The organism is Streptomyces sp. NPDC000134 (genome assembly GCF_042899225.1).
Classification (GTDB): Bacteria; Actinomycetota; Actinomycetes; order Streptomycetales; family Streptomycetaceae; genus Streptomyces.
In genome coordinates this window covers 1-45,803 of record NZ_JBIAZN010000033.1, presented here as the reverse complement: position 1 = coordinate 45,803, position 45,803 = coordinate 1, and the positions used below count along the sequence as shown (strand labels likewise).

37 protein-coding genes are annotated in these 45,803 nt (G+C 70.7%); 20 read left to right on the top strand and 17 right to left on the bottom strand.

What is annotated here, in order from left to right:
* The first annotated feature begins 146 nt into the window (after positions 1–146).
* Positions 147–1,331, top strand: coding sequence for a winged helix DNA-binding domain-containing protein (locus ACFY32_RS32745; protein WP_390676219.1), 1,185 nt, complete (start codon positions 147–149; stop codon positions 1,329–1,331).
* A gap of 83 nt (positions 1,332–1,414) precedes the next feature.
* Here the strand turns inward: ACFY32_RS32745 and ACFY32_RS32740 are convergent, their stop codons facing one another.
* The gene (locus ACFY32_RS32740; protein WP_359203896.1) at positions 1,415–1,741 is read right to left on the bottom strand and encodes a hypothetical protein; all 327 of its coding nucleotides are present in this window, start codon (positions 1,739–1,741) and stop codon (positions 1,415–1,417) included.
* 173 nt (positions 1,742–1,914) lie between these two features.
* Between ACFY32_RS32740 and ACFY32_RS32735 the strand changes: the two genes are divergently transcribed.
* The 8 genes from ACFY32_RS32735 (at position 1,915) to ACFY32_RS32700 (ending at position 8,742) form a co-directional block, all read left to right on the top strand.
* Positions 1,915–2,274: an ArsC/Spx/MgsR family protein gene (locus ACFY32_RS32735; RefSeq protein ID WP_390676218.1), complete on the top strand. Its 360-nt coding sequence runs from the start codon at positions 1,915–1,917 to the stop codon at positions 2,272–2,274.
* 292 nt (positions 2,275–2,566) lie between these two features.
* Positions 2,567–3,598, top strand: a complete 1,032-nt coding sequence (gene glnII / locus ACFY32_RS32730) for a glutamine synthetase (RefSeq protein ID WP_390676217.1) — start codon at positions 2,567–2,569, stop codon at positions 3,596–3,598.
* Between the two features lie 124 nt (positions 3,599–3,722).
* Entirely contained in the window at positions 3,723–3,845 is a 123-nt protein-coding gene (locus ACFY32_RS32725) for a hypothetical protein (RefSeq protein WP_359203887.1), read from the top strand.
* Positions 3,846–3,962: 117 nt separating this feature from the next.
* Entirely contained in the window at positions 3,963–4,541 is a 579-nt protein-coding gene (locus ACFY32_RS32720) for a winged helix-turn-helix domain-containing protein (protein ID WP_359203884.1), read from the top strand.
* A 93-nt stretch (positions 4,542–4,634) separates the two neighbouring features.
* Entirely contained in the window at positions 4,635–5,900 is a 1,266-nt protein-coding gene (locus tag ACFY32_RS32715; protein ID WP_390676216.1) for a sensor histidine kinase, read from the top strand.
* Positions 5,885–6,541, top strand: coding sequence for a response regulator transcription factor (locus ACFY32_RS32710; RefSeq protein WP_359203879.1), 657 nt, complete (start codon positions 5,885–5,887; stop codon positions 6,539–6,541). The genes ACFY32_RS32715 and ACFY32_RS32710 overlap by 16 nt, the downstream gene beginning before the upstream one ends.
* Positions 6,542–6,626: 85 nt before the next feature.
* A complete protein-coding gene (locus tag ACFY32_RS32705; protein WP_359203876.1) occupies positions 6,627–7,133 on the top strand; it encodes a tetratricopeptide repeat protein in 507 nt (168 codons plus the stop codon).
* A 166-nt stretch (positions 7,134–7,299) separates the two neighbouring features.
* Entirely contained in the window at positions 7,300–8,742 is a 1,443-nt protein-coding gene (locus ACFY32_RS32700; RefSeq protein WP_390676215.1) for a polysaccharide pyruvyl transferase family protein, read from the top strand.
* Positions 8,743–8,804: 62 nt separating this feature from the next.
* Here ACFY32_RS32700 and ACFY32_RS32695 read toward each other — a convergent pair whose 3' ends face one another.
* The gene (locus tag ACFY32_RS32695) at positions 8,805–10,898 is read right to left on the bottom strand and encodes a hypothetical protein (RefSeq protein ID WP_390676214.1); all 2,094 of its coding nucleotides are present in this window, start codon (positions 10,896–10,898) and stop codon (positions 8,805–8,807) included.
* Positions 10,899–11,141: 243 nt separating this feature from the next.
* Here ACFY32_RS32695 and ACFY32_RS32690 point away from each other — a divergent pair, with 243 nt between their 5' ends.
* From ACFY32_RS32690 to ACFY32_RS32680, 3 genes are all read left to right on the top strand, one after another.
* A complete protein-coding gene (locus tag ACFY32_RS32690) occupies positions 11,142–13,061 on the top strand; it encodes a hypothetical protein (protein ID WP_390676213.1) in 1,920 nt (639 codons plus the stop codon).
* 103 nt (positions 13,062–13,164) lie between these two features.
* The gene (locus ACFY32_RS32685; protein WP_390676212.1) at positions 13,165–14,211 is read left to right on the top strand and encodes a PDR/VanB family oxidoreductase; all 1,047 of its coding nucleotides are present in this window, start codon (positions 13,165–13,167) and stop codon (positions 14,209–14,211) included.
* Between the two features lie 57 nt (positions 14,212–14,268).
* Positions 14,269–14,958, top strand: coding sequence for a TetR/AcrR family transcriptional regulator (locus ACFY32_RS32680; protein ID WP_390676211.1), 690 nt, complete (start codon positions 14,269–14,271; stop codon positions 14,956–14,958).
* Between the two features lie 22 nt (positions 14,959–14,980).
* Here the strand turns inward: ACFY32_RS32680 and ACFY32_RS32675 are convergent, their stop codons facing one another.
* The 7 genes from ACFY32_RS32675 to ACFY32_RS32645 form a co-directional block, all read right to left on the bottom strand.
* Complete coding sequence (locus ACFY32_RS32675; RefSeq protein WP_359203859.1) at positions 14,981–15,334, bottom strand: 5-carboxymethyl-2-hydroxymuconate Delta-isomerase; 354 nt, start codon at positions 15,332–15,334, stop codon at positions 14,981–14,983.
* 50 nt (positions 15,335–15,384) lie between these two features.
* Positions 15,385–20,775 (bottom strand): pullulanase-type alpha-1,6-glucosidase, encoded by a 5,391-nt coding sequence (gene pulA, locus ACFY32_RS32670; protein WP_390676210.1) that lies wholly within the window; start codon positions 20,773–20,775, stop codon positions 15,385–15,387.
* 136 nt (positions 20,776–20,911) lie between these two features.
* Positions 20,912–22,285, bottom strand: coding sequence for an alpha-amylase family protein (locus ACFY32_RS32665; RefSeq protein WP_390676209.1), 1,374 nt, complete (start codon positions 22,283–22,285; stop codon positions 20,912–20,914).
* 123 nt (positions 22,286–22,408) lie between these two features.
* A complete protein-coding gene (locus tag ACFY32_RS32660) occupies positions 22,409–24,106 on the bottom strand; it encodes a glycoside hydrolase family 13 protein (RefSeq protein ID WP_390676220.1) in 1,698 nt (565 codons plus the stop codon).
* Positions 24,107–24,266: 160 nt separating this feature from the next.
* Positions 24,267–25,169: an ABC transporter permease subunit gene (locus ACFY32_RS32655; RefSeq protein ID WP_359203850.1), complete on the bottom strand. Its 903-nt coding sequence runs from the start codon at positions 25,167–25,169 to the stop codon at positions 24,267–24,269.
* 7 nt (positions 25,170–25,176) lie between these two features.
* Positions 25,177–26,181: a sugar ABC transporter permease gene (locus ACFY32_RS32650; protein ID WP_359203847.1), complete on the bottom strand. Its 1,005-nt coding sequence runs from the start codon at positions 26,179–26,181 to the stop codon at positions 25,177–25,179.
* A gap of 107 nt (positions 26,182–26,288) precedes the next feature.
* Positions 26,289–27,557, bottom strand: a complete 1,269-nt coding sequence (locus ACFY32_RS32645; protein WP_390676208.1) for an extracellular solute-binding protein — start codon at positions 27,555–27,557, stop codon at positions 26,289–26,291.
* Between the two features lie 367 nt (positions 27,558–27,924).
* Between ACFY32_RS32645 and ACFY32_RS32640 the strand changes: the two genes are divergently transcribed.
* Together ACFY32_RS32640 and ACFY32_RS32635 are read left to right on the top strand one after the other, a co-directional pair.
* Positions 27,925–28,953, top strand: a complete 1,029-nt coding sequence (locus ACFY32_RS32640) for a LacI family DNA-binding transcriptional regulator (protein ID WP_359203841.1) — start codon at positions 27,925–27,927, stop codon at positions 28,951–28,953.
* A 112-nt stretch (positions 28,954–29,065) separates the two neighbouring features.
* The gene (locus ACFY32_RS32635) at positions 29,066–29,893 is read left to right on the top strand and encodes a phosphatase PAP2 family protein (RefSeq protein WP_390676207.1); all 828 of its coding nucleotides are present in this window, start codon (positions 29,066–29,068) and stop codon (positions 29,891–29,893) included.
* Positions 29,894–29,967: 74 nt separating this feature from the next.
* Here the strand turns inward: ACFY32_RS32635 and ACFY32_RS32630 are convergent, their stop codons facing one another.
* From ACFY32_RS32630 to ACFY32_RS32615, 4 genes are all read right to left on the bottom strand, one after another.
* A complete protein-coding gene (locus tag ACFY32_RS32630; protein WP_390676206.1) occupies positions 29,968–32,970 on the bottom strand; it encodes a bifunctional [glutamine synthetase] adenylyltransferase/[glutamine synthetase]-adenylyl-L-tyrosine phosphorylase in 3,003 nt (1,000 codons plus the stop codon).
* A gap of 156 nt (positions 32,971–33,126) precedes the next feature.
* Positions 33,127–34,881 (bottom strand): NAD+ synthase, encoded by a 1,755-nt coding sequence (locus ACFY32_RS32625; protein WP_390676205.1) that lies wholly within the window; start codon positions 34,879–34,881, stop codon positions 33,127–33,129.
* 56 nt (positions 34,882–34,937) lie between these two features.
* On the bottom strand, positions 34,938–35,564 hold the full coding sequence (locus tag ACFY32_RS32620) for a DUF305 domain-containing protein (protein ID WP_359203830.1): 627 nt from the start codon (positions 35,562–35,564) through the stop codon (positions 34,938–34,940).
* Positions 35,561–36,226, bottom strand: a complete 666-nt coding sequence (locus tag ACFY32_RS32615) for a DUF3105 domain-containing protein (RefSeq protein WP_359203828.1) — start codon at positions 36,224–36,226, stop codon at positions 35,561–35,563. Before ACFY32_RS32615 ends, ACFY32_RS32620 begins: the two co-directional genes overlap by 4 nt.
* A 309-nt stretch (positions 36,227–36,535) precedes the next feature.
* Between ACFY32_RS32615 and ACFY32_RS32610 the strand changes: the two genes are divergently transcribed.
* Together ACFY32_RS32610 and ACFY32_RS32605 are read left to right on the top strand one after the other, a co-directional pair.
* Positions 36,536–37,897, top strand: coding sequence for a glutamine synthetase family protein (locus ACFY32_RS32610; protein ID WP_359203825.1), 1,362 nt, complete (start codon positions 36,536–36,538; stop codon positions 37,895–37,897).
* 336 nt (positions 37,898–38,233) lie between these two features.
* Positions 38,234–38,983 (top strand): transposase family protein, encoded by a 750-nt coding sequence (locus ACFY32_RS32605; protein WP_390676204.1) that lies wholly within the window; start codon positions 38,234–38,236, stop codon positions 38,981–38,983.
* Positions 38,984–39,306: 323 nt separating this feature from the next.
* On the opposite strand, the gene ACFY32_RS32600 is transcribed toward ACFY32_RS32605, so the two are convergent.
* The 4 genes from ACFY32_RS32600 to ACFY32_RS32585 form a co-directional block, all read right to left on the bottom strand.
* Complete coding sequence (locus ACFY32_RS32600) at positions 39,307–40,194, bottom strand: hypothetical protein (RefSeq protein WP_359190956.1); 888 nt, start codon at positions 40,192–40,194, stop codon at positions 39,307–39,309.
* A 1-nt stretch (position 40,195) separates the two neighbouring features.
* Entirely contained in the window at positions 40,196–41,593 is a 1,398-nt protein-coding gene (locus ACFY32_RS32595) for an AAA family ATPase (protein WP_359190959.1), read from the bottom strand.
* Positions 41,594–41,940: 347 nt separating this feature from the next.
* Positions 41,941–42,303, bottom strand: a complete 363-nt coding sequence (locus ACFY32_RS32590) for a hypothetical protein (protein WP_359190962.1) — start codon at positions 42,301–42,303, stop codon at positions 41,941–41,943.
* 14 nt (positions 42,304–42,317) lie between these two features.
* Entirely contained in the window at positions 42,318–43,550 is a 1,233-nt protein-coding gene (locus ACFY32_RS32585; RefSeq protein ID WP_359190965.1) for a helix-turn-helix domain-containing protein, read from the bottom strand.
* A 163-nt stretch (positions 43,551–43,713) separates the two neighbouring features.
* Between ACFY32_RS32585 and ACFY32_RS32580 the strand changes: the two genes are divergently transcribed.
* From ACFY32_RS32580 to ACFY32_RS32565, 4 genes are all read left to right on the top strand, one after another.
* Positions 43,714–44,094, top strand: coding sequence for a hypothetical protein (locus ACFY32_RS32580; protein WP_359190968.1), 381 nt, complete (start codon positions 43,714–43,716; stop codon positions 44,092–44,094).
* A 369-nt stretch (positions 44,095–44,463) separates the two neighbouring features.
* On the top strand, positions 44,464–44,694 hold the full coding sequence (locus ACFY32_RS32575; RefSeq protein WP_359190970.1) for a DUF397 domain-containing protein: 231 nt from the start codon (positions 44,464–44,466) through the stop codon (positions 44,692–44,694).
* A 252-nt stretch (positions 44,695–44,946) separates the two neighbouring features.
* A complete protein-coding gene (locus ACFY32_RS32570) occupies positions 44,947–45,279 on the top strand; it encodes a hypothetical protein (protein ID WP_359190973.1) in 333 nt (110 codons plus the stop codon).
* A 50-nt stretch (positions 45,280–45,329) separates the two neighbouring features.
* Positions 45,330–45,764 (top strand): hypothetical protein, encoded by a 435-nt coding sequence (locus ACFY32_RS32565; RefSeq protein WP_390676203.1) that lies wholly within the window; start codon positions 45,330–45,332, stop codon positions 45,762–45,764.
* Positions 45,765–45,803 lie beyond the last annotated feature (39 nt).

Below are 45,803 nucleotides of genomic sequence, written 5' to 3'. Positions count from 1 at the left end.
CCGGACAGACCAACGCGAAGACAGCCCAGCAGGGCGTCAGTCAGTGCCCGAGTCACGGCCGCCGGAACCCGAGTATCAGCATCAATGTCAGTGCCGTCCGGCACGATGGGCGGACAGGGGTGATCCGAGGGCGGACGGAGGCCGGCGTGGGCGAGGGGCAGCGGTACATCGGCGTGGCGGAGCGGCGGGCCCGGCTGGGGCTCAGGCACCTGCTGGCGGCGGGGGCGCGGGCGGCGCGGCCCGAGGAGGTCGCGGACGCCCTGACGGCCCTGCACGGCACCGACCCGGCCACCGTGTACCTGGCGGCCGGGGCCCGGCTGGCCGATCCGGCGGGGACGGTGCGGGCGACGGAGCGCGCGCTGTACGAGGACCGCTCGCTGGTCCGGATGCACGGCATGCGGCACACCGTCTTCGTGTTCCCCGCCGGGCTGACCGCGGTGGTGCACGCCTCGACCGGCCTCGCGGTGGCCGCCCGGGAGCGGGCCGCGCTGCTCAGGGACATGGCGGCGGCCGGGGCGCCGGACGCGGCCTGGCTGAAGGAGGTCGAGGAGTCGGCGCTGGCCGCGCTGGCCCGCCGCGGCCAGGCGACGGCGGCCGAACTGGCCCAGGACGAGCCCCGGTTGCGGGAGCGGTTCGTCTACGCGGCCGGCAAGGGGTACGAGGGCGTGCACACCGTCTCCACCCGGCTGCTGAAGGTGCTCGGCGTGGAGGGCAGGGTGGTGCGCGGCCGGCCGCTCGGTTCGTGGACGTCCAGCCAGTTCCGCTGGGCGCCCGCCCCCGCGCACCCCCCGCTGGAACCGGCCGCGGCACAGGCCGAGCTGCTGCGCCGCTGGCTGACCGCGTGCGGCCCGGCGACCGAGGCCGACCTGAAGTGGTGGACGGGGTGGCGGGTGACCGAGGTGCGGCGGGCGCTCGGCGCGATCGGCGCGCGGGCGGTGACGCTGGACGAGGGCCCGGGGTACGTCGCCGACGGCGACGACGGTCCGGTCGCGGGGTCCGGGGAGCCCTGGGCGGCGCTGCTGCCGGCCCTGGACCCGACGGCGATGGGCTGGCGGCAGCGGGACTGGTATCTGGCCCCCGGGCTGCGCCCCTCGCTGTTCGACCGCAGCGGCAACGTGGGGCCGACGGTGTGGTGGGACGGCCGGGTGGTCGGCGGCTGGGCGCAGCGGCCCGACGGGGAGATCGTCTGGCGGGTCCTGGACCGGACCGGGGTGGGCCGCGAGGCCGGGACCGCGATCGCGGCGGAGGCGGAGAAGCTGCGGGGCTGGCTGGGCACGACCCGGGTGACACCGAGATTCCGGACCCCGCTGGAGAAGGAACTGGCCGCGTAGCACCGCCGTTGCGACGGGCGCCCGGCCGTGCGGTGCCGGGTGCCCCGCGCGGGGCACCCGGCACCCCGGTCAGCCCCGTCGTCTCACCGGGAGTAGCGCATCAGCGCGCGCACCATGTGGCACGTGGTGTCCGACGGGGGATGGACGCCGATGGTCTCCGCGGCGTCCCGGATCGTCTCGTTGCGGGCCTGGCCCGGCAGGTAGACACCGGAGTCCAGCAGGGCGATGGCCAGGCGCATGGCCTTGAGCCGGCGGTTGTGCGTGACGTACCACTCGCGGGGGCGGCCCGCGGGCAGCGGGCGCTTCTCCACGGGCGCGTACGGCAGGTCGAGCAGGACGGGCCGCTCGGCGGTGGACTGGGTGGGCGACGGCTTGCGGTTCGGCTTCGGCTTGAGTGCGGCAGCGGGCACAGGCATCCTCCTGTCGCGGTCGGGGCACCGGCCGGTCGGCCCCGGCGACACCCTCGAACACTGCTCCTATTTTACTGCCCGGCACTGACAAAAGCCCCTGGCCAGCGGTGCTTTGGGGGGTGCGGGGACACATGGGGAGAACGAGTCGCGGGGTTCCCGGATACCGTGACGGCATGGAGATCTGGATCAACCCCGCCTGTTCGAAGTGCCGCAGCGCGATCAGCCTGCTCGACGCCGAGGGGGCCGACTACACCGTCCGCCGCTATCTGGACGACGTGCCGGACGAGGGCGAGATCCGTGCCGTCCTCGACCGGCTCGGCCTCGAACCGTGGGACATCACCCGCACCCAGGAACCGGCCGCGCGGGAACTCGGCCTGAAGGACTGGCCCCGGGACGCCACCGCACGCGACCGCTGGGTCACCGCGCTCGCCGAGCACCCGGGGCTCATCCAGCGCCCGATCATCACCGCGGACGACGGCACGGCGGTCGTCGCCCGCACCGAGGAGGCGGTACGGGACGCCCTGTCCCGGTGAGCGCCGACGCCGCACGGCAGGGCGCGGCATCGCATACGAGCCGCCCCGCGGCCGTCCGTCCCGGGCCCGCCGTGCCCCCGTCCGGCCGGCGGACGCGGCCGTTCTGCCGCCGTACGCCGTCCGCACACCGTGAGTCGGGCCACGCCAACACCAGGTAACACGGGGTTCACATACGGGCAATGGCCGGGAAATCGCCTGTTGACAGGCTGCCGGGCATCGAGGCGGTGCTCCGGTGCCGCAGTACCGCCGCACCCGCGAGTGCGCCCAGACCCACCCCCGAAGGATGTGGCCCGTGACCTTCAAGGCTGAGTACATCTGGATCGACGGCACCGCGCCGACGGCCAAGCTCCGCTCCAAGACCAGGATCGTCGCGGGCACGCCCGCGGGTCTGGACGCGCTGCCGATCTGGGGCTTCGACGGGTCCTCCACCAACCAGGCCGAGGGCCACTCCTCGGACTGCGTGCTCAAGCCGGTCTTCACCTGCCCGGACCCGATCCGCGGCGGCGACGACGTGCTGGTGCTCTGCGAGGTCCTCGACACGGACCTGACCCCGCACTCCACCAACACCCGTGCCGCGCTGGCCGAGGTCGCCGAGCGGTTCGCCGCCCAGGAGCCGATCTTCGGCATCGAGCAGGAGTACACGTTCTTCAAGGACGGCTACCCGCTGGGCTTCCCCAAGGGCGGTTTCCCGGCCCCGCAGGGCGGCTACTACTGCGGTGTCGGCGCCGACGAGATCTTCGGCCGTGAGGTCGTCGAGGCGCACCTCGACAACTGCCTCAAGGCGGGCCTGGCCATCTCCGGCATCAACGCCGAGGTCATGCCCGGCCAGTGGGAGTTCCAGGTCGGCCCGGTCTCCCCGCTGGAGGTCTCCGACCACCTGTGGGTGGCCCGCTGGCTGCTCTACCGCACCGCCGAGGACTTCGACATCGCCGCCACCCTCGACCCCAAGCCGGTCAAGGGCGACTGGAACGGCGCGGGCGCGCACACCAACTTCTCCACCAAGGCGATGCGCGAGAGCTACGAGGCGATCATCACCGCCGCCGAGTCGCTCGGCGAGGGCTCCAAGCCGCTGGACCACGTGAAGAACTACGGCGCCGGCATCGACGACCGCCTCACCGGCCTGCACGAGACCGCCCCGTGGAACGAGTACTCCTACGGCGTCTCCGACCGCGGCGCCTCGGTCCGCATCCCCTGGCAGGTCGAGAAGGACGGCAAGGGCTACATCGAGGACCGCCGCCCCAACGCCAACGTCGACCCGTACGTGGTGACGCGGCTGCTCGTCGACACCTGCTGCACCGCGCTGGAGAAGGCCGGCCAGGTCTGATCCCCGCCGCACCCGGCCATCAGGGGCGCCCACCGTCACGGTGGGCGCCCCTTCGCGCGGTACCGGGCGTCCACGCAGTGAGAGGAGGCTGCTGCCGGGGGCCGCTGTCTGTTCTAATGGACGCATGGCCGGCATCCAGAAGTACACCGCGACAGGTCGCCACGACCTTCAGCCGTTCTGGCCGTCCCGTCAGCACCACGACTTCGACCGGGTGTGTTGCCGCGCGTTGACCGCGCGGACCCGCTGAAGCCGTATCCCGGCCTCCGGGCAGCGCGCACGACGTACGTCCCGCGACGCGCCCGACCACGAACTCGCGCCCGTCGCCTTCCCCGACGAACCTCTCGCGCGAAAGAGCTGACCTCTCATGGCGACCACCCGTTCCCTGTCCTCCGCCCCGACCCTGACCCCCTCCCCCGCCGCGCACGGCGCCCGGCACCGGCTCCGGGCCGTCGACCGCGACGAGGTCGTGGACGTGGCGGACCTCCTGCCCCCGGGCGCCACCTGGCTGCCCGCCCCGCAGCACGCCCTGCCGGTCCTGCCGGGGCAGCCGCCGATGATCGGCTACCTGGTGCTGGTCCCCGCCGACCAGCAGTCGCCGTTCCCGCCGGTGGCGGTGGCCGACCGCCCGGCGGAGCGGGCCGGCGCCGGCGACGCGCTGGTACGGATCGACACCGCCCGGCGCATCGCCTCGGTCGGCGGACGGCAACTGGACCTGACGTACCTGGAGTTCGAGCTGCTCGCCCATCTCGTCGCGCACCCGCACCGGGTGCACACCCGCGACCAGTTGGTCACCACGGTATGGGGCTACGGGCACGTGGGCGACGGCCGCACCGTCGACGTCCACATCGCCCGGCTGCGCCGCAAGCTGGGCGCCGAGCACCGGGGCGCCATCCAGACCGTGCGCCGCGTCGGCTACAAGTACACGCCGCCCACCGGGCGTTGAACCGCGCCCCGGCCGGGGGGTGTACCTGACACCACCCCCCGGCCGGGGGCCCGGCCCAGTGACCCGCGCCCGGCGCCCGGCCAGACTGGCGCCATGAACATCGACGAGCACGGCGACCGTCGCGGTCCCCGGACCCGGACCGTGGCACTGGCAGCCGTACGAGGACTGGCGCTGGCCCTGATCAGCCTGCCGGGGGCGGTGCTGTGCTTCGTGCTGTCCGCGGTGTCCATCGCGCTGATCCCGATCGGCGTCGGCCTGGTCACCACCCCCTGGGTGTTGACCGGCGTGCGGGCCTTCGCGGACCGGCGCCGGGTGCTCGCCGCCGAGTGGGGCGGGGTACGGGTCCCGCGGGCGTACCGGCCGCTGCCGGCGGACGCCAACCCCTGGGCCCGCACCTTCGGGATGCTCGGCGACCCGGCGACCTGGCGGGACCTGCGCTGGCTGCCGGCGGACATGACGGCGGGCTTCGTCACCGCGCTGCTGCCCGCCGCGCTGCTGTGCTACCCGCTGGAGGGCTTCGCCATCGCCGCCGGACTGTGGCGGGTACTGCCGGACGGCTACTGGTACGGGTTCGTGCCCGTCACCGGCCAGGCGTCCGCGCTGGGCGCCGCCGCGCTGGGCGCCGCGCTGCTGGTGGCGGCGTACCGGCTCGTTCCGGCGCTGCTGCGCGGGCACTTCCTGCTCACCCGGGCCGTGCTCGGCTCCGGACCGGGCGAACTCGCCGAGCGGGTACGGGTGCTGACCGAGACCCGGCGGGACGCGGTGGACACCTCCGCCGCCGAACTGCGCCGGATCGAACGGGACCTGCACGACGGGGCGCAGGCCCGGCTGATCGCCATGGGCATGGACCTGGGCACCGTCGAGGCGCTGCTCGACAAGGACCCGGAGCAGGCCCGGCAGTTGCTGGCGCGGGCCCGCCGGTCCTCCGCCGACGCCCTGGACGAACTGCGGGACCTGGTGCGCGGCATCCACCCGCCGGTCCTCGCCGAACGCGGCCTGGGCGACGCCGTCCGGGCCCTCGCCCTGCGGCTGCCGGTCACCACCGAGGTCGCCGTCGACCTGCCGGGCCGGGCCGGGGCGCCGGTGGAGTCGGCCGCGTACTTCGCCGTCAGCGAGGTCCTCGCCAACGCCGTGAAGCACTCCGGCGCCGACCGGATCTGGGTCGACCTGCACCACGCCGACGGGTCCCTGCGGATCGCGGTCACCGACAACGGCCGGGGCGGGGCGGTGATCGGCGCCGGCTCGGGGCTGGCCGGGATCGAACGCCGGCTCGGTACATTCGACGGCGTCCTCGCCGTCGGCTCCCCCGCGGGCGGCCCCACCATGGTCACCATGGAGATCCCTTGCGCGTTGTCCTAGCCGAAGACCTCTTCCTGCTGCGCGACGGACTGGTCCGGCTCCTGCAGGCCCACGGCTTCGAGATCGCCGCGGCCGTCGAGTCCGGCCCCGAGCTGACCCGGGCGCTGGCCGAACTCGCCCCGGACGTCGCCGTGGTCGACGTACGCCTGCCGCCCACGCACACCGACGAGGGGCTCCAGTGCGCGCTGCGGGCCCGCCGGGAGCGGCCGGGGCTGCCGGTGCTGGTGCTCTCCCAGCACGTGGAGCAGCTCTACGCGCGGGAGCTGCTGGCCGACGGCAACGGCGGGGTCGGGTACCTGCTGAAGGACCGGGTGTTCGACGCGGAGCAGTTCGTGGACGCCGTACGGCGGGTCGCGGCGGGCGGTACGGCGATGGACCCGCAGGTCATCCAGCAGTTGCTGAGCCGGCGCGGGGCGGAGAGCCGGCCGCTGGCCCGGCTGACGCCCCGGGAGCGGGAGGTGCTGGAGCTGATGGCGCAGGGCCGGACCAACGCGGCGATCGCCGGGCGGCTCGTCGTCACCGAGCGCGCGGTCGCCAAGCACACCGCGAACATCTTCGCCAAGCTCGGCCTGGAGGTCTCGGACGACGACAACCGGCGGGTACTGGCGGTCCTGGCCTACCTCGACCACGGCCGGGAGTGACGGGCCCGGTGAGGCCCGCACGTCTCGATGCGTCCGCGCGGGCCCGAAGTACTCAAGGCCCCCGCTCCCGTGCGAGAGTTGGGCCATGGACGAAGACTGGGAGGAGCGCGCGGCCGTCGCCTGGGCCGGGTTCGACGAGGACCCCGGGCAGGACGGGGCGGCGTTCCGCGCGAGGATCGAGGCGCTCGCCGCCGAGCTGCCCGAGGGCAGCCCGCTCGCCGCCTTCGAACGGGCCTGCGCCTGGGACTCCACCGGCCACTCCGAGCGGGCCGTCCCGCTGTACCGCGAGGCCCTGGCCGGCGGGCTGGCCGGCATCAGCCCCTACCGGGCCCGCCGCGCGAAGATCCAGTTGTCCAGCTCGCTGCGGAACACCGGCCGGGCGGCGGAGGGCGTCGCCCTGCTCACCCCCGAACTGGACGCCCCCTCCGACGCGTTGGACGACGCCGTACGGGCCACCCTGGCGCTGTGCCTGTCCAGCCTCGGCCGGGACCGCGAGGGCCTGTCCCTCGTCCTGGGCGCGCTCGCCCGGCACCTTCCGCGCTATCAGCGGTCGATGGCGAACTACGCGCGAGCGCTTGTCGATCATTCCTGATATCGCAAGGACAATAGCCCCGACCGTTCACCGAACATTCATGCTAGAATCCCCGCTGATGGTCGCAGTAGTTGGGGAATGTTGGACTGTATCCATGCGACTGCCAACACGTTGATTCCGCCTCTGCTCCGTCGCGACTTCTCGTCCACGTCAAGCAGAGGATCACATGAAGCGCATCCTGATCCAGGCCGGCAACAACCCGTTCGACGTACCCTCGGTGGAAAGCACCCTGGTACGCAACAGCATTCGGGGCAACGTCGGAAACCTGATGTACACCAACGCCGCCTACAAGCACCTTTCGGTGCCGGGCCGCGCCGAGATACAGGTGGACACCAAGCATTTCCGCGACCTCACCGTCGAGGACGCTGACCGGATCAACGACGCCTGTGACGTCTTCGTCATCCCGATGGCGAACGCCTTCAAGAAGAAGTTCGTCCCGCACCTGAACATCCTCGCCGACGTGGTCGGCAGGCTGAAGGTGCCGGTGGTCGTCCTCGGCGTCGGCGCCCAGGCGACCCTGGCCAACGACACCTCCTACCTCAGCCCGGTCAACGACGCCGTCAAGCGGTTCATCGGCGCGGTCCTGGACCGCTCGGCGGCCATCGGCGTCCGCGGCGAGTTCACCCAGCGCTACCTCGGTGAGCTGGGCTTCAAGGACGTCGACGTGATCGGCTGCCCCTCCACCTTCCTGCGCGGCCCCGGCTTCCGCATCGACCACACGGCGGGCCGGTCGCTGCCGGACAGCCCCCGGATCGCCCTGTCCACCGCGCTGCGGCTGGCCAACTCCCAGCGCGCGTCGGAGCTGAACGCCGCCATCCTGCGGCAGTTCCCGGACCTGACGTACTTCGCGCAGGAGGGCCGGGACCTCCAGACCCTGTTCTGGGGCGACACCTCGATCGCGTCCGGGCAGAGCCAGCCGATGCCCGACCTGGCCTCCCACCCGCTGATCCGCTCCGCCGACGTGTGCGTGCCGCTGGAGCCGCACAGTTGGATCGACACGCTGGCCGGCTACGACTTCGCGCTCGGCACCCGCATCCACGGCAACATCGCCGCGCTGGTGGCCGGCACCCCGGCGTTCGTCTTCGCCCACGACTCCCGGACGCTGGAACTCTCCCGCTACCACCACATCCCGCACCGGGCCCTCACCGAGCTGCGCCCGGACACCGAGGTCGCGAGCCTCTACGCCGAGACCGATTACACGGCATTCAACGAGCACTACGACGAGGGTTTCCGGCGCCTGCTCGACTTCATGACGAAGAACGGCCTGGAAAACACCTACGAGCACGGTGACGGCGGCGAGGCGTACGACAAGAAGGTCGCCGCCACCGAATTCACCGCGCCCTACCGGCGTCCGGAAACCGTGGACCAGGACGACCTGCTGTTCCGCATCACCCTGCTCCGCGAGCAGAACAAGGAAGTCGCCGCGCATGCCGCGCGGGCCGAGAAGAAGGCCGCCGCGCAGGCCGGCCGCATCCGGAAACTGGAAGCGGAACTCGCCGCGGTGAAGAAGGCCACGGAAAAGCGGCTGGCGGCCCTTGAGGCACAGGCGAAGAACAACAACCGCCCGGGAACGGCCAGCCGTCTGATGAAGCGCCTTTCCGCCAAGTAGGGAACCGGCGGACGCGCTCCGGCCCCGCCGCACCGGACATCCGGTGCGGCGGGGCCGTTCGCTCATCCGGCCGGGTCCACCAGGCCGGCGAGGTCCGCCGGGTCGGTCTGCTCGGCCGGGTCGGTACGGTCCGCCTGGTGCAGGGCCGAGACCTCGGCCGACTCGGCGATGTTGTCCGAGTCCGTCCGCTGCGAGGGGATGGCGAGCCGGGGAAGCCCCTCGCCCGCGTCCTCCGCCAGCTCCCGCGCGGCCCGGTCGGCCAGGGCGAGGGCCGCCGCGTTGAACCGCGCCATGGAGGTGGGGTGGTCCGGGCCGAGCACGTACTCCTTGAGCGTGCGGCGGTGCGCGGCCATCGGGTCGTGGCGCGGCTCGCGCACCGACCGCAGGATCTCCGGCAGCCGGGCGCAGTCACGGTCCAGCAGATAGGCGCCGCCCGCGGTGGTGTACGCGGCCCGGAAGTCCTCGTCCGGCAGGTCGTGGGCGTTGGTCAGGACGTACGGCTTGAGGCTGGCCACGAAGTCGGCGACCACCGAGGAGACGTCGCTGATCAGCATGTCGGCCTGGTTGAAGCACTCGTACAGGCTGGGCAGGCGCTTGCGGATGACGTGGTGCCGGACGCCGCCGCGGCTCTCCCAGAAGACCCGGTGCCACTCGTCGTTCAGGGCCTGCCACTCGGCCGCGCCGTCCCGGTCGGGGACCCGGGCGTCCCGGGTCTGCTGGGCGTCGTCGCCGTCGAGCCGGCCGGCCAGTTCGTCGAGCCGCTCCTGGATCTCCTTCAGCCGGGGCTGGGCGGCGGTGATCGCGGCCTCGGCCCGGTCACCGCCGTGCCGCTCGTTGTCGGCGCGCAGCAGTTCCCGGATCGCGGCGTCCGCCTCGGCGGCCTCCCGCGAGCGCTTGCCGGTGAGCGGGTGCGGCTTGTAGATGACCCGGACGTTCTCCGCGAGCAGCTTCTCGACCAGGGCCACGCCCATCGGGATCAGCGAGGTGTGGCAGTCGTCGTCGCTCCAGCCCTCCCAGGTCGGGGCGTACAGGACGACCGGCTCGGGGCCGGGCACGTGGTCGGCGTGCAGCCTGATCGGGGCCAGTTGCGGGCGGCCCACCTCGACGATGGCGTGGTCGCTGATGGCGTGCCGGACGCGCTGGTAGCGGTCGCGGCCGGCCCGGCCGGCCACCCAGATCTCGTCGTAGACCTTGCTGACCCGGTTGCTGCTGGCCAGCTTGTCGCTGTCGCCGTGCCCGATGAAGACGTGCTTGGCCTCGGCGATGCGCAGCATGTGCACGTTCTTGCCGGCGTTGCCGGGGTAGAGGACCACCCGCACCTCGGACAGGTCCAGCTTGGCCACGTCGTCCGCCTTGGGCACGCAGACCACGGGTATCCAGGTGCGGCTCAGGAAGCGGAACGAGGGGCGCTCGCGCAGCACGATCAGCGGGCGCAGGTCGAGCTGCTCCAGCGTCTCGATCCACATGTTGACCTGGTACATGAAGTCCCGGGAGACCGCGGCGAAGCTGAAGTAGAGCGCCACCTGGGGCCGGTAGTCGGCCAGTTGCCCGTTAAGCGAGGCGATCACGTCGTCCGGCGTGGGCGTCCGGCGCACCCGGCGCAACTGCCACAGCAGCGCGCCCAGCGCCAGCACGGACAGCCCGACCGTCAGCGCGAACCCGGCGTACGCCACCGACCAGGTCCCGGTGGCCAGCGCGGCCACCAGCGCCGCGTGTCCGGGCAGGTCGAGGTGGAGCAGCTTGCGCAGGAACCGCCGGTACAGCAGGGCGGGCGGCTGCTCGGGAATGCCCGCGCCGCTCATGTCGAGGTTGCGCACGATCACCGGCAGGGTCCGCCGCGCCCGGATGATCCGGTGCACCGCCGAGTACAGCATCATGATCGCGAAGTGGACGGTGAACACGGCCAGCGCGGCGACCAGGAGCACCTCGGGGGCGTCCATCCGTTCGGCGAGGGCGAGCAGCATCGCCGTCCGGGCCGCGAACCGCATGGTGCGGGTCATCTGCAGCGAGGCGAGCCTGCGGACGAAGCCGGGAGCCCGGGAGTGCAGCATCTCGTCTGTGAGATAGCTCACGGCCGACGCCGCGGCGAAACCCCACAGGGACGGCAGGATCGCGAACACGGGGAGTGCCGCGAAACTGGCGCCGAACAGGAACACCAGAAGAAGGTCGACTTTGCCGCGCACGCGCAGGACAGAGCACAACCAACGGATCATCATGGGCAGGATTCCTCTTCCACTGACGCATGCGGCCGCGCGGGAGCCGCGGTACGCCTGTACGACTCGCAACAAGAGTAGATGGTTGTAGTACAGCCTCAGTACACGAGGATTTAACTTCCGAACGGCGGGTGACCGAGCGGCGCCGCCCGGTGACCAAGCGCCGGTCCGCTCGTTGCGCTGAACGTGCAGTCACAGGATGTCGCCCCGCGCCCCGCACCCTCCGCCAGCGATCCGGTCGTCGACGTCGAGCAGGCCGAGGCCGCGCTCGTCGAGCACTATCCGCGCCTGGTCCGGCTCGCCTACCTGGTGCTGCCGCCGCGCCTCGGCCGCAACCGCCGCGTCCTGACCGCGCACGCCCTCACCCAGCGCGCGCTGCCCCGCAACCGCACCCCGGTTCCGGTGATCCCGGCGCAGTCCACCGGCCGCGACGGCGACCCCGGTTACGCCCTGGTCCGCCTGCGCGTGCTGCGTACGGCCCTGGAGGCGGGGCTGCCGCTGTGCCGCCCGGCGTGGCCCAAGCGGTCCCAACTGCCGCCGCTGCTCCCCCAGGTGTGGGGCCTGCGGCTGTTCCCGCGCTCCGGCGGCGCCGACGAACTGGCCCTGGACCAGGCGCTGTCCGCGCTGTCCGGCCCGGGGCGCGCGGCGTACGCGCTGCGCGGCCTGGAGCGGCTCCCCGACGGCGAGGTGCGGCGGGTGCTCGACGCCTCGGGCGTCGCCGACGCGGACGCGGCGCTGCGCGAGGCCGGCACGGTGGCCGGGCCGTACCCGCTGCTGGAGTCGCCCGAGTTCGACCCCTGCTCGCTCCAGGCCCGGCCGACCGATCTGCTGCGCCGCCGCCGGTATCTGCGGGCGGCGCTGGTGGCCGGGTGCGCGCTCGTGGTGGGCGGGGCGCTGCTGGGTCTGCCCGGCGACACCTGGGGCCCGTACGGCGCCGCCGCCCCGCCGTACACCCGGAACCCGGCGGCCGAGGCGGCCCTCGACCCGGGCGAGCTGGTCCGGGTCCCCGCCGCCGCGTGGCGGACCTCGGCGCGCGCCGACTTCTCGGTGTGGCCGGCCCGCGGCGACCTGGCCGGCGACCGCGCGCTGCTCCGCCGCGCGCTGGCGGTCTGGGCCCGGCCCGGCGGCTCGGTGGCCGTCTCCGCGACGCCGGGCACGCCGACCGGCGGCCCGGCCGGTCCCCCGCAACTGCTGTACGCGGGGACGGTCGACGCCGTCCGGGTGGTGCTCCTCTACGACGGGCTGCGGCTGGCCCGGTACGCCGAGCCGAAGAACGGCGCGGCCGCCGCCGCCCTCGACCTCGCGCGGGCCGACGGCGCCCGGCGGCCCGAGGCGGGCGCGGTGGTGCTGGGCCGCTCCGACCGCACCGTCCGCTATCTGACGGCCCCCTGGGTGACCGAGGCGGCCGAGCGGGACCTGACGGAGCCGGGCGGCGGCGCGATGGAGCTGACGCTGACCGGCGGGGTGACCGCGCCGCTGGCGAGCCCGGTGCAGCGGTCCGGCGCCTGCACGTCCTGGAACGCGCTGGAGCTGACGGACGGCTCCGCCACCCGCGTCCTGACCGACCTCGGCGAGCTGGTCCCCGCCCGGCTCACCACCGGCCGCCCCGGCTCGGCGTCGGAGGTCTCCGGCGCGAAGGCGCTGCGCGACTGGGCGCCGTTCGCCTGCTCGCTGGACACGGTCCGCGGCGCGGGGGTGCGGTCGGTGAACGCCTGGGACTTCGCCTCGCAGTCGCTGCCCGGGTCCGGGGGCCGGGCCTCCTGGGTGTGCACCCGGGCGGAGACCTGGCGGGGCGGCGGCGCGAAGGTGCTGGCGCAGTTCCACACCCACGGCGGGACCTACGGGGCGGTCGCGGCGAAGGCCGAGGACGTACCGGCGTGCGGCGAGCGCGATCCGCATGTGCTGGCCGGGGTGCTGTGGAAGTCGCGGGAGGACGGCTGGTACCTGCTGGCCGCCGGTGACAAGGGCATCGGGTCGATCCGGGCGACCGGCGGCATCGACGCCTCGGCGGAGTCGAACGTGCTGGCGGCCGAGGCGAAGAAGGGCGCGCGGGCCGAGCTGCGGGGCACCCTGGACGACGGCCGCGAGGTGCGGGGCCTGCGCTGACCGGCCCGGCCCGCCGCCTCTGCCCCGACCCTTGCTGACACTGGCGTCAACAAGTCCCGGCGGAAGGGTTCCGCCGGGACTTACCCGTCAGTACATTGACGCCATGTCCAACAAGCTCACGCCGCCGAAGAGGACGACCGTCGTCGCCGCGGCCGGGGCCGCCGCCCTGCTCGCGCGCTGGGCGCTGCGCCGCCGCGGCCGGGACGCCCCGGCGCCCGCACCCCGCTCGCCGCGCCGACGGGAACTGCTGGTCACCGCCCACGAGCGGATCGCCGACGGCGTCGTGCGGCTCCGTCTGGAGGGCCACGACCTGCCGCGCTGGACGCCCGGGGCCCATCTCGACCTGGTGCTGCCGTCGGGACTGGTCCGGCAGTACTCGCTCTGCGGCGACCCGGAGGACACCTCGTCGTACACGGTCGCCGCCCGACTGGCGGCGGACGGCCGGGGCGGCTCGCGCGAGCTGCACGAACTGGTGCGGGAGGGCATGGAGCTCGAGGTGCGCGGCCCCCGCAACCGCTTCCCGCTGGTGCAGGCCCCCGCCTACCGCTTCGTCGCGGGCGGCATCGGCATCACACCCCTGCTGCCGATGCTGCGGTCGCTGCCGGAGGGCACCGGGTGGAAGCTGCTGTACGGCGGGCGGACCCGGGCCTCGATGCCGTTCCTGGAGGAGATCGGCAAGCTCGACCCGGAGGGCACCCGGGTCACCGTCGTCGCCGAGGACGAGGCCGGACTGCCCGACCTGGACGCGTTCCTCACCGGGGTCCCCGAGGACGCCGCCGTGTACTGCTGCGGCCCGGAGGGGCTGATGACGGCCGTGGCCGAGAAGCTGCCGGCCGGGACGGAGCCGCACCTGGAGCGGTTCGCGCCCCGCGCGGCCGGTGCCGGCGACGGCGCGTTCGAGGTCGAACTGCACCGCAGCGGACGGGTGCTGACCGTGCCCGCCGGTTCCTCGGTCCTGGCCGCCGTGCGCGCGGAGCTGCCGAACACCCCGTACTCCTGCGAGCAGGGCTGGTGCGGGACCTGTCAGCAGCGGGTGCTGGAGGGCGAGATCGACCACCGGGACGAGCTGCTGACCGACTCCGAGCGCGGCGACTCGATGCTGATCTGCGTGTCACGGACCCGGGGTGAGAGGCTGGTGCTGGATCTGTGAACACCGGTGCGCGGTCCGGTCCGTATCCCGGCCGGAACCGATCGGTAAGGTGTTCGCATGACTACCGGGGTGCGCCGCCGGATGGGCGTCGAGGAGCGACGGCGGCAGTTGATCGGGGTCGCCCTCGAACTCTTCAGCCGCCGCTCGCCCGATGAGGTGTCCATCGACGAGATAGCGTCGGCCGCCGGCATCTCCCGCCCGCTGGTCTACCACTACTTCCCCGGCAAACTCAGCCTCTACGAGGCCGCGTTGCGGCGGGCCGCCGACGATCTCGCCGAGCGGTTCGTGGAGCCGAGGCAGGGGCCGCTCGGGGCGCGGCTGCTGCGCGTGATGCGCCGCTTCTTCGACTTCGTCGACGACCACGGCCCCGGTTTCTCCGCCCTGATGCGCGGCGGCCCGGCGGTCGGCTCCTCCACCACCAACGCGCTCATCGACTCCGTACGGCAGGCCGCGTACGTCCAGATCCTGTCGCACCTGGGCGTGACCGAACCGCCCGCGCGCCTGGAACTGGTCGTCCGCTCCTGGATCTCGCTGACCGAGTCGACCGCGCTGATCTGGCTGGACGGCCGGCGCGTCCCGCGCGCCGAGCTGGAGCGGCAGCTCGTGCACGACCTGGCCGCGCTGCTCGTCGTCAGCGCCGCCTACGACGAGGAGATGAGCGCCCTGCTGCGCGGCGTCCTCGCCGGCGAACCGGCCGACGGCCCCTTCGGCGACCTGGTCGGCCGGATCGTCGCGCTGGCGTCCTGAGGCCGCCCGTTCGGATCAGGCTCTAGTTCTCGAACTTCCGGTACGAGGCGTCCAGTTCGCGGACCTCGGCGGAGGCGTGCAGGGCGAGGCCCTCGGGCTTGGCGTACTGGCGGAGCAGGTCGAGGACGGCCTCGGTGAGCCGGGCCTTGGTCTCCTCGGTGCGGCCCGCGAGCAGCCCGATGGTGACGTGCACGACGGCGTGGCCCTCGGTGTCCGGGCCGACGGTGGTGTTCTCGGTACGGCGGAACTGCGTCTTGCACGCCGGCGGCTTCGCCGTCGCGATGTCGACCACGGTGCTGTGCAGGGCCTTGGCGAAGGCCGGCCGGTCGAAGCCGTCCGCCAGTTGCTCGGAGTAGTCGACGGTGATCTGCGGCATGGGTGCTCCTGTTCTACGTCCGGACAGGAGCACCCTAGCCGCCGGGTGCGTCAGCCCGCCCGGGTGAAGACCGCCACCGTGCGGCCCGGCACGGTGAACGTGCCCTCGCGGTACGAGGACCGCTTCACCACGGCGTCCGATCCGGCCGCCTGGACCGGGTGCAGCCGGTAGCCGGCGCCGGCCAGGGCGGCGACGCGCTGTTCCTGCCGGTCGGGGGTGGCGTTGAAGACGACCACCAGGTCACCGAGGCGCATGGTGATCACGCCGGGCGTCTCGTCCGCCCCGGACAGCGGGAAGGAGAGCCGGGAGGCCACCTGTCCGGCGGTGGCGAGGGAGAAGTCCTTCTCGCCGGTCCGGACCCTCAGCAGGTCCCGGTACGCCGCCGAGGCGCCCTCGATCTGCGGGCAGCCGACCCGCACCGAGGTCAGCAGCGGCTTGGCGTACGGCCACTTGTCCTTGTTGTCGGCGGCCGGCGGCAGCCCCCGGCCGAAGCCGTTGCCGTCGGCGCAGTCCCAGTGGATGGCGTTGAACCAGTCGCCGCTGTCGTAGGAGTTGCGGTCCAGGGACTTGGAGCGCAGCAGGTCGGTGCCGGCCTGGGAGAGCGCCGGGCCCTGCGAGAGGGCGGCCGTGGCCATGGCGAGGACCTGCATCCGGGCCCGGTCGGCGGCGCCGGTGTCCTTCGGCAGCTTGAAGGCGAGCGCGTCGAACAGGGTCTCGTTGTCGTGGGCGTCGGCGTAGGCGAGGGCGTCGCCGGGGGCCTTCGCGTACCCGGCGGGCGCCCCGTTGTAGTCGACCTCGGAGCCCTTGACCTCCTTGCCGGTGGTGTCGGTGAAGGTGAAGCCGGCGAGGTTGCCGGAGAGCCCGACCTTGATCAGGTCCTGGTAGTGCAGCAGCCGGGCCTTCTGCTCGGCCGGGGTGCCGTTGTCCGCCGAGCCGTTGGGGTCGGTGTAGAGCCCGGAGGCGAAGCCCTGCACGCCGGGGTCGGCGTCGAAGGGGCCGCCGCCGCGCACGGCGTCGCGGGCGCGGTCGGAGAAGGTGGCGATGCCGGTGCCGGCCATGTTCTTCTGGGTGGCCTGGGTGAAGCGGGCGTCGTCGGCGACCTCGCCGAAGTTCCAGCCCTCGCCGTACAGGATGATCTTCTTTCCGTCGACGCCGTCCTCGGCGACGGTCAGCGCGTCCAGGGCCTTGCGGACGGCGAGGATGTTGGCCTTCGGGTGGTGGCCCATCAGGTCGAAGCGGAAGCCGTCGACCTTGTACTGCTTGGCCCAGGTGACGACCGAGTCGACGACGAGCTTGCCCATCATGGCGTTCTCGGTGGCCGTGTCGGCGCAGCAGGTGCTGTTCGCGATCGAGCCGTCGGCGAGGAGGCGCTGGTAGTAGCCGGGCACGATCCGGTCCAGGACGCTGGTCTTCGCCTGGCCGCCGGCCGCCGTGTGGTTGTAGACGACGTCCATGACGACCCGCAGGCCGTCCTCGTTGAGCGCCTTGACCATCTTCCGGAACTCGACGGTGCGGGCCGTGCCGTCCGGGTCGGTGGCGTAGGAGCCCTCGGGGACCGTGTAGTGGTACGGGTCGTACCCCCAGTTGTAGGCGTCCTTCGCCGCCGTCTTCGCCACGCACTCCTGCTGCCGCTCGGAGTCGGCGGGCAGCGCGGCCAGGTCGCAGCCGACGGTGGCCTGCCCGGACCGCTTCTCGGGGATGGTGGCGATGTCGAAGACGGGCAGCAGGTGCACGTACGAGGTGCCGGCCGCGGCCAGCTTCCTCAGGTGCCCGCTGCCGTCGCTGTCCTTGTCGGTGAAGGCGAGATAGGTCCCCCGGTGCTCGGCGGTGCGGTCCTCGGCGGAGAAGTCCCGCACGTGCAGTTCCTGGATCTGGGCGTCGCGCAGCGGGACCGCCTTCGGCTTGCGCAGGCTGCTCCAGTTGCTGGGCGCGAGGGACTTGTCGGCGAGGTCGACGACGAGGCTCCGCCCGGAGTCGGCGGTCAGGGCGACGGCGTACGGGTCGGTGACCCTGTTGGTGACGACCCGGCCCGCCTCGGGGGCCCAGACCTTCACGACGTACCGGTACGGCTTGTTCTTCCAGGAGGCGGGGCCGGTGACGGACCAGACGCCGGTGGTGTCGTCGCGGCGCATCGGCTTCGTCGAGCCGTCCAGCTCCAGGGAGACGCTCAGGGCCGTCGGTGCCCAGACGGACAGGGTGGGGCGGCCGCCGCGGAAGACCGGGCCGAGGTCGGCCCCGGTGGCCTTCGGGTAGAGGTCGTCCAGGGCCCCGGCGGTCTGCACGCCGGTCGCGGCGAGCACCGCGCCGCCCGCGGCCAGTTGGCTCGCGACGACCTGGCCGCGCAGGGCCCCTCGGACCCGGTCGCGGTCACGGGGGTCCACCGACCAGGCGGTGTACTCCTTCAGGTGCGGGTACTTCGCCTTCTGCGCGTCGGTGAGGGAGGTCTTCGTCAGCCGCAGCCACCGCTCGTCGGTGCTGGTCAGGACGCCGTCGTCGGCCTTGATCGAGCCGGTGGCGGAGGACCGGAGCTGGGTGGAGGCGGCGCCCTCGGCGCCGTTCCAGGCGAGGGTGTTCCGGTCGATCCAGACCGCCTTGGAGGTGGTCAGGTCGACGGCGGCGGCCGAACCGGCGGGCTGCGGCAGCAGGTACTCCTCCTCGCCGCTCACCAGCCACACCTCGTGGCCGTCGGCCTTGAGGTCCAGCGCCTGGTCGGTGGGCAGGTCCTTCTCGTCGCCCTTGTGCAGGATGTAGCTGAGGCTGGTGGCACCCTCGGTGAGCGGAACCTCGTAGACCGCGCCATAGGCGTCGGTCTTCACCGGCATCAGGGGCTTCGACCAGTCGGTGGGCTGCGCGGCACCCGACCAGACGTGCAGTCCCCAGCCGTCGTAGTTTCCGTCGGCGCGGTGGTAGTGCAGGACGGCCTTGGTGGTGTCCTGCGGCGGGTACCCGGGCCGCTCGGTGCTGACGGTCTCCTCGCCCTGCTCGATCCAGACCTCGCCGGTCCTCGTCACGTCGATGGTGCGGTCGGCGGTGACGTCCTTGGTGCCGTCCTTGTCGACGACGAGGAAGGAGACGCTGGAGGCGCCGGGCTCGAGCTTGACGTAGGCGAAGGCGCCGTAGGCGTCCCGGCCGGTGAAGGGGTGGCCCGCCGGCCAGGTGGTCGCCTCCCCGTCGGCGAGGTCGCCCCAGGCGTACAGGTTCCAGTCGGCGTAGTTCCCGTCCGGGCGCCGGTAGTGGACGACCGCGTAGTCCCGGGAGGACGCGGTGGGCGGCGGCTCGACGGGCGGGGTGCCGGTCGTCGAGGCGGCCGTGGCGCTCGCGGTGCGGCCCGCGGAGTCCACGGCGACCGCCTTGTAGCGCAGGGCGGTGCCGGCCGGGGTGTTCCCGGGGACGGTGTCGGTGACCTTGTAGGGGGCGTGGTCGGCGGAGCCGAGGACGCGCCACCTGCCGTTGCCGGTCTGGGCGGCGAACACGACCCGGTTGAGCCCTCCGCCGTCGACGTCGGCGGTCAGCTCGACGGTGCCGGTGGCGCCGGGCTCGGGGGCCTTCAGGGTGAGGGCGGGCTTGGCCTCCGGCCGGGCGGGCTTTCCGGCCGCCTTCAGCACGATCGCCGAGCCGGCCGGGACGGTGACGGTGATCTTCTTGCCGGCGTCCGAGGTGAGGTGGCGGCCGGTGCCGTGGATGCCGTCGAAGCGCGTGCCGGCCGAGCCGGTCGCGAAGGTGGCGGTCTTCGCCTCGTCCGCGTTGTTGAGAGCGACGACGTACTCGGTGCCGGTCCTCGCGTCGGTGCGGGAGAAGGCGTAGACACCGGCGCCGTCGGCGGCGTACCGCTCGCTCTGGACTCCGTCGGCGAGGGCGGGGTGCGCCTCGCGCAGCTTGGCGAGGGCGCTGATCTGCCGGTAGAGGGGGGCCCGGGTGTCGTAGGCGTCCTCGGCGTGGGTGCGGTCGGTGCCGATCTGGTCGTCGTCCAGGTAGTCGGCGCTCTTCGAGGCGAACATCGGCTGGCGGGCGTCCTTGTCGCCGCCCGCGCCGGTGAAGCCCTGCTCGTCGCCGTAGTAGACGACCGGGTTGCCGCGGCTGAGGAACATCAGCTCGTTGGCGAGCTTGGCCTTGCGCAGCAGTTCGGCGTCGGTGGCGTCCGGGTCGTCCTGCTTCAGGAAGGTCCCGATCCGGCCCATGTCGTGGTTGCCGAGGAAGGTGACCTGCTCGTAGGCGTTGGCCTTGTCGGTCGTGTACTTGTAGTCGTCGCCGAAGACCCGGGCGAGTTTGCGCGCGCTGCCGCCCTGGGAGGCGTAGGCGCGGGCCGCGTCCTGGAAGGGGAAGTCGAGGGTGGAGTCGAGCCGGCCCTGGGTGACGTACGGGGAGGTCACGGCGGTGTCGGCGGAGTAGACCTCGCCGAACATGAAGAAGTCGTCCCGTCCCTGCCGGGCCGCGTAGGCGTCCAGGGCGGTGGCCCACTGGGTCCAGAACTCCATGTTCACGTGCTTCACGGTGTCGATCCGGAAGCCGTCGATGTCGAAGTCCCGCACCCAGCGCTGGTAGATCTTCTCCATGCCCCGGACGACCTCGGGCCGCTCGGTCCACAGGTCGTCCAGCCCGTTGAAGTCGCCGTAGGTGGCGGACTCGCCGGCCCAGGTGGAGTCGCCCCGGTTGTGGTACACCGTCGGGTCGTTGAGCCAGGCGGGCACCTTGGTCCCGCCGGCGGCCTCCGGGGTGTACGGGAAGGAGTCGGCGTCGACGGCGGGGAAGCGCCGCGTGCCGTCGGCGTAGTCGGCGTCGTCGAAGGGCTCGCCGTCCTTCGTCAGGTAGGGGAAGGCGCCCTTGGAGAGGTAGCCGTAGGACTTCTCCTCGTAGTCGACGACGTCGGCGGTGTGGTTGGTGATGACGTCGAAGAAGACCTTCATGCCCTTGGCGTGCGCCTTGGCGATCAGGTTCGTCAGGTCCTGGTTGGTGCCGAAGTGCGGGTCGACCTGGGTGAAGTCGGTGATCCAGTAGCCGTGGTAGCCGGCCGAGGCGTTCTCCCCGGTGCCCTGCACGGGACGGTTCTTGAAGATCGGCGCCAGCCAGATGGCGGTGGTGCCCAGGTCCTTGATGTAGTCCAGCTTCTTCGTCAGGCCCTTGAGGTCCCCGCCCTGGTAGAAGCCCTTGTCGGTGGGGTCGTAGCCGGTGGCGAGGCGGGAGCCGGTCAGGCCGCCGCGGTCGTTGCCGGTGTCGCCGTTGGCGAAGCGGTCGGGCAGGACGAAGTAGAACTGCTCGCGGGTCAGTTCGTGCCGGGCCGGGACCTCGGCCAGCCGGGCGTCCGACGGAGGCGGCGGCGGTGCGGCGGCGCTCGCGGTGAGCGGCTGGACCAGCGTCGCCGCGAGGGCGGCGACGGTGACCGCCGCGACCCGTGGGGCGAGGGTGGTGCGGCGCCTGCCCGGCGCCGGGCGTCTCGGTTTCACCGGTGGAACTCCTTGCTGCTGGCGGCTCGTTCGCGGGTCCGACCCCGGCGAGACGGTAACGCCGACGCAAGACTTGCGGCAAGGGTCATGAAAGTAACGGAAAGACATTTCATGACCCTTGCCGCCGGGGGCCGGTTCAGCAGCTCGGCCGGCCCGCGTACAGGGCGAGTGCGGTGTTGCCGCCGAGGGTCGCCGTGAACTGGCCGGAGCCGTTCACGGTGACGGTCCGGTTGCTCTGGACGTCGCAGTAGGTGCCCGCCGCGAGGGAGGTCTGGTAGGTCCGGGTCAGCGAGCCGCTCTCGTGGTTGATGGCGACGAAGCCCTTGCCGCCCCGCCCGAAGGCGATGGCGTCACCGCCGTTGTCCCACCAGTTGGTGACCGCCTCGCCCCGCACGGCGTTGCGGAAGGCGACCATCGACTTGATCTCGGGCCAGGCGTGCTGGCACTTCCAGCCGTTCTGCCAGCAGGCGTTGACCGCCCCGCCGTTGGGCGGCCCGGCGTCGTGGTCGGAGAACTCGTACCCGGAGTTGATGTCCGGCGACCCGTACGGCCAGGCCAGCATGAAGACGTTGGCCAGGGTGTAGGTGGCGTTGTCCTTGTAGCTGAGGGTGGAGCCGTTGCGCTCGGTGTCGTGGTTGTCGACGAAGACGCCGGCCGAGCCGCTGCCCAGGTAGCCCCAGCCCTCGCCGTAGTTCTTCAGATAGGCGAGGTTCTCGTTGTTGAAGACCCGCTTGAGGTCGTAGGCGTACCGGAACTCCTGGACGTCCCCGGTGCCGGTGTACTCCCCCGGCTGGACGGCCTCCCCGGCGCCGTAGATGACCTCCTGCTTCCAGTACACGCCCGGGTTGCTCAGCCGGGACTTGATGCTGGCGAGGTCGGCGGCCGGGATGTGCTTGGCCGCGTCGATCCGGAAGCCGTCGACGCCGAGGGAGAGCAGGTCGTTGAGGTACCCGGCGATGGCGCCGCGCACATAGCTCTCGCCGGTGTCGAGGTCGGCGAGGCCGACCAGTTCGCAGTTCTGGACGTTGGCGCGGTCGGCGTAGTTGCTGATCTGCGCGGTGCAGTCGTCGAAGTCGTAGGACGAGTACAGCCCGGGGTAGGTGTACTTCGTGTACGACGAGCCGCCGGTGCCGGTGCCGCTGCCCGCCGACATGTGGTTGACGACGGCGTCCACGACGACCTTGACGCCGGCCGCGTGGCAGGTGTTCACCATGTTCCGGAAGGCGGTCCGGTCGCCGAGCCGGCCGGCGATCTTGTAGCTGACGGGCTGGTACGAGGTCCACCACTGGGACCCCTGTATGTGCTCGGCGGGCGGGGAGACCTGCACGGAGCCGTAGCCGGCCGGGCCGAGGGTGCTGGTGCACTCCCTGGCCACCGAGCCGTAGTTCCACTCGAACAGGACGGCGGTGACGTCCTTGGTGCCGGGGGGAGCCGCCTGTGCGTTAGACGGGTTCATGACAAGGGCGGCCACGGCGAGGGCGGCGGCCCCGGAGAGGATTCTGCGTGCCATGTGGGGTTTCCTTCGTCTTTGAAGGCGCTTGCTGAAACCTTCAGAAACCTTGCGGTGACGCAGATGGTAAAGGCCCGCCGCCCGAAAGGGCAGCGGGCCGTACGAGATTGAAGGAAAAAATCCTTACGGCCGGGAGGTCCACCACACCGTCGTGTCGGCCGGCACCTTCGCCTCGCCGTCCGCCTCGGTCACCTCGCCGCTGGCCAGCAGCACGCGCCCGTGGCCGGGCACCGACACCGACTCCCCGGTGGTGTTGGCGACGCACACGAAGTCCCCGCGCCGGAAGGCGAGGACGCCCTCGGGGGCGCGCAGCCACTCCACCGCGTCACCGGCACCCAGGTCCGGCTGCGCGCGGCGGACGGCGAGCGCCGTGCGGTACAGCTCCAGGGTGGAGCCGGGCACCCCGGTCTGCGCCTCGACGCTCAGCTCGCCCCAGCCCTCGGGCTGCGGCAGCCAACTGCCGCCCTCGCCGAAGCCGTACGACGAGCCCGTGCGGGTCCACGGGATCGGCACCCGGCAGCCGTCGCGGAACCCGTCCTGGCCGGCGCCGCGGAAGTACGCCGGGTCCTGGCGCACCTCGTCCGGGAGGTCCACGACGTCCGGCAGGCCCAGCTCCTCGCCCTGGTAGACGTAGGCCGAGCCGGGCAGGGCGAGCATCAGCAGGGTGGCCGCGCGGGCCCGGCGCAGGCCCAGTTCGCGGTCGCCGGCCAGCCGGATCTGGGTGCCCAGGCCGGGCGGGTTGGCGAAGCGGGTGGCGTGCCGGGTCACGTCGTGGTTGGACAGCACCCAGGTGGCCGGGGCGCCGACCGGGCGCATCGCCTCCAGGGTGCGGTCGATCACGCCGCGCAGTTCCTCGGCGTCCCAGTGGGTCCCCAGGTACTGGAAGTTGAACGCCTGGTGCAGCTCGTCGGGCCGGACGTAGTGGGCGGTGCGCTCGATGGTCGGGGTCCACGCCTCGGCGACGAAGATGCGCTCGCCCGAGTACTCGTCCAGGATGAGCCGCCACTGGCGGTAGATGTCGTGGACGCCGTCCTGGTCGAAGAACGGCATGACATCGTTGCCCAGCAGCTTGAGCTGTTCGTGCGAACCGAGGTCGGGCAGGCCCTCGGCCTTCACCATGCCGTGGGCGACGTCGATGCGGAAGCCGTCGACGCCCATGTCCAGCCAGAAGCGCAGGATCGAGCGGAACTCGTCGCCGACCGCCGGGTGCTCCCAGTTGAAGTCGGGCTGCTCGGGCGCGAAGAGGTGCAGGTACCACTCGCCGGGCGTGCCGTCGGGTTCCGTCACCCGGGTCCAGGCCGGGCCGCCGAAGATGGACTCCCAGTCGTTGGGCGGCAGTTCGCCGTCCGCGCCCTTGCCGGGGCGGAAGTGGTAGCGCTCCCGCAGCGGGGAACCGGGGCCCTCGGCGAGGGCCCGCTTGAACCACTCGTGCTGGTCGGAGGAGTGGTTGGGCACCAGGTCGACGATGATCCGCAGGCCCAGCTCATGGGCGTCGCGGATCAGCGCGTCGGCGTCGAGCAGGGTGCCGAACATCGGGTCGACGGCCCGGTAGTCGGCGACGTCGTAACCGGCGTCGGCCTGCGGGGAGGCGTAGAAGGGGCTGAGCCACACGGCGTCCACACCGAGGTCGCGCAGGTACGGCAGGCGGGTGCGGACGCCTTCCAGGTCGCCCATGCCGTCGCCGTTGCTGTCGGCGAAGCTGCGCGGGTACACCTGGTAGATCACCGCGTCCCGCCACCAGTCGCGGCGCCTGGCGACGGTGGCGACGGCCGAGTCGGTCCGGGAGGTCGGGGCCTGGGCTGCGAAGTGCTGCTGGCTCATGTCGTCCTTGATGCGTAACGGGTACATGGAGGCGTGGGTCGGGTGGCGTCGGCCGCCGGGGAAGGAGGCGGTCGCGGTACTGCGGGGTCCGGGGGTCCCCCCGCTCGAGCGAAGCCGAGAGTGGGGGAGGGCACCGCGACCGCCACCCGCGGGAGGGGCCTCAGCCCTTGGTGCCGCCCGCGGTGAGGCCGGTGACCAGGTTCTTCTGCACGAGGTAGAAGAAGGCGGACACGGGTATGGCGATCAGCACCGCGGTGGCGGCCATCAGGTTGCGCTGCGCGTCGTGCTCGCTGACGAAGCTCTGCAGTCCGACGGCGAAGGTGTACTTGGTGTCGGACAGCATGAACGTGGACGCGAAGGCGACCTCGCCGAAGGCCGTGATGAAGCTGTAGAAGGCGGCGACCGCCAGGCCCGGCCGGGCCAGCGGCAGGATCAGCCGGAAGAACGTGCCGAACGGGGAGAGCCCGTCGACCCGGCCCGCCTCGTCGATCTCGAACGGGATGGTGTCGAAGTACCCCTTGAGCAGCCAGGCGCAGTACGGCACCGCGGTCGAGCAGTAGACCAGGATCAGCCCGAGGAAGCTGTCGATGAGCCCCAGCTCGGACAGGATCTGGTACATCGGCACGATCAGGACGGCGATGGGGAACATCTGCGTGAGCAGCAGCACCCACATCAGCTTCCGGTAGCCGGGGAACCGCATCCGGGACACGGCGTACCCGGTGGTGGCGGCGACCATGACGCCGATGACGGTGGTGCCGAGCGAGACGACCAGCGAACTCTGCAGCCAGTGCCAGAAGTTGGTCTCGCTCAGCACGAACGAGTAGTTCTCGAACGTCATCTTGCCCCAGATGCGCCCGGGGTGCAGATAGTCGTCCTTGTCCGGGCCGAGGGAGAGGAAGACCAGCCAGGCGATGGGGAACAGGGCGATCAGGCTCGCCACGGTGAGCACACCGTGCGAGGCGAGGGCGGCGCCCCGGCCCCGCCGGCGGCGCGGTCCCGGCGCGGGGGACGCGGCGCCCGACTCCGCCGGACCGGTCGCGGGGGTGACGGTGGTGGTGGTCATGGATGCCTCAGATCGCGAGCTGCTGCTCGTCACGGTTCAGCCAGCGGCGGTAGAAGGAGGTGAAGACGATCAGCACGGCCAGCAGCAGGATGCCGTAGGCGGCGGACTGCGCGAACTCGCGCGGCTGCTGCCCGAAGCCGAGCTGGTAGGCCCAGGTCACCAGGATCTGCGCGTCCGGGGCGGTGTTGCCGAACAGCAGGAAGATGATGGCGAACTGGTTGAAGGTCCAGATGATGCCCAGCAGGACGACGGTGGAGCTGACCGCCCGCAGGCCGGGCAGCGTCACGTGGCGGAACCGCTGCCAGGCGTTGGCGCCGTCCATCTCGGCCGCCTCGTACAGCGAGGAGTCGATGGACTGGAGCCCGCCGAGGAGCGAGACCATCATGAACGGCACACCGCACCAGGTGTTCACCATGATCGCGGCGAACCGCTGCCAGAAGGTGTCCTCCAGCCACTGCGGCGTCGGCAGGTGCACCGCCTCCAGGGCGGAGTTGATGATGCCGGAGTCGGCGAGCATGAACCGCCAGCCGAAGACGGTGACGAAGGTCGGCACGGCCCACGGCAGGACCAGCATCAGCCGGTAGAAGGTGCGTCCGCGCAGCTTCTGGTTGAGCAGCAGGGCCAGGCCCAGGCCGATGCAGTAGTGCAGGGTGACGCAGGCGGCCGTCCACACGATCGTCCAGATGAAGTGGGACCAGAACCGGTCGTAGGCGGTCTCGCCCCACAGGATGTCGGCGTAGTTGTCCAGGCCGACGAACTTGTAGGTGGCCTCGATCTCGTTGACGCCGATGGTGCGGGCCGAGTTGAGGCTGTCGGCGTCGGTGAGCGTGAGGTAGAAGCCGTACGCCAGGGGGTACAGCACCAGGACGCCGAGGACGATCACCACCGGCGCGATCATGGCGTAGGCGTACCAGTGTCTCTGGTAGCCGTTGATGAGGCGCCGGCCCAGGCCGGGCCGGGGCGTGCGGTCACCGCGGCGCTTGCCGGTCGCGCGGTCGATGGCGACTGTCATGGTTCGACAACCTTCTCGGAATCCTGCGGATCAAGGGGTACGGCCCAGGGGCCGGCGGCCGTCGGGTCCCCTCCCCCTCTGCCGGGGGACCCGACGGCCACGCGGGCTCACTTGCCGAAGTCCGGCACCAGCTTGGTGATGGCCGTCTCGGCGTTCTTCAGCCCCTCGTCCAGCGACTCCTTGCCGCCGGCGATCTTCGGCAGCTCGTCGTCGAGCGGGGTCCACAGGGAGCTGTACTCCGGCAGGGCCGGGCGCGGCTGGGCGGCGGAGAGCACGCCCTGGTAGCCGGCGATGCCCGGGTCGGCCTTGACCTTGTCGGTGTAGGCGTCGTCCCGCGTGGGCAGCGTGGAGTTCTTCAGCGCGACGCTCTCCTGCGACTTCGCGGAGGTCATGAAGTTGACGAACTTCAGCGCGGCCTTCTGGTGCGCCTGGTCCGACCCGGCGTACACGGACAGGTTGTGGCCGCCGGTCGGGGCGCCCGCCTTCCCCGTCGAGCCGGCCGGGACGGTGGCGATCCCCAGGTTCTCCTTGTCCTTGAACGCGGAGCCCTTGTAGAAGTTGGTGATCTCCCAGGGGCCCTGGATGATCGAGGCGAGCTTGCCGCTGACGAACGCGTCCTGGATGTGGGCGTAGGCGTCGGCGGTGGTGTCGGCCTTGTGCAGGCCCTTGCCGTCGAACAGGCTCAGCCAGGTGCCGTACGCCTTCTTGGCCGCGGCCGAGTCGACCGTGATCTTCTTGGCGCCGGCGTCGACGGTGTCGGTGCCCTCCCCGTAGAGGAACGGCTGCGCGTAGTAGCCCGCGGTGGAGCCCCAGTAGCCGTCGGCGCCGGTCTTGGCCTTGATCGTGGCGGCGGCCTTCTTCAGGTCGTCCCAGGTCTTGGGCGCCTCGACGCCGGCCTTCGCGAACAGCTCCTTGTTGTAGACGAAGGCGAGCGTGTCGGTGACCAGCGGGACGCCGTACGTCTTGCCCTCGTACTTCGCCTGCTCGATCAGGCTCGGCTGGAACTTGTCCTGGTCGGCGAGGGCCTCGGTGCCGTCCAGCGGCAGGAAGAAGCCCTTCTTGGCGAAGGCGGGGGTCCAGCCGACCTCGGAGCGCAGCACGTCCGGGGCGCCCTTGGAACCGGCGGCGGTGTCGAACTTGTTCTGCGCCTGGTCGAAGGGGACGTTGACGTAGTTGACCTTGACGTCCTTGTTGGCGGCCTCGAACTCCTTGACCAGGGCCTTGTACGTCGGCGCCTCGTTGGTGGCGTTGGAGGTGTCCCACCAGGTGATGGTGACCGGACCGTCGGCCGAGTCGCCGCTGTCGCTCCCGCCGCAGGCCGTCGCCGCCAGGGCGAGGGACGCCACCAGCGCGGTGGCCGCTATGCCACGCCGCATGAGTTCTCCTTGAGGGTGAAAAGCCCGTGTGTGCAGGAGGCGGTCCCGTCCGCCGCTCCTGTCGACTTGCCGACTGCGCCGTTGCGGCCGCCGGGCGACGTGAACGTAACAGCGCTGAAAGCGTTTCGAAAGACCTTGCAGCAAAAAAGTGCAAGAGATCTCGGTCGTTATCCGTACGTGACGCATCGGCGACCGCCGTGAGACGCTTCTTTACAAGGTCCGATCACATGCAAGACTCTGCAAGATCTTGCCGTCAACTCTTCGAGGGAGCGCGATGACCCAGCAGCCCGCGCCGGGGCGTGCGAAAGGCCGGGCCCGGCGTCCGGTCGGTGGGCAAGGGAGCGGACGGCCGGTACAGTCCACCCCTGTGACCACACGGCTTGCCGATATCGCCGCCCAGGCGGGGGTGAGCGAAGCGACCGTCAGCCGCGTCCTCAACGGGAAGCCGGGCGTCGCCGCCACCACCCGCCAGTCCGTACTCGCCGCCCTGGACGTCCTCGGCTACGAACGCCCCGTGCGGCTGCGGCAGCGCAGCGAGGGCCTGGTGGGTCTGATCACCCCGGAGCTGGAGAACCCCATATTCCCGGCGCTGGCCCAGGTCATCGGCCAGGCGCTGACCAGACAGGGCTACACCCCGGTGCTCGCCACCCAGACGCCGGGCGGCTCCACCGAGGACGAGCTGACCGAGATGCTGGTCGACCGCGGGGTGGCCGGCATCATCTACGTCTCCGGGCTGCACGCGGACACCACCGCCGACACCGAGCGCTACGAGCGACTGCGCGCGCAGGGCGTGCCCTTCGTGCTGGTCGACGGCTTCTCGCCCAAGGTGCAGGCCCCGTTCATCTCCCCCGACGACCGGGCCGCGATGGCGCTGGCGGTCACCCACCTCGTCTCCCTCGGCCACACCCGGATCGGCCTGGCGCTGGGACCGAAACGGTTCGTCCCGGTGCAGCGCAAGATCGAGGGCTTCGTGCGCACCATGCAGGACCAGCTCGGCCTGCCGGCCCAGACCGTCGAGACCGACCTGGTGCGGCACTCCCTCTACACCCTGGAGGGCGGGCAGGCCGCGGCCACCGCGCTGATCGCCCGGGAGTGCACGGCGGTGGTGTGCGCCAGCGACATGATGGCGCTCGGCGCGATACGGGCGGCCCGGCAGCACGGCCTGGACGTCCCCAAGGACATCTCCGTCGTCGGCTTCGACGACTCCCCGCTGATCGCCTTCACCGACCCGCCCCTGACCACGGTCCGCAAGCCGGTCCCGGCGATGGGCCAGGCCGCCGTCCGCACCCTGCTGGAGGAGATCGGCGGCACCCCCGCTCCGCACAGCGAGTTCGTGTTCATGCCGGAGCTGGTGGTCCGTGGTTCGACGGCGTCCGCTCCGGGAACCCGCGTCTGAAGTCCTCCTGCGGAAGGAGCCCGGAGGACCTCCCGTCGGCGTAGAACATGCGTCCAGAACCCGACGGAGGGATGATCGGTGACAGTAAGCTTTTCTGGCAGACTCTGTGCCCATGGGTGACACGACCGTGACGACGACGGAAGGCCGGGAAGCGGCCCTCCCGGGCTCCGTCACGGCCGCTCGGGAACCCGGCCCGCTGCGCCGGCTGCGCACCCCGCGCCGGCCCCGGCTCTGGTTCGAGATCCTTCTGATCGCGGTGAGTTACTGGACGTACTCGCTCGTCCGCAACGCGGTACCGGAGCAGCGCGCCGAGGCGCTGCGCAACGCGGACTGGATCTGGGAGCTGGAGCACCGTCTCGGCATCGCGGTCGAGCAGTCGGTCAACCACGCGGTGAACTCCGTGACTTGGCTGATCGTCGGCATGAACTACTACTACGCCACCCTGCACTTCGTCGTCACCCTCGGCGTCCTGGTGTGGCTCTACCGCGGCCATCCCGGCCGCTACGCGGCGACCCGCCTCGTCCTCTTCGCCACCACGGCGGTGGCGCTCCTCGGCTACTACCTGTATCCGCTCGCGCCGCCCCGGCTGATGAGCGGCGGCGACTTCATCGACACCGTCATGGTCCACCAGACGTGGGGGTCGATGGCCTCCGGCGACCTGAAGAACATGTCGAACCAGTACGCCGCGATGCCGTCGATGCACATCGGCTGGTCCCTGTGGTGCGGCCTGACCGTCTTCACCCTGGCGAAGGTCCCCTGGGTCCGCGTCCTGGGCCTGCTCTACCCGACGGCCACGCTGATCGTGATCGTCGCCACGGCCAACCACTTCTGGCTCGACGCGGTGGGCGGGGCGCTGTGCCTCGCCTTCGGCTACCTGGTCGCGTCCGCCTGGTACGGCAGGACTCCGTACGCGCTGCCCCGTCAGCCACGGGGAAGCTGACCGGGGGCGCTGCGCGTCCCGCGTCCGGCGTCCCGCGTCCCGCGTCCGGCGTCCGGCGTCCGGCGTCCGGCGTCTCAGGCGTAGAACAGCTCGTCCACCACACCCCGGGCCCGCCGCGCCGTCCGCCGGTACGCGTCCAGCATGTCCCCCGCGTGACCGTGCCCGTACCCCAGGTACCGCCCCACCGCCGCCAGCTCCCGGCTGTCGGACGGGAACGTGTCCCCCGCCCGCCCCCGCACCAGCATCACCGCGTTGCGCACCCGGGTGGCCAGCACCCACGCCTCGTCGAGGACCGCCGCGTCCTCCGGCGGGATCAGCCCCGCCGCACCGGCCGCCGCCAGCGCGGACCGGGTCCGTGTCGTCCGCAGCCCCGGCACCTCGTGCCCGTGCCGCAACTGCGCCAACTGCACGGTCCACTCCACGTCCGACAGCCCCCCGGGGCCCAGCTTCGCGTTCAGCTTGGGGTCCGTCCCGCGCGGCAGCCGTTCCGTCTCCATCCGGGCCTTCAGCCGCCGGATGTCGCGCACCGCGTCGTCCCCGAGCCCCCGCGCCGGGTACCGCAGCGGATCGATCAGCTCGATGAACCGCCGTCCCAGTTCCTCGTCGCCCGCCACGAACTCGGCGCGCAGCAGTGCGTGCGACTCCCACACCAGCGACCACCGGCGGTAGTACGCCTCGTACGACTTCAGCGTGCGCACCAGCGGCCCCGACTTCCCCTCCGGCCGCAGATCCGCGTCGATGATCAGCGGCGGGTCCGCGCTGGGCACCTGGAGCAGCCGCCGCATCTCGGAGACGACCCGGTTCGCCGCCTCCCCGGCCTCCCGCTCGGCCGCCCCGTCCCGGGGCTCGTGCACGAACAGCACGTCCGCGTCGGACCCGTAGCCCAGCTCGTGCCCCCCGAACCGCCCCATCCCGATGATCGCGAACCGGGTCGGCAGCTCGTCGCCCCACCCTTCCCGCACCACCGCCCGGAGCGTCCCCGCCAGGGTGGCCGCCGTCAGGTCGGAGACCGCCGACCCGACCCGGTCCACCAGCGCCCCCTGGTCGGCCTCGGCGGAATGCGCCTCCGTGCCGTACGACCCGACGATGTCGGCCGCGGCGGTGCGGAACAGCTCCCGCCGCCGTACCCCGCGCGCCGCCGTCACGGCCTGCGTCGCGCCGTCGGCGCGGCGGACCGCCGCGAGGATCTCCTGTTCCAGCGCGGCCCGCGAGCGGGGCGCCAGTCCCCGGCCCGTCCCGCCGTCGCCGTCGCCGAGCAGGGCCACCGCCTCGGGCGCCCGCATCAGCAGGTCGGGGGCGAGCCGCCCGGCGGACAGCACCCGGGCGAGGTTCTCCGCGGCGGCGCCCTCGTCCCGCAGCAGCCGCAGGTACCAGGGGGTCTTGCCGAGCGCGTCGGACACCTTGCGGAAGTTGAGCAGGCCGGCGTCCGGGTCGGCGGAGTCCGCGAACCAGCCCAGCAGCACCGGCAGCAGCGTCCGCTGGATGGCCGCCTTCCGGGTCACCCCGGACGCCAGCGCCTCCAGGTGCCGCAGCGCGGCGGCCGGATCGTCGTACCCGAGCGCGACCAGCCGCTCGCGCGCCGCCTCGGCGCTGAGCCGGGCCTCGCCGGGGGCGAGCGCCGCGACCGCGTCGAGCAGCGGCCGGTAGAACAGCTTCTCGTGCAGGCGCCGGACGACGGAGGCGTGCCGCCGCCAGTCGCGCAGCAGCCCGGCGACCGGGTCGGTGCGCAGTCCGAGGGAGCGTCCGATGCGCCGCAGGTCGGCCTCGTCCTCGGGCACGAGGTGGGTGCGGCGCAGCCGGTGCAACTGGATGCGGTGCTCCAGGGAGCGCAGGAACCGGTACGCCTCGTCGAGCTGGGTGGCGTCGGTCCGGCCGACGTATCCGCCGGCGGACAGGGCCCGCAGCGCGTCGAGGGTGGTCCCGCTGCGCAGCGAGGCGTCGGCCCGGCCGTGCACCAGTTGCAGGAGCTGGACGGCGAACTCGACGTCCCGCAGTCCGCCGGGGCCGAGCTTGAGCTGCCGGTCGACCTCGGCGGCGGGGATGTTCTCGACGACCCGGCGGCGCATCTTCTGGACGTCGGCGATGAAGTTCTCGCGTTCGGCGGCCCCCCAGACCAGGGGCTGGAGCGCGGCGACGTACTCCGCGCCGAGGGCGGCGTCGCCGGCCACGGGCCGGGCCTTGAGCAGGGCCTGGAACTCCCAGGTCTTGGCCCAGCGCTGGTAGTACGCCACATGGCTGCTCAGCGTCCGCACCAGCGGGCCGTTGCGGCCCTCGGGGCGCAGGTTGGCGTCGACGGGCCAGATGGAGCCCTCGACGGTGGTCTCGGAGCAGATCCGCATCAGGTGGGAGGCGAGCCGGGTGGCGGCCCGCACGGCCCGGGTCTCGTCGGCGCCCTCGGCGGGTTCGCCGACGAAGATGACGTCGACGTCGGAGACGTAGTTGAGTTCGTGGCCGCCGCACTTGCCCATGGCGATCACCGCGAGCCGGCAGAGCGCGGCGTCCTCGGGCGCGGCGGCGACGGCGATCCGGAGGGCGGCGCGGAGGGTGGCGGTGGCGAGGTCGGCGAGTTCGGCGGCGGTCTGGGCGACGTCTATGGTGCCGCACACGTCGCGGGCGGCGATGGAGAGCAGGCAGCGCCGGTAGGCGACGCGCAGGGCGACGGGGTCGTCGGCCCCGGCGAGGCCGCGTTCGAACTCGGTGACGCCGGGGTGCAGGTCGCGGGGTTCGTAGGTGACCAGGGCCCGCCAGTCCCCGGCGTGCCGGGCGAGGTGGTCGGCGAGCGCCTCGGAGGCGCCGAGCACGCCGAGCAGCCGGTCGCGCAGCGGCTTGGCGGCGATCAGCGTGTCGAGCAGTTCCCGGCGGGCGGTGGGGCCGGGCTGGGCCTCCAGCAGGCGGACCAGGCCGTGCAGGGCGCCGTCCGGGTCGGCGGTGGCGCCGAGCGCTTCGAGGAGGACGGGGTCGTTGCGGACGGGCACCAGTTCGGGGCTGTCCAGCAGGCGTTCGGCGGCCGAGGGGTCGGTGAACCCGTGCCGCAGCAGCCGCGTGAAGGTGCTGCTCCTGCGTCCCGGCGCGGTCATCTCCGGCCTCCCGTCGGATCAAGGTCGTCGTGGCCAGAGCCTAACCGGACCGGGGGTCACGGGCACCGACGAGCGGGCGCGCGCCGACGCCGGCCGGCACCGGCAAGACGCGCCCGCGCCCGAAGACGCCCCCGCCCCCGGGGGACGTACCCTCCCCTACGCCTTCTCCCGCCACCCATTGGTGATCGGCAGCCGCCGGTCCTTGCCGAACCCCTTGGGCGAGATCTTGGTGCCCGGCGGGTACTGCCGGCGCTTGTACTCCGCCGTGTCCACCATCCGCAGCGTGCGTGCCACCAGCTCCGGGTCGTACCCGGCCGCGACGATCTCGTCCGCGCCCCGGTCGCGGTCGACGTACAGCTCCAGGATCGCGTCGAGCACGGGGTAGTCCGGCAGCGAGTCCGTGTCGACCTGCCCCGGCCGCAGCTCGGCGCTGGGCGGCTTGGTGAGGGAGTTCTCCGGGATCGGCGGGGTCTGCCCGCGTTCGGCGGCCGCCCGGTTGCGCCACTCGGCCAGGCGGAACACGGACGTCTTGTACAGGTCCTTGATCGGCCCGTACGCGCCCACCGAGTCGCCGTACAGCGTGGAGTAGCCGACCGCCAGCTCCGACTTGTTGCCGGGGGCGAGGACGATGTGGCCCTCCTGGTTGGAGATCGCCATCAGCAGGGTGCCGCGCAGCCGGGACTGGAGGTTCTCCTCGGCCAGGCCGGTCAGGCCCAGCGACCCCATGTACGCGTCGAACATCGGCTCGATGGCGACGGTGCGGTAGTGCAGCCCGGTGCGCCGGGCCAGCTCGGCGGCGTCGTCCTTGGAGTGCTCGGAGGAGTACTTCGACGGCATGGAGACGCCATAGACGTTCTCCGCGCCGACCGCGTCGCAGGCGATGGCGGCGACCAGGGCGGAGTCGATGCCGCCGGAGAGGCCGATCAGCACGGACCGGAAGCCGTTCTTGGCGACGTAGGCGCGCAGGCCCACGACGAGCGCCGAGTAGACCTCCTCGTCGTCGTCGAGCCGGTCGGCGTACGCGCCGGTCAGCTCGGGTCCGTAACCCGGCAGGGGTTCCTCGGAGAGCACGACCCGCTCGATGCGCAGCCCGTCGTCGACGGTCCCGTCCGGCGCGTCGGGCGCCGCGGCCGGCAGGTCGAGGTCGAGGACGAAGCAGCCCTCGGAGAACTGCGGCGCCCGCGCGACGACCTCCCCGTCCCGGTCGACGACGATGGAGTCGCCGTCGAAGACCAGTTCGTCCTGGCCGCCCGTCATGGCGAGGTAGGCGGTGGTGCAGCCGGCCTCCTGGGCCCGCTTGCGCACCAGTTCCAGCCGCGTGTCGTCCTTGTTGCGCTCGTACGGCGAGGCGTTGATGGACAGCAGCAGCCCGGCCCGCGCGGAGCGGGCGGCGGGGACCCGGCCGCCGTCCTGCCAGAGGTCCTCGCAGATGGCCAGCGCGACATCGACGCCGTGCACCCGCAGCACCGGCATGGTGTCGCCGGGCACGAAGTAGCGGAACTCGTCGAAGACGCCGTAGTTGGGCAGGTGGTGCTTGGCGTAGGTCAGCACGACCTCGCCCCGGTGCAGCACCGCGCCCGCGTTCTGCGGGGAGCCCGCGGGCTGGCCGTACTTCGGCCGCGCGGTCTCGCTGCGGTCGAGGTAGCCGACGACGACCGGCAGCTCGCCGAGCCCCTCCTCGGCGAGGCGGGCGGCCAGCGCGCGCAGGGCGGCGCGGGATGCCTCGACGAAGGACGACCTCAGGGCCAGGTCCTCGACGGGGTACCCGGTCAGCACCATCTCCGGGAACGCCACGAGGTGCGCTCCCTGCTCGGCGGAGTGCCGGGTCCAGCGGACGATCGACTCGGTGTTCGACGCGAGGTCACCGACGGTGGAGTCGATCTGGTTCAGGGCGAGTCGTAGTTGAGGCACGGAACCAGTGTAATCGTCAGACCGACGCGATGGAGGGACGCGGGGGGCGCCGCAGGTCAGGCGGGGGGCTTCGCGCCGCGCTCGCGCAGCAGGTCGGCCATGAGCGCGATCTCCGACCGCTGGGACTCGACCATGCTGTCCGCGAGCCGCTTCTCGGCCTTGACCGCGCAGCGTTCCACGCAGCCCTCGGCCATGTGCGCGCCGCCCTTGTGGTGTTCGGTCATCAGCCGCAGGAAGTAGACCTCCGCCCGCCTGCCGTCCAGGGTGCCCAGCTTCGCCAGCTCGGCGTCGGTGGCCATGCCCGGCATCAGCGACCCGGGCCCCGCGGACGGCATGTCGCCCATGCCCATCCAGGTCATCGGCGGGTCGGAGGACACCTTGGGCAGCTCCCACAGGTCGAGCCAGCCGAGCAGCATGCCTCGCTGGTTGGCCTGCGTCTGCGCGATGTCGTAGGCGAGCCGCCGCACCTCCTCGTCGTCGGTGCGGTCGCGCACGAGGTAGGCCAGTTCGACGCCCTGCTGGTGGTGGACGGCCATGTCCCGGGCGAACCCGGCGTCCGCCGAGTCCGCCGCCGGCGCCGGGTCCGTACCGTCGTCCCGGGTGACGGCGAAGGCGACGGCGCCCGCCGCGAGGAGCGCCGCCGCGACGGCCCCGGCGGCGGCGCGGCGGACCCGTCGCCTCACTTCGCCAGTCCCCCGGTGCACGCGGCGCCCGGCTCGGGCGTCTGCTTGCCCTGCACGTACTTCTCGAAGAACGCGTCGACCGCCGGATCGTCGGCCCCGGTCACCGTCCGCTGGTGCCCCCAGGCGCTCAGCATGATCGGGTCCCGCTGGCCCTCGTAGGGGCTCATCAGCGAGTACGGCGTCTTCTCCACCTTCGCCGCCAGCGCGTCGACGTCGGCCTTCGGGGCCTTGCCGGTGTACGTCACCCAGACCGCGCCGTGTTCGAGGGCGTGCACGGCGTTCTTGTCGTTGAGGGCCTTGTCGTAGACGTCGCCGTCGCAGTTCATCCAGACCTGGTCGTGGTCGCCGCCGACCGGGGGCTTCATCGGGTAGGACACGTCCTTGGTGACGTGGTTGCGGGAGAGGGTGCCCTTCCAGGTGCGTACGCCGTCCTCGCCGGTGACGAACTTGCCGGCGGCCTTGCCGTCGGAGGCGGTGTCGTCCGAGTCGCCGGTCTGCGACCGCACCAGCAGCACGCCGCCGACGACGAGACCGGCCACGACGACCACGCTCACGCCGATGGTGAGGAGGCGGTTGCGGCGCTGCCGCGCCTCCTCCGCGCGCCGCATCTCGGCTATGCGCGCCTGCCGGGCCTGGCTGCTGCTCTTCTTGGCGGTGCCCATGGGGTAGTGCCCTTCTGGGAAGGCGGCGGTAAGTGCGCTGATCGTAAGGCGGAAGGGGGGCCCGTTCGTAGGGAGTGCGCCGGATCTGTTGCGGCCGCAGCCCAGGAATGGCCCGATCGAACACACGGCCTCTACGCTGCGGGGAGAGCGGAAACCCGCCGCACCTGAGCCGTTCAGTCCCGGGCCGCCCGGCCGATCATGGTCGGCAACGCGCACGAAACGGTCGTGTGGTGGGATGCTCAGGTGCCCGACCGCCTCCTGCGGCACCGGAGACAGGCGGCCTGACCAGCAAGGATGGGGAAGCGGAAGATGGACAAGCAGCAGGAGTTCGTGCTCCGGACCTTGGAGGAGCGCGACATCCGGTTCGTACGCCTGTGGTTCACGGACGTGCTGGGCTTCCTCAAGTCCGTGGCCGTGGCCCCGGCCGAGCTGGAGCAGGCCTTCGACGAGGGCATCGGCTTCGACGGCAGCGCGATCGAGGGCTTCGCCCGGGTCTACGAGTCCGACATGATCGCCAAGCCGGACCCGTCCACGTTCCAGGTGCTGCCCTGGCGCGCGGAGGCCCCCGGCACGGCCCGGATGTTCTGCGACATCCTGATGCCGGACGGCTCGCCGTCGTTCGCGGACCCGCGCTACGTCCTCAAGCGCGCCCTGGCCCGCACCTCCGACCTGGGCTTCACCTTCTACACCCACCCGGAGATCGAGTTCTTCCTGCTGAAGGAGAAGCCGGTCGACGGCTCGGTCCCCACGCCCGCCGACAACTCCGGGTACTTCGACCACACCCCGCAGAACATCGGCATGGACTTCCGCCGCCAGGCGATCACGATGCTGGAGTCGATGGGCATCTCGGTGGAGTTCTCCCACCACGAGGGCGCCCCCGGCCAGCAGGAGATCGACCTGCGGTACGCCGACGCGCTCTCCACGGCCGACAACATCATGACGTTCCGCCTGGTCATGAAGCAGGTCGCGCTGGAGCAGGGCCTCCAGGCCACCTTCATGCCGAAGCCGTTCTCGGAGTACCCCGGCTCGGGCATGCACTCGCACCTCTCCCTCTTCGAGGGCGACCGCAACGCGTTCTACGAGTCCGGCGCCGAGTACCAGCTCTCCAAGGTCGGCCGCTCCTTCATCGCGGGCCTGCTGCGGCACGCGGCGGAGATCAGCGCGGTCACCAACCAGTGGGTCAACTCGTACAAGCGCATCTGGGGCGGCACCGAGCGCACCGCGGGCGCGGGCGGCGAGGCCCCCTCGTACATCTGCTGGGGCCACAACAACCGCTCGGCGCTGGTCCGCGTCCCCATGTACAAGCCCGGCAAGACGGGCTCGGCCCGCGTCGAGGTCCGCTCCATCGACGCCGGCGCCAACCCGTACCTGACCTACGCCGTCCTGCTCGCCGCCGGCCTCAAGGGCATCGAGGAGGGCTACGAACTCCCGCCGGGCGCCGAGGACGACGTCTGGGCCCTCTCCGACGCCGAGCGCCGCGCGCTGGGCATCGAGCCCCTCCCGCAGAACCTGGGCGAGGCCCTGACCCTGATGGAACGCAGCGACCTCGTCGCCGAAACCCTCGGCGAACACGTCTTCGACTTCTTCCTGCGCAACAAGAAGCAGGAGTGGGAGGAGTACCGGTCGGAGGTGACGGCCTTCGAGCTGCGGAAGAACCTGCCGGTGCTGTAGGGGCAGGTCAGAAAGCTTTCCCGTTCGTTCGGCGGTCGGGGCCGTCGGTCGCTGACCGTCGGCTCCGAAACGACTAACCGCCCCTGGGCCTCCAGCGCCGGATCGGCGCTCTCGTACAATCTATCCACGGCCTTCCGGACCTATGCGGCGCTGCTCGGCATGAGGTGCACCTGGACCCGTAGCGCGCCCCCCGATCTCTGTGGCCAAGGTAGGCGCTCAGTGAGCTTCTTCGAGGTGGCCACCGATCAGGTGACGGTCCGCGGGCCGCAACGAGCGAGGCCCCCGAGCTGTTGATCGAGATGTCTGACGTCTCAACCACGCTGCTCGGGGGCCTCGTTGGTCATCTATCCTGCCGCACTCGACCTGCCGCATGCGCTTGTGGAATGGGTGACCATGCTCGTCGTCACCCGCGAGGGTGACCGGCGCTGCAAGCTCCGCCCGTCTCAGCGAGCGATGGTGGCACTGGTGTACCTGCGTGAGCACACCACCTTGGCGAAGATCGCTGCCGGGTTCGGGATCAGCGAGTCCACCGCCCACGCCTACACCAGCGCGGTCATCCACCTGCTCGCCGCGCGTGCGCCGGGGCTGTTGAAAGTCTTGCGCGAGGCCGACCCCGACTTCGCCCTGCTGGACGGCACCCTGGCCGAGTGCGACCGGGTCGGCGACTCACGCGCGGACTACTCCCACAAGCACCGCCGGCACGGAGTGAACGTGCAGGTGGTCACCGATCCGGACGGCCGGCTGCTGTGGCTCTCACCCGCGTTGCCGGGTCGCACTCACGACCTGACCGCGGCCCGCACCCACAGGATCATCCGCATCTGTGAGCGCCAGGGCGTCCCCATCCTGGCCGATCTCGCCTACCAGGGCGGTGGCCCCTGGGTGACCACGGGCATCAAACGCAGGCCCCTACAGGAACTCACCCTCACCGAGAAGACCGTCAACCGGGCCCTGGCTTCGGCGAGGGCACCCGTCGAACGCGGCGTCGCCCGCCTGAAGTCCTGGCACATCTTCCGCAGGTCCCGATGCAGCCCGAACCGCATGACGTCAATCGCCAAGGCTGTCCTCACCCTGGAGCGGCAACGCTGAAGAAGCTCAGTGATTGACGTTCTCGTCAGCGTCTAGCAGGACGGACGCGTAGAAGTGCCTGAGGGCGCGCATGCCGTGTTGACGGGCGACCTGGTGACTTCTCTCTCGGCTTCGGCGGAGTGATGACCTCAACGGCCACGAGAGCAAGCTTCCACTCGATCGTTGAAGTCCGTACACCGAATGGGGCCCGCGCCGTCGAGACGCGTGAACACCAGCCACTTCGTGACAGACGGACCGTCCGCCTGAAGCCACAGGCATGGGGCCTTCCACCGGACAACACGCCTTGATGTGCTGCTTGAGGGCACCCGCCACACGAGGCCGTTTCAGGAAGCGCCTATAAGGCGAAGCAGGTCCAGCCCCCATTGATTGACGCGGAGTTCGTGCGCTCCAGCGAGGCGTAGGGCCCCTTCAAGGTTGTCCAGCGTCACACTCTGAGCTCGTTTTGTACCGCAGTAGCCGCACAGCGCCACTCCGAGAACGAGCAGGAAGTCCCTTCCACGAAAATACGGCTCTGACCCTCTCGGGCACACTGGTTCACGCGTCACATGTTGCCGACCTTCCGCGTAATCCGTGAGTGCCGCCAAAGAGGGCAACTCTGGCCAGTCATGTGCCGGCAGTTCGGACCTGTTCCGCGAATTATCGAGTAGCGCATTGCAGAAGGATCGAATTTTGAGTGTCATCGTTTTCTTGTCAATCTTACTGGACAAGTCGACGGCATCAAAAGCCAGTCCCCAACCATTCTCTGCGTTTGCTCGACGCAGACGGGTTATGGGTCCCAAAATTCCTATCAACTGAGAGGCTACCTTCTGCGCCCCGCCGAGATTCTCGATCTTATCGCAACTCCCAATTTCGAGCAGCAGATCAAGACCAGCCCTTGAGAGGACCAGCATGGCCTCCATATCGGCGTTCTCATAGGGGTGGACTGTTCGAAGTCTTTGCTCCGCATCGTCGACGACGTCATCGAAGTCACGGTCAACTACGCAAGCGAAATTCTCCTGCGTCCACGCCTCCAACTTCTCGGCCGCTTCTAGAGCTACGCTGCGAGTGCTTGCGGGGAAATAGGCTATGTCTTTTCCTTGGAATGCCCGTTGAAGGATCCGTACATCGCTCGGACCTTCCACGATCACCACGGGGCGCTTGTCGCGCTGCCGATGCAGTCGAATCCGATCTTCCAGTCGATCGAGTTCTCTAAGCGAAGGAGAAGTGGTCACACTAAACCTCGCTATCCAAGTCCTCATCAGCGTCTACTTCATCAAGATTTGCCTCAGGGAGGCTGGGGGTCGCAATTTCTCGAACTAGGTCCCAATTACCGTTGATGATCGCGCTTGAATGAGTTGCGAGGACAATCTGGAGGTGCGCCAACCTAGCGACTTCGCTAATGTCGTCCAAGAACGAGTGCTTCCATGCGGCGTGCATTGAGATCTCGGGCTCGTCAATCAGAACGAGAGATCCACTACGAGCGGAGAATAGCAGCATGCTAAATACCGCAAGGAGGTGTTGTTCGCCCGAGGAAAGGGCGTGAACTGCAACAGGACGGCCGTTGATTTTAGAGCGAAACCTGATTTGCCCCTTGGGGCTCAAGAAAATTTCCTTACCAATGAACTTGGTCTCAACGATCCGTCGCAGGGATTTTAGCTTCTCATGGATGGGTAGCAGGGGTTGAAGCTTGCGCTCCCAGTCATCCAGAAAGACATTAAGAATTCTTCGCTCTGTCGGTGTGGTTTTCTCTTCAGGGAAGCGGACATCAACAGGGCGGACACTCAAACCGCTCGCATGCAGTTCAGCATGCTGGTCAGCGATTCTCTGGTACCTCTCTTTTAGGTCTTTCTCATTGATCGTTGTCCGGGCCTTCTGCAGGACACGAGCGGCGAACGACTGATCGGCATCCAAGGACTCGTTGAGGGAACGGCGGCGTGCTTCTTCCATCTGTGCCGCGACCTGGTCGATATAGAGCCGGATCCTAGTGACGGTCGTACCAGTATTGCCGGCTGCCGCCGGACGGTGAATTTTTCCTGGATAGATCGGGACTGCATCAAGGCGTTGAGTGTCGACAAGGATCGATCGTGCGTCCTCGTACACCTCCACCATTGACGCGTTGCTGCGTACCAAGGACTGAGGGGAGGCTTTGGTTCTCAGACCCCAACGTCGTGCCACATCGCGTGACATTAGTCGATCCAGGCGGGTATCGAACCAACTTCCATCAGGAAGCCTCACGGCCCATTCTGGTCCCTCTGTTCCCTCGACACGCCCCGAATAGGGGATAATGATTTCCTGCCATTTACGGGCCAGTGGCCTCTTGACAGACAGTCGAAATCCTGCCACCTCGCCTTCTTCGTGATGCGGCGAGGCCTTGAGGGTGAACTTGTCGGTGAAGCGAACTTCGATGGCTTCGAACTCAACCGAGGAAAGAGTGTCGAGATCGAGCGAAATGAGCGCGTGAAGCAAACGCAAAAAATGTGTTTTACCGATACCGTTGGGGCCTGAAATGATAGTGGTAGGAGATCCCTCGGTGAACTCTACGTCATGATTAACGTAACCGAACAAGCCGCTAATCTTTACCTCGGAGATCCTGCGCACCGTTGCCCCCATCTCATCCCCCGCTGCCTGCATGGATGTTATCCCATGAGTCTCTGGACGGAAGAGGTTCCGCGCATTCATACCGGGAGACTCGGGCAGTGACTCAACCGGCCACCTACACGAAGTAGGTCGGCACAAGGCACGGCTGCCCGACCGAACGGGGATCGGATGATCATCGCCTGAGCGAACGGCGTTGGCGACCGCCGCTGCTCGGTCTAGTTTTGTCGCAGTAGTCCGGTAAGGCCCCCGTGGACTACTGACTCCGGGGACCGAGGCGCCGCATTGGCGGAGCCTCGCTTTCACTCAACGCCCTTGAACACATGACTGGAAGGCCCTGGCCAACTGACCAGGCGCTTCGGGAAGTTACGTGCCGCACATGCCTACCGAAGGCTTTCTGCGACCGCCTCGAAGATGTCCGAGTCGGTCTCCTTCTGCCAGTCCGGCAGGTCGGGCCAGTCGGCCACGTACCCTGGCTTGGGGTCCTCGAAGTGCTTGTACATCTGTGCCGTCCAGCTTGTCGCGACGAACCGGCCCTTCTGCTCACGCGAGAGGCGGGACGCGTGGCCGCCGCTCAGTTCGAGGAACTGGCGGACCTGTGCGTACACGGCCCCCGCGGCCTCGCGTTCCCACTCGGGCGTCTCCTCCCACGGGGTCACGTAACTCGGCTTCGGCTCGCCGGGGAAGTGCCTCCGCACTCCGGCGATCCACGCTTCGCGGAAGACCCGTGCGCCCTCGTCGGCCATGCCATCTCCTCTCGTCATGCCGTCATGGCGTTGATCTCGGCCCTCAACTCGGCAATACGCCGGTCGCGTCCGCAGGTGCCCAGCTCGGCAGCCAGGCTTTGGAGTCTACGGGCGACGTAGCCGGACCCGGAGGCTTGCGCCAAACGCATCGCTTCGAGTCCGTACTGCATGACCTGCTCCGGGTCCTTCCGCCTCGCGCCGATCACGGCCAGGTCGACAAGCACCGCGCTCCGGCGTCGGAAGGAACGGCCGGCCGCCAGGGGAGCGAGTTTCAGTGCGTCCTGCAGGGCCGTCTCGGCCAGGCCAAGGCGGTTGAGCTGCAAGTACCGGGCGCCTCGCCCCTCCGCCAGGCGCGAGCCGTCGAAGCGTAACCAGCCGCCGTTCAGGACCTGCCCGCCGAGGTCGGTGACCTTCTCCGCCTCGTCCAGGGCCTCCTCGCAGGCATCGAAGTCGCCAAGCCAGGCGAACGCCTCCGCCTGCACGGCTGCGGCCCAGTGCTCCGTCACCAGGCTGCTGTCCCCGCGCAGGGCGACGCACCGCGCAGCCTCCAGAGTCTCAGCGGCCTGTTTGTAGCGGTGTTCCGAGAGGTCTACGTACGCGCTGCGGATCAGGGCGCACGCCCACAGGTCGTAAGCGCGGACCTCCTTGCTCGCACTGGCCGCCAACGAGTAGAAGGCGGCGGCATCGTCGTGCCGGTTGGAGTCGAAGGCCAGCTCACCCGCCAGTTGGAACAGGTCGCCGGCCGCGACGCAAAGCGAGCCCGGAGCGGCCCGCCGGTCGCGTAGCGCGTCGTTCAAGGCAGTGAGCTGCGACCGCACGACGGGGTACACAGTGTGTTTGGCCCGAGCGAACTGGTAGACCTGCCACAGATAGCCGTTCATGCGCCCGTAGTCGATGACGCCGCCGTCCAGGGCGTCAGCCTCGCCCGCGGGCACGGCGGCGAGCGCGCCTGAGACTCCTATGAGGCGCAGGAACTCGCGTCGGATCATCTCGTCTGAGTCCCCCGGGCAGTGATGGGCGTTCGACGCTGACCATGCGGGCTTCGGCGGCACCTCGGCCGGGGTGAACAAGGCGTCGAGTTCTTCAAGGTCCATCTGTAGCAGTTCAGCCACCTTGGGCCGCTGGGAAGGCTGAGGCTTGCATCTGCCCGTCTCCCATCGGCCCACGGTGCGCCGGTCGACGCCTGCCGCTTCGGCGAACCCCTCCTGGGTGAAGCCCAGAGCCCTGCGCCTGTCGGCGATGCTCATGCAGCCCCCTTTCCCCGGTTCTTGCCGCACCCAACCATGCCGCCTGTCCCATGTCCCGGAGATGTCCCAACACTGACCCACGAACGCCGTGGTCCGCACGCCGCTCGCGCGGAACGCTGGTCTCCATCCGGTGAAACTGCCGTCAGCCAGTGAGGGAAACGCCGTGAAGACCGACACGAGCAGATGCGAAGTAACCGACGCCGCGGACGGTGATGAACCGATCGATGCGGAGCTGATCCAGGACAGCACCGAGTCCGTCCTGACCATGAGGCTGGACAGTTCGATCCGCGCGGATATCGAGCTCAAGACGTCGACCGTGGTCGGCTATCTGAACCTGCTGATGCTAAAGGATCTGGGCGCGGACACGGACGCGTTGGTCCGGCAGATGTTCGACAAGGCGTACGAGCTGCTGGATCTGAAGAAGCGCCCCAGGGCGGACACGCCGATCTTTGCCGCCTTCTTCTACATGCGCGAGGTCGCGGGGCTGACACGGCGCTTCTTGTGGATCCACACCCAGAGGAGCGCGACGGATGGTGCGCGGTGAGCCCCAGCTCGCAACAGGTGGCCTACGTGCTCGCCCTGCTCGGACTCATGTCCGCCCTGGTGGTCGGCATCCTCGCCGACCGCGCGGAAGACACAGACGCCCGCTTGGACAGTGGCAGCGGGTCTTCCAGGGACTGGTGATCGCGGCCGCGGCGTTCCTCACGGCCGTCTGCCGACAGCTCACCAATTGATCTTCCGCCCCCGAGGGTGACTCCCCGGTCGACTCCCCTCGGCTCGCACCCCCTCGGGGCGGAGCCAAGCGCCCGCCCCGGCCAGGAACAGGAAGGCCGGGCCGGGGTGGGTCGGCAAGCGCACCACGGCGCGGAGACCGCATCTCCGCATCGCAGTGACACCAGAGAGGACTACCCCGATGGACAGCAACCTCTACACCCTGCCGACGGACGGCGTCGAGACGACGAACTTCTGCGGCGGCCCCTGCACCGAGGGCTGCGTCGACTTCGCCGCAGTCCCCGGCACGGCCGACTCCTTCATCGTCCGCGACTCCAAGCCCGAGGGCGCCGGCAAGGAACTGCGCTACACGGGCTCCGAACTGGATGACTTCGCCCTCGGCTGGGTGAGGCAGCGGGGCCTGACCGTCTGACCCTGCTACACCTCCCGAGCACAGCCCTCGGCTGGCCGTCTCTCCTCCTCCGAGGGGCGGCCCGCCCCGATCCCCGGAAAGGCGCACATGAGCTGGTCAGGACATATCCACGGCTACGGCCCGTGGACCGGATCGCCCGACACGTACCACCGAGAAGGCGACCGGCGCCCTCCGCATCCTGACCCTCCCGCGCCTCCGGTCTCCGACGAAGACAAGGGGGCCGTCCGCATCCTTCAGCGGTACCGCGATGTGATGGCCGAGTTCCCGGCCTCAAACCTGCCACCGATGATGTCGGGGCACTGGCTGCTCAAGCGGAATCAGGCTTCCCCTGAGCGGACCTGGGTGGACGCGTCAGCGGCGCTCGACTGGGCGACCAAGCACTTCCTCGACAACCCGCCGATGGAGCGGGAGGACGGCCGCCAAGCGTACGCGGGCCTGGAGACGAAGCGCGAGTACGCGCTCGATGTTCTGCCGGTGGGTGTCGACGTGAGCTGGGTCTACTACAACCGGTCAGGCAACATCGTCTCTCTGAACCTGGTGTGCTGCCCGAACCGACATCATGATCTTGCCTGCCCGCTGAGCTGAAACGGCCCGACGCCCCCGGGCACGGCGGCGGAACCGCCTAGGGTGCCCCCATGGTCGACGACTGGAACGAGTGGAACGCGGAGCGGGTGCGGCGGTTCCGGGGCGAGGCGGGGGCTCGGGGGCTGCCCGAGGGTGAGGTGGAGGCGTGGGTACGGGCGCTGGTGCCCGGGACGTTCTTCGCGGAGGGCGGGGACGGGCCGGTGGTGGTGCGGTTGGGCGGGTCGCCCGGGTTGCCCGAGGGCGTGCCCGTGCCGGAGTGCCCTCTCGTCGCCGCCGTCGACTGCGCGCTGCTGCCGGGGGGCAGCGGGCTGCCCGCCGACGGGCGCCTGCTGTTCTTCGGCGAGCCCTCGCTGGACTTCCGGGGGCCGGCGGGCGGGTCCGTGGTCCATGTTCCGGCCGGGGCGGCGACGGACGTACGGAAGGCCGGCAGTGAGCCCTTTCCAACCTGGTCGCGGGGCAGGTCAGTTGGGGTGACAGACAGGTGAAGCCCCTGGTAGATGGGTTTTCGACCAAGAAATCCGTCT

Bases quoted from the DNA above. Each gene is read 5' to 3' on its own strand.
- ACFY32_RS32735 (WP_390676218.1), top strand. From the start codon at position 1,915: ATGGAGATCTGGATCAACCCCGCCTGTTCGAAGTGCCGCAGCGCGATC.
- ACFY32_RS32725 (WP_359203887.1), top strand. From the start codon at position 3,723: ATGGCCGGCATCCAGAAGTACACCGCGACAGGTCGCCACGACCTTCAG.
- ACFY32_RS32720 (WP_359203884.1), top strand. From the start codon at position 3,963: ATGGCGACCACCCGTTCCCTGTCCTCCGCCCCGACCCTGACCCCCTCC.
- ACFY32_RS32715 (WP_390676216.1), top strand. From the start codon at position 4,635: ATGAACATCGACGAGCACGGCGACCGTCGCGGTCCCCGGACCCGGACC.
- ACFY32_RS32705 (WP_359203876.1), top strand. From the start codon at position 6,627: ATGGACGAAGACTGGGAGGAGCGCGCGGCCGTCGCCTGGGCCGGGTTC.
- ACFY32_RS32700 (WP_390676215.1), top strand. From the start codon at position 7,300: ATGAAGCGCATCCTGATCCAGGCCGGCAACAACCCGTTCGACGTACCC.
- ACFY32_RS32685 (WP_390676212.1), top strand. From the start codon at position 13,165: ATGTCCAACAAGCTCACGCCGCCGAAGAGGACGACCGTCGTCGCCGCG.
- ACFY32_RS32680 (WP_390676211.1), top strand. From the start codon at position 14,269: ATGACTACCGGGGTGCGCCGCCGGATGGGCGTCGAGGAGCGACGGCGG.
- ACFY32_RS32675 (WP_359203859.1), bottom strand. From the start codon at position 15,334: ATGCCGCAGATCACCGTCGACTACTCCGAGCAACTGGCGGACGGCTTC.
- ACFY32_RS32665 (WP_390676209.1), bottom strand. From the start codon at position 22,285: ATGGCACGCAGAATCCTCTCCGGGGCCGCCGCCCTCGCCGTGGCCGCC.
- ACFY32_RS32660 (WP_390676220.1), bottom strand. From the start codon at position 24,106: ATGAGCCAGCAGCACTTCGCAGCCCAGGCCCCGACCTCCCGGACCGAC.
- ACFY32_RS32655 (WP_359203850.1), bottom strand. From the start codon at position 25,169: ATGACCACCACCACCGTCACCCCCGCGACCGGTCCGGCGGAGTCGGGC.
- ACFY32_RS32650 (WP_359203847.1), bottom strand. From the start codon at position 26,181: ATGACAGTCGCCATCGACCGCGCGACCGGCAAGCGCCGCGGTGACCGC.
- ACFY32_RS32645 (WP_390676208.1), bottom strand. From the start codon at position 27,557: ATGCGGCGTGGCATAGCGGCCACCGCGCTGGTGGCGTCCCTCGCCCTG.
- ACFY32_RS32635 (WP_390676207.1), top strand. From the start codon at position 29,066: ATGGGTGACACGACCGTGACGACGACGGAAGGCCGGGAAGCGGCCCTC.
- ACFY32_RS32630 (WP_390676206.1), bottom strand. From the start codon at position 32,970: ATGACCGCGCCGGGACGCAGGAGCAGCACCTTCACGCGGCTGCTGCGG.
- ACFY32_RS32615 (WP_359203828.1), bottom strand. From the start codon at position 36,226: ATGGGCACCGCCAAGAAGAGCAGCAGCCAGGCCCGGCAGGCGCGCATA.
- ACFY32_RS32610 (WP_359203825.1), top strand. From the start codon at position 36,536: ATGGACAAGCAGCAGGAGTTCGTGCTCCGGACCTTGGAGGAGCGCGAC.
- ACFY32_RS32595 (WP_359190959.1), bottom strand. From the start codon at position 41,593: ATGCAGGCAGCGGGGGATGAGATGGGGGCAACGGTGCGCAGGATCTCC.
- ACFY32_RS32590 (WP_359190962.1), bottom strand. From the start codon at position 42,303: ATGGCCGACGAGGGCGCACGGGTCTTCCGCGAAGCGTGGATCGCCGGA.
- ACFY32_RS32585 (WP_359190965.1), bottom strand. From the start codon at position 43,550: ATGAGCATCGCCGACAGGCGCAGGGCTCTGGGCTTCACCCAGGAGGGG.
- ACFY32_RS32575 (WP_359190970.1), top strand. From the start codon at position 44,464: ATGGACAGCAACCTCTACACCCTGCCGACGGACGGCGTCGAGACGACG.
- ACFY32_RS32570 (WP_359190973.1), top strand. From the start codon at position 44,947: ATGGCCGAGTTCCCGGCCTCAAACCTGCCACCGATGATGTCGGGGCAC.
- ACFY32_RS32565 (WP_390676203.1), top strand. From the start codon at position 45,330: ATGGTCGACGACTGGAACGAGTGGAACGCGGAGCGGGTGCGGCGGTTC.